Origin of the sequence: Enterococcus sp. C57 (assembly GCF_040887305.1) — a bacterium.
In the GTDB taxonomy this organism is placed as follows: Bacteria; Bacillota; Bacilli; order Lactobacillales; family Enterococcaceae; genus Enterococcus_B; species Enterococcus_B hirae.
This window is the reverse complement of sequence record NZ_JBFOFP010000007.1, coordinates 1-56888: the sequence shown is the minus strand read 5'-3', so window position 1 is coordinate 56888 and position 56888 is coordinate 1. Positions and strand designations below refer to the sequence as shown.

Below are 56888 nucleotides of genomic sequence, written 5' to 3'. Positions count from 1 at the left end.
CAGGATCATTTTCCCCTGCACCTTTCCAGCGCTCACCTAAAGCAGCAACGTTCGCATCGTTATCAATAGCAAATTTGATTCCAGTTCCTTCTTCAATTTGTTTTTTTACGTATTGAAGTTCAGTCCAATTTAAATTGTAGGCTCCGATCACTGTACCTGCTTCACTATCGACACTTCCTGGTGTTCCCATACCGATTCCGATGAAATTTTCAGCATTCATGTTATATAATTTGATACGATGATTTACTGACTCGATAATTTCCGGAATAATATGTTTACCGTCATCCAATATATTGGTATCGATGCTCCATTTTTGTTGAATCTCTCCTTCTGGTGTTAGAATTGCAAATTTTGCTGTTGTTCCACCTAAATCAATCCCAATAATTTTTTTGTCCATTACAAGTTTCCTTTCTTTCGGCTTTCTTCCACTCGGTGCTCTCGTTTTAGTATGCGCCACGCTGTCATGTATGTATCATGATCGATCAAACGACTGTCATGAAGATTCTTCAATTCAATCGTCATTAATTCAATATCATAGATACGTGACCCAACATAGACAAAGATGCCAAATCGTTTGAGCAGTTGTTGCACGTCATATAAGCTCTCCATCTCAAAGCACTTCCTTCACATTATACAAGTAATCCGTAGTTTTTTAAACCCAATAAAACACATATTATCAAAAGAAATCCAAAAACAAGCGTAGATAGGATTTTTTGATGAATCGAGTAATTGGTCACTTTCTGTGGTAGGCCGATGATATTTCCTATAAGCAAGCCACCAACAATCCCACCGAGATGCCCCCAGATATCGACTGAGGTATCCGTCAAACCAAATACAAAACTGATAACAATAAACAACATGTAATGACGAATCAATTGGCGAACCTGAGAGTTATTTTTGAAATGAAATCCAAGAATGAATAACGCACCAAACAAACCAAACAAAGAAGTACTTGCTCCACCAGATAGAACGCCAAGATCGTTGAATGCAAAACTCGCTGCATTCCCAAGGATACCACTAAACAAATAGATCAAGAAAAAACGCCAATGACCGTAGAGTGTTTCAATTTGGTCTCCCATAAAATATAAAATCAAAGAATTCATGACAAAATGCACCAGTCCAAAGTGAATGAAAATCGGTGTAATAAACCGCCACCATTCATTTCCAACTACAATAGACGGCCCAAACATGCCTAAATATGCTGGAATATTTAAAAATGGAAAGAACTCCATCATTGCAAACACGATGGTTTGTATCGCTAAAAACAAATAAGTCAAAATTGGTCTTCTTAGCCAAGCGTTTAATTTTAATTTCTGTTGATAATTCATGTAACCCTCCTTATTATTTATCGATAAACAAGTGTTGCACTTTTTTATCAAAACTTTCTGGTACCCATTGATTGTTTATTTGTTCTTGAAAAACCAGACTACATGTCTGGTTCGGATAATTGGCTAGATAGCGATCATAGTAGCCTCCACCAAAACCAATCCGATAACCATTTTCATGATAAACAACCCCTGGAACGATCAGCAAATCGATAGCGTCCGGTGAAAAAGAATGATCAGATAATGGCTCCAGTACGCCAAAAGCGGTGCGTTCAAATCGGGTATCCGGATCAATTTTAAAAAAACACATTTGACGTTCAGGCAATGTCTTAGGAACAAGTATGGTTTTACCCTCTTCCCATGCCTTTTCAATAATTGGGGTCGTAGCCACTTCTATCTCATTTGCCATCGTCAAACCAACCACTTTTGCTTGCTGCCATTCATTACTTTGAAAGAGTTGTTGGTAAATTTTTTGCTCTTTTTGCTGCTTCTGTTCACTTCTAGCAATCTTTTGTAAATTTTCAATGCCAAGTTTTCTAAGTTTTTCTTTAATATGACTCAAACGTATCAACCCACCTCTCGTTAAAATGGTAGCGGAAAATAGTAAAAATAGCAATTTAACTTTTTAAATAAAAAGAGTTTTATAAACAGAATTTAAGACATCACTCTCACTCTTTATTCTAAAAACGAGTAAACGGTGTTCACGCATCAGCTCCTTGAAATAAGCCTGAATTTTTCAAAACATGAGAAGCTGTTAAAAAAATTCTTTCTTATTGTCATTGGAGCTTTCCGATGCCTTCACGACCTCTGATTCACTCTTTTCATTTGAATAGTCAGAATAATCGTAGTCTCAAAATAACGAGAAACTACTTTGGGAAACACTGCTTACTCAACACAATCGTTTCTTCCCCGTATTTATTTTCTAAGCAATCGTTTGTTTGGAAAATAATAAATATAAGAAATATGGAGCTCCTAGGACCGCAATTAAAATCCCAGTAGGAATCTCACCACTTGGTAAAATCACTCGTGTAAGAACATCTGCAATCGTTACAAAAAATGCCCCAAATAATCCACTCAAGATCAAGGACAGTTGATTTTCTCTTCTGACGACAAATTTAGCCAAATGAGGAGCTAACAAACCGACAAAAGATAAGCTGCCAGCTACCGCAACGCTTCCGCAGGCTAAAGCAACAGCGAGTATCAATAGGATTTTTTGACTTTTCTGCACGTCTAATCCTAGACTTTGCGCTCTTTCTTGACCAAAAGATAATAAACCAATTCGTCGACTGTAAATCAGCACGAAAGGAAGCAAAATGACTGCCCAAGGTAACAATGAGAAAACATATGGCCAACTAGCTCCCCAAAGTGAACCTGCTAACCAGGCATTAACAAAACCATAGTTTTCTTTCGACAATTTAATCGTAAATAAAAGCATCAATGCCGACAATCCAGCATTGACTGCAATTCCTGATAGTAAAAGCCGGTTCATCCCTAAAAAACTATTTCTCGTATAAGCAAACAAGTACACAAGTAAAGCTGCAAGCAAGCCGCCTAGAAAAGCCACGATCAATAGTAAAAACGGAAAAGTTTGGTTGGCATAAAAGCCCAAATAAATCATAACGAAAAAACCTGCTCCAGCGTTAATGCCCAATATGCCAGCATCAGCTAGTCTATTTCTGGTAACTCCCTGCAAGATAAAGCCTGAAATACCTAAACACATACCAGCAAGAAGACTGATTAATAGACGAGGGGCACGAAATTCATAAACAATCAACTCTTGGATTGCCGAACCCTTCCCTTGAAACACCTCAGCTAATTGATCAAATGGAATAAATGGTGTGCCAATCATTAAACTTGCAACTATACTAACAACTAATAAAAGAAATAAAACAACTAGTGATTGGTAACTTCTTTTCATCCTTGTTCCCTCCTTACTTGGAGTAGTAAAAACGGTACACCGATCAAGGAAATTATTAAGCCGAATGGCGTTTCAAATGGCGGATTGATCATTCGTGCAACATAATCCGCCAACATCACTAATCCTCCACCTGCTAAAAAAGAGGCTGGTAAAACATACCGATAATCGGAACCAATGATTCCTCGGACGATTGGTGGAACCATCAATCCAATAAATGAAACTGGTCCAACTAACGACACCGCCATTGCAGCTAACCCCGCCACTAATACAAATGCAAAAAATCTGATCCGTCCAGGGTTGCCTCCTAATGCCAAGGCATGTGACTCACTTAAGTTGACCAACGAGATGGAGCGACCTAGCAAAAAAGAACCACTAACTGTCAACAGATAAATCGGAGCCAAAATTTCCAATTGATGCCAAGTGACATTCGCAGCGCCTCCCACGAACCAAAACGCCAAGTCTTGTTGCAAATTGAATAGTTGTGTCAGCGCTTGACTAATAGCTGTAAAAAAAGTACTGATCGCAACACCTGCTAAAATCAATTGAAGTGGATTCATCCCCATTTTTGAAAAACGTAAGAAACCAAAAACAAATAACGTAACTACCAACGAACCAAGTAATGACAGTAAAAAAACAGAAAAAGCAGAAGCTTGTGGCCAAAACGCAAAACAAAGAGCCATTGCAAGTGATGCTCCTGCATTAATTCCTAATAACCCTGAATCAGCTAAAGGATTCCGTGTCACACCTTGCATCAATGCGCCACTAAGAGCAAAACAGCTTCCGACTAAGAAAGCCCCAAGCACTCGAGGCAACCGAATCGTTCGGATAATCAACTGCGATTGAACTGAGTCGTCAAATTTAAAAATCGCTTGCCACAAATTAGAAAAGTCGACAACCGCCGCTCCATTGGCTAACGCAAAGAAAAATATACTAACTACTCCTAGCAACAATAGGGAAAGAATCATTCGTTTCCTCTTTGTCTTCATTGTTCATCCTCCTTACGATCATTGATTAAATCGTAAGACAAAACAACGGGTTTATTCGTTTCAGGCAATTCGATGATCTGCGCTTCAATTTCATAGATTTCCCTCATCCATGACGTTGTGATTACTTCATCAGGTGTGCCTTGAACCACTATTTGTCCTGCTTTCATCCCAATTAAATAGTCAGAAAAGCGAGAAGCGTGATTGATGTCATGGATCGACATTAAAATGGTTGTCTGTTTGATATGATTGATCTCTTTCAGTAAATGTAAGATTTCCAATTGATGCGCAGGATCTAAAAAAGTGGTTGGCTCATCTAAAATCAAAATATCCGCTTCTTGGGCTAAAGCCATCGCAATCCAAACTCGTTGAGCTTGTCCACCTGATAGACTCGAAAGCTCTCTTTCTTTCAACTTAGTTAGTTGCGTCGCTTCCAACGCCCATTGGATAGCATGTAGATCTTCTTCATTTAATCCACTAAAAAATTTTTGATAAGGATAACGACCATAAGAGACCACCTCTTCGACAGTCATGCCTAAAGGGTGTTCACTACTTTGGGCTAACAGTGCAATTTTTTGCGCTAACATCTTAGGACTATATGTAGAAATTTCAGATCCATCTACGATAATCTTTCCTTCTTTGACAGGTAACAGTCGAGTAAAACTTTTTAATAAAGTTGATTTACCACTGCCATTAGGACCAATCAAACTTGTCACTTTTCCTTCTGGTATCTTGATAGACATTTTTTCAATCACTTGTTTATTTAAGTAACCCGTTGTAATATCAACAGCTTCAATCGTCGTCAAATTTTTCATCCTTTCCCTGAAAATCATTCTCAATTATGAAGCTCCTTCACAAATTCGTCAAGTTTTACTCAAAATGGCTCTTTCCCGAAAATAGTTGACATGACCACTATTGTCAGGAATAATATCAATTGAGAATGATTATCAATGAAAATCCCTTCAGGAGGAAAAAATGAAACTAAAAAAGAATATCTTTACCATTGGGGCCACAGTGTTGCTGCTTAGTTTACTTAGCGCCTGCTCTTCTTCAAATAATTCATCCAATTCAACTGGCACAGCAGGTAATGAAACAACTGCAAAAACTCACCTAGTGACTGATGCCTTGGGTCATAAAGTCGAGATCCCTAATCAACCAAAACGAATCATCGGGAGTTACCTCGAAGACTATCTTATCGCTTTAGGTGAAAAACCTGTTGCTCAATGGACAGTTGGTAGTGGATCGATTCAACATTATTTACAAAAAGAATTAAAAGATGTTCCCACGATCTCTTATGATCTTCCGTATGAAAAAGTCTTAAGTTATGAACCCGATCTTTTATTGATCTCTTCTTCGGCTACAGTTGAAGGAGGTAAATACGAGCAATACAGCAAAATTGCGCCAACCTATGTCGTAAAAAATGGGAATGATGTCACTTGGGAAACCCAACTAAAAGATATCGGAAAAGCATTAAATAAAGAACAAGCAGCCGAAAAAATCATTACTGATTACCAAAAAAAGGTGAAAGCCACTAGACAAGAACTCGCAGATAAAATCAACGGCAAAACGGCTGCTGTTTTATGGGTAACGAATAACTCAGCATTTATGGTTAGTGAAACACGTTCAAGTGGAAGAATCATTTACGGTGATCTAAAATTTGGTGTGCCAAATCTAGTTACTGAAATCTCTAAAAATGCAACTTCAGATTGGTCAGCTGTCTCTGCAGAAAAATTAGCAGAGTTAGATGCAGACTATCTCATCTTAGTCAACAGTGATGAAAAAGCTGCGATGTTTAATGAAGCAACTTGGCAAAATTTAAAAGCGGTCAAAGAAAATCATGTCTTAGAATTTGGTCCTGAATCTAGTTGGCTCTATAATGGTCCAATAGCTAGTCAAAATATGGTCAATGATATCCAAAAGAATTTGAAATAAATCACCTGAACAAGAATAGACGTTCACCTTCCTTTCTTTACAAATTGGAGTGAACGTCTTTTTTTATTTAACTATGTGCTAAACCACTTTGCTCATTTTTTGCCATTTCTGAAATCGATGAGGGTATTGATTTTCTTGGTTGACAATTCCTTCATGTTCTTCCACTAATTCAAAACTTGTAAAATCGATTTCTCCAATAAATGTATCCCCCTCAAACTCTGCATCAATTAATGTTCGCCAGATGATTTTTGTTTCTGGTAACAAAGCTTGAAAAATTCGACTTCCTCCTGACACATAGATATCTTCAGGTATATCCTTGGCATATGCCAAAAGTTCATCAATCGAATGAAGGACTTCCGCATTTTTTTCTACTTTAAAATCTTTTTGAGTAGTTAACACAATGATATGCCGATAAGGAAGAGACAATTTGCCCATGCCTTCATATGTCTTTCTCCCCATCACTAATATTTTATCCATCGTATGTTCCCTAAAAAAACGCATATCGTTTGGTAACCTCCAAGGAAGCAGACCATCTTTTCCAATCAAACCATTCTTGTCTTGTGCCCACATTGAAATAAACATGTGTTTCATCCTCTCAAACTGAATTTGAACAAACGATTTCAATCATACAAGAAAAACGACCCTGTTACAAGAAAAAGAGTCGCTTGTCAGGTTTATGGTTTCATTCAACCTTCACTATTAAAAAAAGTCTAGCTTCCTAAAAAGGATTCTAGACTTACGCTGAACTAATTATTTAGTTTCACGGTGTAAAGTAACTTTACGTTCGCGTGGGCAATATTTTTGTTTTTCCAAACGATCAGGGTTGTTACGTTTGTTTTTGCTTGTTAGGTAGTTACGTTCTTTACAAGAAGTACACTCTAAAGTAATGTTTACGCGCATGTTTTTCCCTCCCATTTTTTACTAGAATCCTCTAAGATGACTCTCAGACTTGATTATCTTACCATGATTTCCACTAGATTGCTAGCCTTTTTACAAAATTTGTTAAGTAAAACTACTTGACGAAAGTGATCTAAATAACTACTTGCTAAACAAAATCTTTTCCTTTTCCAACTATTGCGCTTACACTTGAAATATAAATAATTTTTGAGGAGGAAGATTTTATGCCTTGGAATATGAAAGATTATCCGCCTGCAATGAAAAATTTAGAAGAGTTAACACGAAAGAAAGCAATCGATATCGGTAACGCCTTGCTTGCAGAAGGCTATCCTGATGATCGTGCTATTCCGATTGCTATCAAACAAGCCAAAGAATGGTCAGAAGATGCTACTTCTACTGAAAAAAAAGAGTTTTCTCAAGAAAAAAATCCAACAAAGCATGATTCTCATGACACAAATCCAAGAGCTTCTAAATTATTGACAGCCAAAGTGATCGTAAAATTTGAAGAAGATAAGTGGATGGTCCAATCAGAAGGAGCTAAAAAAGCAAGTAATCATTTTGATACGAAAGAAAAAGCGATTGAAAAAGGGAAAGAAATTGCTCAAAACAAAAACACATCATTAATTATCTACAAAAAAGACGGAACGAAAGAAAGAGAAATAAACTATTAATAAAAAACAACTCCTCCACAATAAAGGAGGAGTTGTTCACTGTTAAAAAGGAATAAAATCAATCCGCTCGAAGCGGGATGTTCTTTTGCTTCGCTAACTGATTACTTTTTAGACTGTTACATAATCGATTGCTTCAGCCTTAGGGATTTCTTCGTCAACGAAGAAAACTTTATACCAAGTTAAAAAGCTGAAAATCGTCCAAATTTTTCGTTGTTCTTCATGACGCCCTTCATGATGGTCATTTAACAACTTCATAATTTTTTCTTGATCAAAGAATTCTTTGGCAAAATCAGCCTCAAATAATTCTTTGACTTGTTGATAACCATGGTCTTCTTTCAACCAAGCTTTGATTGGTACTGGGAAACCAAGTTTTACACGGTTAGACCATTCTTCTGGCAAATGTTTATTTGCTGCTTGTCGGAAAATATCTTTGGTATTATTTTGATTTAACAGATACTTACTTGGGATCTGTTCTGCCAACCTCATCACTTCGATGTCAAGTAACGGTACGCGTACTTCAAGTGAGCTGGCCATTGATAATTTATCCGCTTTTAATAAAATATCTTTTGGCATCCATTGATGAAGGTCAACGTATTGCATTTTGTTCACTTCATCTTCGATTTTTTCAGTTTTAGCATAATGGACTGCCATAATCTCCTGAACGGAAGGAGCCTTTTGGTATTCTTGTGTTAAAATATCTGACGCTTCGTTTTCTTCAAACACTCGGGCATGACCAATAAAATATTCTTTCGCAGGAGCTAAAGATTCATATAAATGGATTCTACCGTGGAAGTTTTTCATCTTGCCAATTTTTCGTCCCAAGTTATAACGTGTTCCTTTTGGTAGTTTCTTCAACCCTTGAGCAATGACACGAATAACTTTTGAATTCGTATGGAACCCATAAGTTTGGTATCCCGCAAATAGTTCATCTGCCCCTTCACCTGATTGGACAACTCGAACACTTTGCGAAGCCAAGTTTGCTAAGAAATAAAGTGGGACACATGAAGGATTCGAATCTGGCTCATCTAAATGGTATTGAATCAAAGGAAAAGCTTTAAATGACATATCTCCATCGATGACAGCTGCTGTATTATCTAAGTCCAAAAGTTCTGTTAACTTTCTAGCTTCAATAGCTTCATTATATGTTTTATCATCAAACCCAATTGAAAAAGAATGATCAGGTTTTAATACAGAAGTCACATAGCTTGAATCTACCCCACTAGATAAGAATGAGCCAACTTCTACATCGCTGATCGTATGTGCTTTAATCGATGCTTCAACTGTTTCATCAATCTTATCGATCCATTCTTTCCGTGAATAGTTTTGTTTTTCTTCAAAATTAGCATCCCAATATTGATGAATCGCTAACTTATTATCTTTGTAAGTGAAATAATGACCTTCTGGCAAACGGTGAACCCCTTTAAAAAAGGTTTCTCCATTTAATGGTGAATATTGAAATGTCATATAAGGTTTCAAGGCTTCTTTATTCAATTCTTTATGAAAATCTGGATGTGGTAAAAAGCTTTTGATTTCTGATCCGAACATAAATGTGCCGTTCATTTCCGCATAATAATATGGTTTGATTCCAAAATGATCCCGAGCACCAAATAATTCATTGCGTTTATTGTCCCAGATTGCAAAGGCAAACATACCCCGAACCTTTTGTAATAGATCAGTTCCCCATTCTTCATAACCATGCAACAATACTTCTGTATCCGCATGTGTTTGAAAAATATGTCCAGCTGCAATCAGCTCTTCTCTAAGAGGTTGGTAATTATAGATTTCCCCATTAAAAATGATGACTTTTGTCCGATCTTCATTATAGATAGGTTGTTTTCCAGCCTCTAAGTCGATAATACTTAATCTTCTAAATCCTAAAGCAACATGCTGGTCAATATAATCACCCGAACTATTCGGTCCCCGATGAACGATTCGATCCATCATGTCGTTTATGATTGCTTTTTTATTGTCTTTGTCGTTAATAAATCCTACAATTCCACACATTTTATTTTTCACATCCTAGATAATAATTACTATTACTTTGTTTCGTCCATAAGCATCTTATCATAGAGGCTATTAAATCTTGAAATAATAGCTCTCTTACAGTTTCGTCACATGAAATAACAGTGAATATTTTTGAGTTCTACTATAAAAAAAGTAGTCCTATTAATTAATTTAACATGTTTTGACTAAGGAAGCTATTTTGTTTAGCAAAGACTTGAAAAATATTCATTATTATTTAATCATCTCTATCATTTAACCAATCAAAAGATAGTCCTTACTAAATAATCCGCTCTAATTAAGTTACGAGCGATTTCCAATAAGACTTGTTTGATTTTACTCTTAAACCTTCTTGTCGTGAAAGAAATTCCGTTGGAACAATCTCGTTTAAAAACAAGAATATATTTTCCACTTTCAAATAAACCTAACTAGATCTGACCTCATCTCGTCTAGTATCTGGTTTATATTTTCATTTCTATTTCTTCGAACATAGCTGAGAAGACTTTGTTCGTTTACTTATCTCTAAAACTATATTTTTTTTGATTCATTCATGTTATTATTATGAAGGATCTTTATTGGAAAGGGTAATGTTATGAAAGTATCAATTGTGGTTCCATGCTATAACGAAGAAAAAACAGTTCCTCTTTTTTTTAACGAGGTCGAAAAATTTAAGGGAATACATGAATTTGAATATTTGTTTATTGATGATGGTTCAAGAGATAATACATTACAAGCAATCAAAGCATTAGCTAATGACCATGAATATGTACGCTTTATTTCCTTTTCTCGAAATTTTGGGAAAGAAGCTGCTTTATATGCTGGTTTACAAGCTTCTACTGGCGACCTTGTCTCTGTAATGGATGTTGATCTACAAGATCCACCTGATCTATTACCAGAAATGATTGAAACAATTATGCAATCTGATATTGATTGCGTCGGTACTCGTCGTTCGACTCGTGACGGTGAACCACCGATCCGTAGTTTTTTTGCTAAGAAATTTTATCAGCTAATCAATAAAATCAGTGATACTGAAATGGTTGACGGAGCGAGAGATTTCCGTTTAATGACTCGCCAAATGGTTGATGCTATCTTGGAATTAACTGAATACAACCGCTTTTCGAAAGGCTTGTTCAGTTGGGTTGGTTTTAAAACCAAGTATATTTCCTTTGAAAACCGTGAACGAGTAGCTGGTGAAACCTCTTGGTCTTTTTGGAAATTATTTAATTACTCTATTGATGGAATCGTCAACTTTTCAGATGCACCATTAACAATTGCTTCATTCGTGGGGGCATTATCATGTATTGGTTCAGGTCTTGCTATTTTATTTATTATTTTACGTGCCCTGTTGTATGGTGATCCTACAGCTGGTTGGCCTTCCATGGTCTCTATTTTCTTGTTTATCGGAGGTATCCAATTATTGTGTCTTGGAATAATTGGCAAATACATTGGAAAAATCTTTTTAGAAACCAAACAACGTCCAGTGTATATTATCAGAGAGACTGAAAAAATTAATCCAAAAAACTATCAAAGCGAGAAATAAAAAAACTCAAGTTGTAACGATCTCAATAGTTAGTGATCTAACTGTTGGATTTCCTACAACTTGAGTCTTTTTTTATTTTCATCTATTTATGATGGTCAAAACAATGGTCCCAATCCCCAGCATAGTCAAACTAAATTGTACGAGTTCTGCTTTTTGCGGATTCCAGGTTTTCAACAATTCTTTTACCAGCATTAACACTAAAATTCCTACAACAATATATAAAATATAATAAGTTCTCATTCCTGAAGCCCAGATCGTAGGAGAAAATCCCATAATTATTCTTGAACAAGCGCCCATCATCATTAACAACATAAGAAAAGATGCTGTTTTTTTATTTTCAAAACTTAAGTAAATCCCTAGGAGCAAACAAGCCAATAAACCTAAAACAAGTAAAGTCGCTAGCCATGATCCAGGACGAGTAAGTGACAGATTCGTTCCAGTATCGGTAAATAGCTTTGTTAAGTGACTGCTATCCCATATTTGTGCACGACTATTGCCACGTATGTGTATAAAACTTTCACCCATCGTATTCCCTAGGTAGATAATCAGATTCAAGAAAAAAGGTATAGCAGATAATAAGCGGCCATAATAATTTTTGCACTTGTTATAAGAAAGTAAAAAAACAAATAAGAACAAAATTAAGAACAATACATTTGTATCTAGAAAAAAAGGCTTTCCAAAAGAAGAAATACCCAAATCTAATTTAGTGATAAAGCCAAATTGATCATATTGAGGAAACCACTTACTAATTTCTTGAGATGTCCTGATGGCATTCCCCGGTGTTGTCAACGAAAATAGTAACTCAATAAAACTTATGAGCAATGGGAGAATCAATAAGCGATGATATGCTCTTTTATATAATAAATAGCCAGTTATAATGGCCGTTAAAGTAAAAAAGCACGCATTCACTTGTTCTTGGTTAGCAGCAAATATCAGGAAAGGCAAACTAAACCAATAAATACTAGGAGTGATAGCTCTTCCTTTTAAGCGTTGGAAGAATGGGAAAAAAGCGAATAAGCAAAATGAAACGGACCATTGATAATTCAAAGTTGTCGACTCCCAGCCTGTTTCCCCCATCACGGTAAGTGGGACTAAGCAGTAGACAGATGTAACTAGCAACACGTTCTTACCATCCAATTTTTCAAAAACATACTTACAAATCATCAGAACCGTGCCCAACATGATGATTGAATTGACAAATTTCCACAGCAGAAAATGTTTAGAAAAAAACATCATAAACAGCTCTATGATAATTCTCGAACTCCAAGTTTTATAATGTTCGATCGAAGCTCCTAAATACCCTAGTTGGTCTAATCTATTTGAGTAAACTAAATCGTCTGCTCTAAATGATGGCATATATAGATTGAAAAATAAAAAACCAAGCCAAATAACTAAAAGCAAAAAAAATAATTCTTTATTAATTCTTTTTTTATTCCAGTACATTATTAAACTCCTTTTTATAATTTATCCCAGCAATTATAACACAGAGGCATCTGTTTCCTATATTTTTTTCATCCTTTTATTTTTAAATAATGAACAAACTGGTCACTTTATCAAAAATAAACATAACGATTAACAGGTTTCATTCATTGGTTTTCCAAAGCGTTTGATCAACCATATTCGGCTAAAAAAGTATTCATTACTTGTTAATAAAACTTTACAAGAAAAATAAGTACTCCAAACAAATAACACCGCATAATTTTTGAAACATTCATAAATTCTCCATTCTAAATGATATCGTTCATGAAGAGACAAAAGTTACAATAACTATCGATAGGCATCTGACGGAAATTCGGAATACAAAAAGAGGTTATGAAAACTTCGGGTAGCTCCAATGACAACAAGAAAGAATTTTTTAAACATCTTTCCATGTTTGAAAAATTCAAGCTTATTCCAAGAAGCTGCTACTTAAACACTATTGATTTATTTTTTGAGTAAAGTGTGGGTTTAATGTCGCACCATCAGAATAGTCTTTCGGGGGAATCGAAAAATAATTCAGATTAAAAAACACAACAAAAAAGACACGACCTAAATCGTGTCTAACTGTTGGTATAAAGGAAGGTACGGGACTTGAACCCGTGCACCACATTTCTGCGGCTCGCCGGATTTCGAGTCCGGTGCATTACCACTCTGCCAACCTTCCATACCTATTATTTTTAAACTTTTTTTAGTAAAAAGTCAAGCCTATTTCCCGATAGAAATCAAAAACCGGCATATTTATTTTATGAGAAGACAAAAAAACACAAGAATCATTTTCTGCTCCTTCTTAAATAGTGCCCAATGTGAAGTAAGAAAGAGTATTGGAATGAACCTTGTGTTATCACACTTCATAAGTAGATCTAACTAATTGTTTCAGGATTTTCTAAAGAAAGAATAGAATCAATCGTTCGCTTGATGAACGAAATAATTTGTTCTTCAGTTGGGTGCATGATGTTTGAAGACATTAAAGATGCGATTCCAGTAACTGCAACCCAGGTTCCAGTGTGTAATGCATCAACGTATTCATCTGACAACTGGTTGTATCGATGATCTTGTTTGACGATTTCACGGAAATAGTTATAAGAAAAATCATGCATTTTTTGTCCATCGCCATGTTCGTCGATATATAATGCCATGTAAAGACTATGATGTTTTTTTGCAAAGTAGATATAGTTTAATCCTAGGTCAATAATTTTATCTCCAGTACGTTCAACTGGAAAAACATTTTCTTTGAGTTGTTCAAAAATTGAGTCTAATAAAGTATTTTTTAGATCCTCCATGTTTTTGAACTCTAAATAAATAGGTTGTGTGGATATACCCATTTTTTTAGCAATATTTCTCGCAGTAAACCCTTTAAAACCTTCCTTTGCAACAACATCATAAGCAGCTTTTAGAATTTGATCTTTAGTATAGACTTTTCTTCTCATTAAAACTCCCCCACTTCTTACTGCAGTATATGTTGTTTTATTGTAACCGATATACACAGTTTTTGGCAAATAATTTACTCAAAACGTTATATTTTAAGTTTTTTTCTTATTTATTTTTAACAATGATACAATATTATTTAAGAATAAACAAAAATACTGTTTCCCCTTACAAAAATTGATTTTTCTGTAACTGTTAGTTGACCAAAAGATTTCTTTCACGTTATAGTTAAAGAAAACGACAAAGAAGGTATGTAATGGTTAATAAAAACGACGTTATTTATATTCACCCCATCAAAAAAAAGCCATCTCAAAAAAATAAGTATTTTTATTTAACATTTACTGGCTTGTTTTTTCTAATAATCGGGCTTGTTTCTGGACATCCGGTTGAAACTATTGAGGGGCTCAGCAATATCCTTACTTCTCCTAGTAATCTGATGACCGATTATTTGGCAATAGGTGGTTTTGGAAGCGCATTTATCAATGTTGGTGTCCTGACTTTGTTGTCCGTACTTCTTTGCTATCATCATAAAGTCTATCTAAATGGACTAATCTTTGCTTCTGTATTAACCGTCACAGGCTTTTCTTTTTTTGGAAAAAATCTGTATAACTCTCTTTCCATTATTTTGGGTGTCTATCTCTATGCACATTTTGTACATAAACCTTTTTCACAGTATATTATGGTTGGCTTATTTGCTAGTGCCTTGTCACCTGTAGTTAGTTATATCACTTTCGGTATGAACTTACCATTGGGATTAGGTATTTTATTTGGTAATCTGACTGGTGTACTCGTTGGTTTTTTACTCCCTCCTTTGGCATCGCATACCCTTATTTTTCATCGTGGATTCAATTTGTATAATATTGGTTTTACTTCTGGATTGATCGCCATGGTCGTGGCTGGTATCCTTCGGTTATTTGATTTTTCAATTGAAGTTCAATCGTTCGTTTCAACAGGCTACCATCAAGAACTTACATTAGTCATTTTTCTTTTTTTTAGTTTAACTACGCTATTTGGTCTTTTTATTAATTCATGGAAGCTCACTGGTTTACATGACATTTTTCAAACTTCAGGAAAAGTAACTACTGATTTTATGGCGATCTCAAGTATCGGTGCCACCTTACTAAACATGGGGTTAGTAGGGCTAATGCTTTCCATCTATGTTCTTCTTATTGGTGGTGAATTCAACGGCCCGATTATTGGTGCAATCCTATCTTCAGTTGGATTCAGTGCCTTTGGTTGTCATCTAAAGAACAGTTTCCCCATACTTATAGGGATTTATCTTGCTTCATATCTGGCTACTATCCATGATGCCTCTCAAACAACAATGATCGTAGCAGCGATATTTGGTACTGCACTTGCTCCCATTAGTGGTTTTTATGGTAGTATTTTTGGTATTTTAGCTGGATTTTTGCATATTGTCTTAGTCCATAACGTCAGTGCATTACATGGCGGATTAAGCCTATATAATAGTGGATTCTCAACTGGATTCGTTGCAGGTTTTCTTGTACCGATCTTAGACAGCCTGACTGTTGGCAGAAAGGAAAAGGATGACATTGGAAAAAGAATTATCAAAAAGAATCATTAGTGAATTTTTAACCTATCTTTATTCTCACGAGATCACTGAAATAAGGATTGGGCTAGAATCAACACCCGAAGGATTATATATTGAAATTCAAGGAACTTGTTATTCTCCTCCTTCTGATTTGCATGAGTTAGCGGAAATGCTCAATGAACCAAGAAATCCTACTATGGATCTATATTACCAAGAGCTTGGAAATGTTTTTCTGGATCAATCAGATTTCCGATTACTTGGAAGTCTGATTGATGATGTGGAACTCATGTACGAACTTCCCATCTTAAATATAAAAGTATTTAGACGAATCCTTTGATTTAACAGGCTTAGTGAAAAGACAAAATGAGACACTGATTTTCACTCCCCTGAGATATTCCCTTTAGCTTTCATATAGTTATGGCGTTCAGAGTATTCTATCCACGTAAGTAAGCTAGAAACGCATAAGAGGTAAAGCAAAAACTTCTTCTTTTAGTTTCCTCAGCTTATTTTAAAGATTTAATACTTGAACGCCGATTTTTCATTTAATAGAGGATATTTTCCCTAAAACTACAGGCACAAAAATAATACTTCAAATACATCTCTAGTTGGATGTTTTTGAATCGTTTTTAAATTATACTTATTACAACTTACAAAATTGTTTGATAACTGTCATTTAAAATAGTGGCACAAAGAGTCACTAATAAAGTACATTAGTAATATAAGAAAACGTATCAAAGGAGTTGATAGACGTTGAACATTGCGGCATCACGGAAATTGATCAATTTTATATCTATCATTGGATTAGTAATTTCGATAGGCTTAACGATTTATTTTATCAATTTGGGTGTATTTAAAGATTTAAATTCTTTAAGAGGATTAGTTGGAGATTCAATTATCTTAGGTCCTATCATTTTCATCTTAATCCAAATCCTGCAAGTTGTTATTCCAATCATTCCTGGAGGGATAAGTACAGCAGCCGGTGTATTAATTTTTGGACCTTATGCTGGTTTTATTTATAATTATGTAGGGATTTGTATCGGTTCGATCATCATCTTTTTACTTGGTCGACGGTATGGTAAACCATTTATTTTATCTATGGTCAGTGACAAGACGTATAACAAGTATGTTGGTTGGCTCGATAACCAGAATCGCTTTGAAAAGTTATTTGCTTTAGCAATTTTTCTACCAGTGGCCCCTGATGATGCGCTTTGTTTAATGGCTGGTCTAACAAATATTTCTGTAAAAAAATATACTTGGATCATTTTATTGGCGAAACCCCTCTCGATTTTCTTATACAGCATGGCTTTGATTTATGGTGGACATTTCTTAAGTGGATTACTAGGATAGTTTATTATAAGTGGGCGTACTGCGTTAAGTATTTGCGCAATCTGTCCACTTATTTTTATTTTTACGTTATAATATTTATGGTAGGTGATTGAATGTTAATTTATTTAAAAAGAAGTTTAGGAAATGCTTGGGACTTTCTTAAAGGAACTCAAGCATATTTTCGTGATGTTTTGATTATGCATTTATTTATTTTATTTATTTGTTTACCCTTATTGAATAGTACGACCAGATTCATCTTGAATCGAGGAGCCATTGATTATATATCTAGTGATAATATCTCTACGATCCTTTCACAGCACCCAGGTGTCTTATTGTCTTTGACTGCTGTCTTACTAACTATCTTACTCCTAGTTTATTTTGAGTTTACTTTTTTATTGATGAGTGTTTACTTTATTAAGAAACAAACACCTATCTCGTTGAAACAGTTACTTCAAGCAACGTTTCGTCAATTAAAAAAAATACGCCCATTGACTTTTCTTTTTTTCTTAGCTTATTTCGTACTTATTTTACCGATTAGTGGGTTGAGTTTTAATTCTGATTTACTATCTAAAGTTAAAATCCCAGCTTTTATCATGGATTTTATTTTTACTAATCGTTGGATCGTGGTTAGTAGCTTCATTCTGTTTTATATCTTTTTAGCTTACATTGGTATCCGTCTCATTTTTGCCTTACCAGAAATGATTCTACGTGATCGACCATTTAAACAAGCGGTTAAAGAAAGTTGGTATTTAACCAAATCACGTTTTTTTGCAATCCTTGGACAGTTCATCATTATTGGTGGTAGTATTTTACTCATTTCATTTGCCGGCTATTTAATTGTGCTCCTCGCACAAATAATTGTAGAACAATTTTTCCCTAATTATTCATTGATTAGCGCTGTTTTTGCAATGACGATTCTTCAAGCTATCCTTTTATTCAACATCGTTATGTCAACAGTCGGAATTTTTTACATTATTATTGATTTCATGGATGATGAAGGTTTTCTTCCTGAGACTCCTAACTGGTTTCGTTTAGAATCTCCTAACAAACGTTTTTCTGTTCTTAAAAATACAAGCTTAGTTTTATTTGCTGTATTTTTTGGTGTAGGTGTTTGTCTCTACAATATGGATTATTTGACTTCTGCTTCTCAAACGAAACCTGTAACGATTTCTCATCGTGGTGTCAGTGGAGGTAACAGTGCCCAAAATACTTTAGCTGCTTTAGAAAAAACAAGTCGTACCTACCATCCTGATTATGTGGAGATGGATGTACAAGAAACCAAAGATGGTCAATTCGTTGTCATGCATGATTTTAACTTAAAAAAATTAACAGGGATAAATAAAGCACCACAAGATCTAACCTTGAAAGAATTAGAAAAGTTAAAAGTAACTGAAAACGGTGCGAAAGAACCTGTCGTTTCCTTTGATACTTATTTAAAGAGAGCCAATGAATTAAATCAAAAACTTTTAATCGAAATCAAAAATTCAAAAAATGATTCTAAAGATATCGTTGATCGCTTTGTCAAAAAATATGAAGAAAACATTTTAACTCATCAGCATATTCTACAAAGTCTTACGTATCAGACAGTATCTGATCTGAAAAATGCCAATCCTAATTTTTATGTAGGCTACATCCTACCATTCAATATTGTTGGACCACCAGTTACTCCGGCTGACTTTTTGACGATGGAGTATAGTACGATCAATCGGAATTTTATTGATTCAGCTCATCAAGATGGTAAAAAAGTGTATGTCTGGACGGTTAACGACTCAGATGGAATCAGTCGTATGATGTTTTATGGTGTTGATGGGATCATTACTGATCAAATGACTATCTTAAATGAAAATATCAAAGCAATGGATGAAGAGATCACCTATTCAGATAAATTATTGAATTTCGTTTTAGGTGTTGGTTAAAAAAAGAGCCCCATGGATTGAATCCATGGGGTTCTTTTTCAATTACTTTATCTTTCTCTCGCGCTTTTCACCGCACGAACCACTGCTAAGATTGCCGGAATAGCAGAAATAACTGCTAAGATAATGCCCATTTTACCTGAACTCTTTCTTTTTTGCATGTTTTTTCGCTCCCTTCTCTCTCCTCTAATTATAGAGAAGTTTACGATATTTCTCAAAAAAAGTGTTTATGAAACCAAAGCAGATTCTGCTACTGTATAAATTTCGTCCAGTTTAACTAGTAGACGAAACTTACTATCGTAAACAGCCAACCGATCTCTCTGATCATAGCTTTCTACAAAAATAACAGCCGTATTAGTATATGTACGTTCCACGCAACCAATCACTTCATAGTTCACTCCAATCGGTTTGCATATGTATGACTTGCCTATTTCTAATTTTAACATTTCTCAATTCCCTCCTTTATTTTGTTAATCTTTAATTTATAATAACAAAAAAAAGAAGATTTGAAAACGATTTATTGAATTTTTTTATATTTTTTCTTAGAATTACACGATTTCAATCTAGTTTCCCCTTTTTCTCACATAACTAATACCAAGATATAATTGTAATTTATAAGTGACAGATTTGTTTGAAACTGTTAGCCTTTTGTTCGTGTAAACCTCCGAAAAAGCATCTAAACTATTCTGTGAGGAGGGAATTTCATGATTGTTATTCAAGCTACTGTATTTATCCTGTTATTGATTGGATTGCTTATTGGACTCACAGAAAATTAAGAATCCCTTGTTGACATAGCAATTAATTGCGAAAAAAAAATAAGGGTGCTACACTGATTACAGGAAGGAAAATTTAACAGAAAATTCCAACCACAATTTACATTAATAAAAAAAGAGGTGACTTACATGACATTTACTAAAACAAATATTGAATACCGAGTTGCATTTGATACTGTATCCAATCAATTTATGGCAATTGATGCTACAAATGAAAACAACGTAGCATTTGGTATCACGATTGAACAAGCTGTCCGTGCATTAAATGAATCCAAATAAGGAGTGAATCATTTCTAATGACCGAAAACAACTCGGGATCGAAAAAAGAATAAAGACGTTTGCAACTAATACAGTTAGCAAACGTCTTTTATTATTTATTCAATTCGAGTTTGTGCTTTATTTTCCCCCATGAAATTTTGCTGATTCCCAGAAAGATTAGAACTATCGCAATTTGCATGATTGGTACTCCTGCCCCCGTATACACACTTAGAAAATAATCTTTTTGCTCTGGCGAGTAGGAACAAAACCATGAAACCCCAAATAAAAATAAAAACTGGGTCAATATCAAACCACTAGTAATGACTAGTGCAGAACAATAAAAACCACGATCTTTTTTAGCATAGATTGAACCTAAGATCAAAAATAAAAATCCTAAAATCGCTAAACATAGAACAACACCACTTGTCTTTTGATAAATCGCAATCATAATATTAGAGATTTTCGCTGTTTTTGATAAAACTAAAATCGGCGGTTGTGGATCTTCACTATTAATCCAATTATTCAATAAAGGAACCCGCAAAAAGTTTTGCGCTGCTTCTACATCCGCATGGGTTCCAAAACTGTAATTCCCTCCTTGATGAAAATCTTTGTAAAATAAATTGTCACTATAAGCTGTCCTAAAAAAATCTAAGAGTACTGGAATATCCTCGGCAATCTTCCCATCTCCTGTACTCATTAAGTAGACTTCACGTTTCTTCTTCAAATCTCCCTTACGATAAGCAGCCCTTAACTCTTGATTGACTTGTTTCCAAAATTCATTGGTTTCTTTTGCGTTATTTTGATAGTAGCCAGACTCATTCAACACATCTCGCAGTGCCCAAAAAATAATGTCTCCCTTTAATTCCTTTACTTTTCCTGCCTGAGTCCAAGCATGTGTCGTATATAATTCTTTGATTCTAGCAGCTTCTTTAGCAAAAGCAGGTGACACAGCTAATGCTTTATTTAACGCTTCATGAGAAACCCAAATCCTACTGTTCTCTTTGTTTATGTTCGTTCCATCATCTATTCGAATCAAGTTCTTCATCAATTGAGCAAACTCTCCGCTCGTACGATCATTGACTACTGCAAGATGATAGACTTCTTCATTTTTATGCTTAATCATTTGGTTTGTCACGATAAGGCTGATCATAGGAAGAAAAAACAAACTGAGCTTGATCAGTTTTCTTCGATCAAAGGTAATTTGTGAAAGAAACTTTTCAACAGTTTTCGTTGGTCTAAAATCCACTCCTAATAAAATCTGAACAAAACTAATGATTAAGGCTGCCAGAACAAACGGCAACAACCAGAGTGAATCTTCGCGAATATACCAGTAAAATGGAAAGATTAGAGACAACAAGAAAAACCAAGGTAAAATAGTTTTTGTTGCACGATATTTACGATAATAAATAGCTAATAAACAAGCAACGATAATTACGACAGATGGAATTACAATGGCGTTTCGATAAATACGTGTCGAATATTCATGGGTAAAACCGATTGGTGAAAATAAAAAAAAGACATAGATAAAAAACAAGATACTATTCTTTTTAACGATCGGCTTTACACTCAGTGTAATCAGCACGCTAGCTAAAATATTAAACCCACCTAATAATAGCGAGTATGGTAGCTGAATTTTATTGGCAAAAGCTAAAAATAAGCTATAAGAAATACCTTTTGATAAAGTTTTAGCATTGTACTCTCCTAACCACTGCCCGTCCACTAAATTACGGGCATAATGAATAAAAAGCTGGTCATCATAGCTAGCTGTCATATCGATGCTGTAAGTCGCTTTGTAATAGAGATAAAGACGTATTAGTGTAAGAATTAGAGCGATACCACAAATAAAATAAAGTTGTTTTTGCCTAACATACTGAAGCATTTCCTTTACTCTATCCATGTACCCTAACCTTTCCTCCGCCTTTCTTCTTGATACTAATCATATTTGATAATTTATTTTTAACCAATTCACTCAACTCCTTATTCAATAAGCCTCTAATAAGTATAGCAAAAATTCATTTCATTGATATTAACCTTAAAGGATTCTTATTAACTTGTTTGATTGCTTTTTTAGCAGGTTCTAAGCGTTAAAAACAAGAATTATACTGTACTAACTTAATGACTGATCTTTTCCACTTTGTAACTATCGTAATCTGCTGTTGTGCAAATCATTTCCTTTATATATCTATTTTTATCAATAGGTGATTAAAAATTCACATTTTTTATTTTGTAATTTAATTTTTAGATAAAAAACAACTTTGTATATCTTTAGACAAGTATTACAGAATGATATATTTTTTTATTAGGAGGTTTATTCCTTTCATTCCTACATGGAAGGAAAATATTTTTATTTTTGGAGGAAAAAAATGGGAACTTTTTTAGTGTTAGTAGGTTTAATTGGTATTTGTTGGGGGTTAGTAGGACTAATTCGATCATTTTTCAAAAAAGGGAATAAAAAACGAAACTTTATTATTATAGGAACAGCATTTATTCTTATGATTTTCGGAGCGTCTATCTCTCCTACCAGTCATTCCGATAGTTCAAAAGCAAGCACACAATCTGAAAAAAAGATCGAAACAAAAAGAACATCAAGTACTTCTAGTGAAGAGCAGCTGAAACAAAAAGCTGAACGTAAAGAAAAAGAAAAACAAAAACTTGAAGCTGAGCGTAAGAAACAAGAAGAAGAAAAACAAAAACTTGAGGCTGAGCGCAAAAAACAAGAAGAAGAAAAACAGAAAATTGAAGCTGAGCGTAAAGCACAAGAAGAACGTCAAAAACAAGCTGAAAATGAAGCAACAACAGCACTATCACAAGCTGAAGCTCATCCAACTAGAGAAAACTATAACTCAGCAGCTACTTTAATCCAGGCTATTCCAAACGGCAATCAACACTTGTCTGCTCGACTAGCTACAGTAGATGCAACGATCAAAGCCAATGAAGCAGCTGAAGCAGAACGACAACGGCAAGCTGCGGCCGCACAAGAACAAGCCAATCAAGTTGCAGCAGCACAAACACCGCAACAAAACAACGAACAAACGGTTTATATTGCTCCAGATCATGGTACAAAATATCATTTAAATCCGAACTGTTCGGGACTTAACAATGCAAATTCTGTCGTAGCTATCTCGCTGCAAGAGGCCCAAGCACGTGGATATACGTTGTGTAAGCGTGGTTAATCTAAAATAATAAAATGAACTGTGACAGCAGTGTCTAGCTCTGATAACTAAGCCGGAGAATCCGAAAATAGTCTCTACTATTTTGGACTCTCCGGCTTATTTCAAGGAGTTGATGCTTGAACACCGTGAATCAGAGGTTGTGAAAAGAGCGTTTTGACCTGAGCGTTAAGTATGAAAATCTCGAAACAGCTCCTCATGTTTTGAGATTTTTTGACTTATCGCCGAAGGTCAGCTCTTTGAACACCGTTTAGAGCAAGAGGTTGTGAAAACATCGGGGAGCTCCGATGACAATAAGAAAAAATTTTTTGAAATAGTTTCTCATATTTTGAAAAATTTAGGCTTATTTCAAGGAGTTGATGCTTGAACACCGTTTATCCATTTTCAAAGCACAATGTAAGATTTGTCTCCCTAATTTATTTTTTATTGTGAACATTTCCGGTGTCCGGTCTCTCCTAACTTTACTTAAGCATGGTCATACAAAAAAACAGAAAATTTTTACAGCCATTCCTCTGATATTAATAGTCGGATATTAGCTTAAATACCATAAATTTTTTTGCGTTTCTCCTTTACAAAAAGAACGTTTGTTCGTATAATGCTATTAAAGAATATTTACGGATTGGCATCCTCGAAATCGCTCATAAGGGAGAGTCCACAATGATTAAGAAATATGGCACAGTAACAAAAATAAAAATACTACAAATTGGGGCTCGTCCCTTGATAAGATTTAGCTTGAATGATACGAACTGTTTAATCGCTGGTCATGGTTTAAACTTTCTTGCTGAAGTAGATGAAGGAATGAAATTAGTAATCAGTGGCTATTATAATCAAAGAAACCAATTGGTCGTCAAAGAATATCATGTGCTCGGTCCCACGAAAATACTGATTGATTTTAAAAAAATCAAGAAAGAATTTATTGGTAAAAAATAAAAATTAGTTTTGAAGTATATAACTCCCGTCTAAAAAAATCAGAACTTTTTTGTAAAAGAAAAAAGGTATCCATCTGTCTCAGCTAGTAGGTTTGGATACCTTTTTAAATCAGCAAAATTAGGTTCATTTTTTATTTATATATAAATGCTGTTCTAGGATTACTTGTTGTTCCTATCTCTTTGGTACCTTTCTATCTTTAAACGGATGATATGGTTAATTGCTTACTTGATTAAAGTCAGAAATGATATCATTCAACTCCGTTTGAAGTGTCGAAACAATCAAATGAAAATTTTCTTCATCCGTTTTATCATATGGGGATGTTTTTGTTACATAAAGTAGCTTCTCGTTTTCTATTTTCATTAGAACCTGTGTTGCGGTTTGTACTTTGTTTTGATAATTAAACGCAGACATCCCACTTTGAATAATCGTTATGATTGCGGAAGCAATCGAAACGACTAATAACAAAGACTTATGATCAGATGCCTCGTGAATTAAAATAGGAATAGCAGCAGATAATACGATTTTTATAATATTACCTATACCAATGATTCTATTATACGATTGAATATCTTTTTTTAATTTATTAATTGTAGAATCAATCGATTCAATAAACGCTTTTTGATCCATATCATTTCTCCATTCACATTATTAAAATTTGGTCGTAAAACTATTATAATTGGATTTACCTATGTTTCAGCTAATTACAAATCAAAACAAACGGCTATTAAATAACAATCATTATTTTATCAAAATAATGATATATTTGTCAATGATAGTATTCGTGCACGGATAAAAGCTATTGAAAAGATCTGAACAAAGATTTAATCATTACAGACGACATAAAAATCACATTTGATGTATGCTCACAATCTCTGACCAACCGAGCAAAGTAAGCTTGATTGATTTAAAAAATTAAAACTGTGAATACTATTGCCCACAGAATTGACAAATGTGCCCATCTCTCCCCTAACTGTCCATAATGGTAGATATTTGTAAGCAGTGCCTAACCAAAAAGTTGGCATGAAGCATGAAGATATAAGTCATAAAGATCTCTCTATTATTCAACTATATGATCAAGTGTCATATGAAAGTATTGAACGAACTTCGATAAGTCCAATGACTATATCAATAATCAACAACGAAAATTTTCTGGACAAAATATTTCTCTGCCAACAAACCAAAAAAGGATGGCTATAATTAGCCATCCTTTTTTATAAATACCTCAATGAGTATCATTTTTCATTTTAAAGGCAAATTGTTTTGGATAATTATTTTTAATAATTACCTAAAACTCCTTATCTTAAAGACGTTCGTTCAATTCTTTGGCAAGGTCTTCAAAGCCTGGTTTGCCTAGAAGTGCGAACATGTTTTTCTTGTATCATGTGTACATTTATTACTTTTTTTCTCTTTTGTACCGTTAGAAAACGCCGAAATATCAGTATTTTATCTATCTCCTGCTTTTTCCATCTTTTCTGGTTTTTAATATCACTATCACCAAAACTATCACTAGTTTTTCTATTATTTTTACTTTTTTATATGCATATTGAAACCGGAGTTAGAACAACTAATATAAGAACGAAAAAAACTCAGCCAAGAATGATTGGTTGAGGTCTTTAGCTACTCAAAGTCAGATTTGAATCTTTCGGTTTTAAATTTAGCAAAGGATTTAATGAAATCATTGATTTAATCTCTAAAGGCACAATTTCACATCTCATATTATTTTTCCTTATTTGTAAAATTTTTTCTAGGTATTCTCTACATATATACCTCCGATTTGTAAGTAACGTTAATGGTATAGAGATACCACTTAAGACAAATAACCGATCACAATCCACCAGAACTGGCATGCGAAATGGCGATTTAATTCTAGAAGTCTCTTTATTTGGTAAAATTTCAAATCTATTTAAAGGTGGAAGACCTTTTTTAATATGTTTTAGTCTTTTTGAAGTACAAACAAAAAAGACCTTTCCCCGTTTCCTGTCGTTCAGCAAAAATATAAATATGTACTTCCCCTCCATTTTGAGAGGAGATATTTTTGTAGAATAATCAAATAAAAATTATTTAGCAACAAAATACTATTTTGTTAAAGAAATTTAAACTAAAAAATGCATCTATTTTCCTGTATGTTCAGTCACGATTTCTTGTGATCTGTTTGCTGTGTCTTCTACATCGCTTTTGGCTTTTTCCAGTTTTTCAATATAATTATTCAAATTACTGTTTTCTGATTGCTCTTTTTCTAGTTTTTGTTGAGTACTTTGCAATTGGTTTTTAATAGTATTTTTTTCATTTGACAATTGATTAATTTGTTGATTTAAACTATTAACAGTATTTTGAGCATCATTAAATTTATTTTGTTCTGTTTGTAAACGATTATTCCAATCAGTGTTTAATTGATTTATTTCAGCTATTTTTTGATTTATTTCATCAATTTTAGCATTGATTTCATTTTGTTTACCTTGCAATTCAGCATTTTTTCCTGATAATTGATTCTCTAAATTTGTTTTATCTATAGTTAATTGATTTTTCTCATTTTCCAAAGTCAACACTTTTTGTTTATATTCTTCAACGTTAGCCTTTACTTGCTCAAGTTCTTGATTATTTGAAGATAATCGTGAATTTAAACTACTAATATTTTGCTCTTTATTCTCTAGTGCTTTATCTAATGACTCCAAATTATGATTGATTTGTTCAATATTATCTTCTCCACCCCATAACAAAATGTCATCGGCAAAGTTTTTCCCTGCGATCCCTGCTAACACTAATCCACCTATAATTAATCCACTTACTACAATTTTCTTATTCATATCACCATTCTCCTTAACACAAACTGAACCAATTATAGTTAATGATTTCACAATCAGTCAATTTAAATATATATTTTTTTATTTTATTTTTATAAATCTTTTTCTTAATTCGGATAAAGTCAGATGTAACTGCATACAAACATTATTTTTAAAACATTGTATTAATTAATTTAAAATTAGATACAGTTATTAAATTCACATAAAAAAGTCTACTCTTTCGGATAGACCAAAACATCTAACACATTTATTTTACCAATTTAAGAGATTATATATTCTATATTTTTGAAATAAAAAAACACCCGAAGGTGTATAAAAAATGGTTTAGTTATAGATAAATTAACTTAAGAGTACTGTTACTACAAGTGTTCTTCTCACTCTAAAGGAAAAACTATCCTATCAAATAAAATAAGAACTTTATTTTCTTGTAAAAGCGGAGTCTTTTGCGGAAATATTTTTTATATCTGTTACATATCTTTCAACTTTCATATGCAAATCATATTTTTCTCTAAGTTTAGTAATATGAGCCATCATCGGAGATTCATGATGTTTGTCTAGTGCATCTTGATCTGTCCAACTATCAATTAGAAGAATTGTGTCCTCATCATTCATTGAAAAAAAGTATTCATATTTAATATTGCCTTTTTCTGCACGGATATCTTCTACAACTCCAGTTGAAACCATCTCTTTTGCAAATTTTTTCGCATTTCCATTTGTACCACTATAATAAATGTTCACAGTAATAGCCATTTCTTTACCTCCTTGTATATTTATCTATCCTTATATACCCTGTAGGACTCGAACCTACGACAGGACGGTTATGAGCCGTCTGCTCTGACCATTAGCAATAGAAGATAGCTTATTAATTAATCTCTATTATTCCAATAAAAACTACTTTAAAATCCCTGCTGCGAAAACGAGCATGAAGAAAGATGTATATTTGATATCGTGACGAATGTGTCAGACGCACGGAGCGGTCATCGGCGTTATGACTATATAAAGTATACTTTCGTTGATCCAGAAAGGTATAAAGATTAAAGTAGGCTACCTAAAAAGGTAGCCCGGAACGGATTTTATCACCATACTTATAAAAGGAGATATTTTTAAGTTAGTATTAAGATTGTGTAATATGATGATATCTATATTTTATAGTATCAGTGCTATAAAACCAAAAATAAGTCACTAATTAACTACCACTCCAATTATAAGTCTTTTTCCCATTATTTTTTATAGTTATATGGTATGCTTTTTAATGGCTTCAAATATAAAAGAGTTTAAAGCGTAATACACTTAAGGGAAGTGGTTTGGGGTGCGCTTTAAACTCTTCTTTATTATTATCTCACAGCATGCTTAAAAGGTCTATGGATTAAGTTATGTAAAAAAATGCCTCTTTAAACGTCCTAAAATCCAAACAAGGATAGCATAATATACACTATCGTTGATCCAGAAAACAGGTAAATAAATTTTGCAAAAGCAATAAGTTAAAAACATTACAAAAAAGACAAGGATATCACATCAAGAAAAAATGTTTTGAAAATATCTTTGCCTTTTTTGTATTATATCTATATTAAATAATCAATCACAACACATTAACTAATTTATATATTTAATTTGTTGTTTTTCTATAATTGGATAACTAATTAACTTATGACTATCTAAGTCTTCTTTATTCATATCAATTGCAGTAATTTGACTGTCTTCATATGTTCGATAATAATAGATTCCTTTGTCAACATTGCAACAAGAAGAATAAATTGTATATTCATATTTTCCATCACCAACATCACACAAACCTTTTTGTTGTTCTACTGAACCTAAGATATGGAAAAATTGACTAATACTTTCTGACTCTGAATCTCCAGATACAGAATTCAGCTTCGTAAAAGTCGCTTTAACAAAACGAGATACTGAGGATAAATCTCCAGGCAAGCCTATCCCTCCCATACCGCGGCTATAGGCATTCAAACTTATTTGATTTGAAAAATTATTTTTAGGAGTTTCACTCGATAAGACACGATAATTGTTTAAATTAAATAATTGATAGTCAAATGAAGGATTATTGGTAAGAACGCCCACAGGGTTATCATATATATGAAGTCCATCTTTCATACTTTCAATGACAATTGATTTTTCTTTATCAGCTAATAGCCAATGTAAAGGGGATAAAGGAAGTTCATCACTATAATTTATATTTGCTAAATTGATATTTTTTAACAATTTTTTAGCTTCTCCTACTGTTGAGCATTGTCCTAAAATCCAAGGAATAAATTCAAAAGGAGATACATTGTCTTTCCCTTCTTGTATTTCTTTATAATCAGCATACCCAGAAAAATTTAGCCCAGCCATACTCAATCCTTTTTCATTTGTCGCATCGTAATAAAGAGGATAGTCAGCTATACCAGCGGCAATACCAATCATTGCATAATGAGTATCCAAATCATTTACCTTTCGAAAATTCAACTTATAATTTCTTGGAGTAACAGTGACTACTTCATTGTAAGATATTTCATAATCAAAATTCCTTCCAAAATAATGATCACTTGTTACATAAGTAATAGACGTACACATAGTTTATTCCTCCTAAATATTGTTCTGTCCACGTTCATTTTACTCCAAAGTTTTCCTCATTTCAAAAGAAAATCACAGAATACACGAAGAAGCGTTTCTATTTGTATAAACTATATCAAAGTTCTATACTTAAATTATCAAATAAAAAGGACGTGAAGATAAATGTCAAATTTAGAAAACAAAGAAGAAAAAGTTGTAAACAAAATTGTTTCTGTTGTCAATAAACTGGATAAAGAGTTAGACGAACTTGATACGTTATCTGAAAATCCAGAAAAAAAACATAACCTAAAAAAATGGTTAGTTGAACGAAAGGCTATTCATGAAATTAAAAAAGTTCTTCATGAAGCTGATAAATATGAAAAATATGATGAAAAAGAACTTGATAAAGAATTTAAAGAAATCAATGACTTATTACTATAATTGATTTATACGACTCATTTTTGAGTCGTCAGACTGCAAACAACACTCTAAATTTAGGAGTTTGTCTACAGTCTGAATAAATTTTAAATTTATTGTCCATAATGTTATTATGAATTTATAGCATTAAGAAAAGAGATAAGACTTTACATTTTTTTAGGAATGTAAAGTCTTATCTCTTTTCTTAATTGTACAATTAGTATTATCTGCACTACTTTCTAATTAAATAAATTTTTAGTTATTAACTTGATTAAAATCAGAGATAATATCAATTAATTCAGTTTGAAGGGTTGTAACGATTAAATGGAAATTTTCTTCATCTGTTTTATTATATGGGGATGTTTTCGTTATATATAACAACTTTTCTTTTTCAATTTTCATTAATAACTCTGCCGAAGTCTGTACTTTATCTTGATAATTAAATGCAGACATCCCACTTTGTATAATTGTAATTATTGCTGAAGCAATTGAAACAATCAATAGTAAAGACCTGTGTTCGGAAGCCTGATCAATTAATATTGGGATACTAGCTGATAAGACTATTTTTATAATATTTCCGATACCAATTATTCTATTATAAAATCGAATTTCTTTTTTTAATCTATCGATTGTAGAATCAATAGATTCGATAAACGCTTTTTGATCCATCATTTTCTCTCCAATCATTTTATTAAAATCATTAACAAAAATATTATAATAGGATTTAACTAAGTTCTAACTAATCACACATAAAAATAAAAAAACATTTGTATTTTATCAAAGTTTTATTATACTTGTCAATTTGTGTACATCCTAAAATATAAGCTATTTGTTTACTTCTGTAGAATATATACTTTCTTGTTAGATAAGTTGCACATGTTTATAGAATCTAAATAATAATTTTTTATGTACCGCCCCTCAAAGAGGGGGGAATTTTTTATCGTTGTGGAATATTTAAATACCAACGCTTGTCATGAAAATCTTGTGCTCCACCCTTAGTATTTCCTTCTGGATCGTTTGTCGCACGCATCATTACGTAAACTTTTTTATTAGGGAAGTTACGCATATTGAAAGATACATGATAACCAACATTTCCAGAAGTATTATAAGCTTGATTTACATCTGGTCTATATATTCCATCAGCTTTTACTCGAGCTAATTCTTTCCCAGTATTGTAATCCATAATGAAGATATACTCGTATTTATAGTTAGCAATGTGCCATCCAGCTACATGCAAGTTTGCGTTTTCGATTTCTCCAAACTGATCAATGTGGGCGTAATTTGTTCCATCTGTCAGTGTAGGATTTGCTGCGCCTGCTCTAGTTGGATCAATGACTGGTTTATCCTCCGAAGTAGTTGGATTATCATCCGTAAAACCATGAGCTAAATCATATGCTAATTTTTCTTTACTTACGCCCATTTCAGAAAGATAACCGTAAGGATCTGTATGATCCCCCCAAATATTTTGTGTTACCCATAAATGCGATTTGATTCCTGGTTGGTTATAAGGCGTGTCCAATGTTAATGGAATACCATATTTCATTGCTGAATCTCTAGCCAATTCAACGTATGCTTTATAGTTTTTTTCAAAAGTTGCTTTATCATGTGTGTGCTGTAACTCAATCTGCACAGGACTGTTAGCATTAGCATACGAACCAGCACCGTACTGTACATAACCAGGTTGACCGACTTGATAAACAATTCCGCCGTCCCCCACAGTGTAAGCAGTGTAAGCACTAATCCATGAACGTTGCATATACTGCGCTTCATTGCGTCCTGTTGCTGTTTCATTAGCCGTTTCATGCAGTAAAATGTACTTATTATTTGCTACTTGTGAGCTACCTTCGTTTGGGCCCAAATTAAATTCATTGTTAATCGTATAGGCAAACCCATTAATTGGCAATAAAAAAAGAGCCATTAATAGGCTCATCGCAGTAATAGTAATTTTCTTTTTCATTTGTTTCCTCCTATTTTTTCAAATTATAAGCCGACATGCCAGTGATAACGCCTAAAAATGTTGCTACTGCATTGATAGTGAGTACTGTCATATCTGTTCCATTCCATCCATACGCTTTTCCTAACGTGGCTACTAATACAGATAAAGCGAGCAATACCGTAAGTACTGTCCATTTAATAATTTGATAATATTTATCGGGTAAAATCATTACTTCTCGCCTCCTTTCATTTCCTGAATATCATGTTCTGCTTCATTCATCCGTCCTTCTAATAGAAAAGTACGTTCAACAATATGGTTATGCTTTTCAACTTTTTTCTCCAATTGCTCAATTCGATAAATGGTTAGTTTGTTTGAAAAAACAATACCTGCAAACGTACCAACTAAAGTTCCTGCAATACTTAAAGCAGAAATAATTGCATCAATACTCATAGTTCACCAACTTTCCAACAAAAAAGCATACTCCAGGGAGCATGCCTTAACTTTCTTTATTAATAATTTTGTCTGCTTCTTCCTCTGTAATGCACAACGGAACAAATTGTCGAACTTGATCTGCAGTAAAGCAATTCCAGTCATACATCATTTTGATATCTTCATAGGAATACATATTATTCTCCCCCTTCATTTTTCGATGATTGAAGTTGATCTTTCAATAAATCGATTTCTTTACTGTTTTGAATAGTTGTAAGCATCGTTTTTGAATTGATTTGCGCTAATGAATCAGCTCTTTTAGTTAGTTCTTCATTCGCCTGTTTCAATATTTTATTATCATCTTGTAACCCTTCAGATAATTTCTCTAACAGAACTAATTTTTTAGAGAAATCTTGTGTGACAACTTCTTCCCATTTCCGTTCACTCGGATTCCAAAATTGACGATCTAATGGAACATCTGGCACTGGTGGTACAGAAGTATACGGAACTCCTTCTGGGAAATCATCTGGCATGTTTTCCCAGACCTTACAACCGACTGGATACATATATTCATACATTGTTTTCATTAGTTATTCCTCCTATTAATTTGGCCACGCATCATTTGTAAAATAGACGATGGTTCCAGAACAAGTTTGATTTTCTGGTAAATTTGTAGTAGAAACCATTACAGTAATTCCCGAAGCATTCGCATAAACAGATAATGCAGGATTTCGATTGGTTTTATTCGCCAAAGTTCCACCCCAACCTGTTAACGAAATCGGAGTATATCCTTTTGGAAAAGCCATTAAATTTTTCCATCCAGCAAAATTTGATGATTTATTTGTAATCTCAAAATTGGCTACTACAAGACGTCCCCATCGTTCAAATCTGACTAAACTTTCATTGGTAAAATCTGTTGTATTCGTTGTTTTTACTGTTTTTGAAACAAAACGATCTAAAATTACTGGTACATCATTTACTGTTGGTGTTTGTAAAAAGTTTTTAAAACCATCAACAGACTGATTACCAGATGTTTGTACTAATGCTTCAGCTCCATCAATTGCTCTAAAATGAGTTTTTAAATATTTAGGCACACCATTTTCTTTTAATTGCACAATATCAGACATTAAACTTCGCCTACTTTCTCAAATGTAATATTTGCTATTCCATCTAATTTTGCTTTATCTTCTTTGGACATTAACCCATTAGCGGCCGTCGTAGCTACAGATGTCGTTGTTGCATTTGTTCCAGGATCTCCCTTATCTCCTTTTGGTAATACAAAATTGAATCTAGCCGCAGATGAGGTTCCTACATTTGTAACAGAAGCAGTAGATCCACTAGTAACTGTACCTACAGTAATAGTTGCAGCTTGCCCAGGATCTCCTTTATCGCCTTTAATTGTTGTGGGTTTGCCTTCTACAGCGTTCCAATGAGTTTGAGGATAAACCTGAACATTATTCTGTTTTACTTTTACAATATCTGTCATTAGTTTATACCTCCCCTATTTTTTCAAAAGTAAAGTTTAAGCTTTTTTCATTTAATTCTTGGAGCTGTTTATTTATATATTCAATAGTCATGTTCCAAATATATTTATTTGGATCTTGAAAGTCTTTCAGTCCTATCCCTACATATTTATATTCTGTCGTTAAGCCAGCTCCCTCATCTTTTGTTAGATAATAAGGTGATTCAAATAAATTAGGCTGATATGGCGTAGCTATTGAAGCTTCTTCTAACTTGATATATTCTATGTTGATTGATCCATCTACTATTTGGGAATTACTATCTAAACGTAGATAAGTACGCTCTACTTGTTTCATTTCTACCACGCTACCAGTAACAGAAATAATTTTTGTTTCTCCCGCTAACATAGCAGATAAGTTCGTTCCCAGTAGAATATTGCCCCCGGGAAATTTTCTATAAGTTAGTCGAATTTTTGATAAGTCTCCTACAAAATCCTCATTCACTGTTACCTTAGCAGAAAGCGTATAGGTTGTTTTGGGTTTAATTTGCACAACATTACCTGTTTCAGCACCAAAACCAGAATTTCTGAATGTCAATTTTACACCTCTATTTTCGTTGACAATTGTTACATTATCTTTTGTTGTAAAATAATCACTAGTTATAGTACTTAATAGATTTGGGTTTCCACTATAATCATAGTCTCCAAAGTCGATGCTGTTTGAATAAACTTTCTTAATTTGAGAACAAGAAGTTATTTCATTATCGTTTGTTGTACTAATAGTGCCATCTTCTGTAATCGAAATATTGGCTCCTGCTTTCAAAATTTTCAAAGACTCTAGCTTCTGTTTCAACTCTTTAGTAAAATTAAAATCTGTTTGCTTAGTTGCAGACAGAATACCTTCTTCAGTGACTTCTAAAAGTTCACCAACTTTTATACCTCCTAATTTTTCAGCAGTAGCAATTGGTAAAAGATATGTTCCACTTTCACCATTTACAATCTTTTGAAACATTTCGGCAGTTAAAATACCATCAGTATCTTCGCTTGCGTAAGGTAGTTTGGTAATCGCATTTTCTAATCCTAAATCAGCCTTCGTTAGAATGACTGCTCCAGATTTACCGTTAACCGAAAGAACTTTTGACTGTCCCGAGGTAATGTTTTCTAATCCTAAGACTGCAGAAACATGAGTAATTGGCATAAATTGACGTTGAACTCCTGTGTCGTCTGTTTCCATCATACGTTTAACCTTCACCAATTGATTCACCTTCTTCCTGAACAACAACTGATTTTCTTGTTAATTCTATAGTCATATTGTCATACAGTACGACTTGTACTTGATCACCTAATTGAATTGTTTTTCCAGTGTAGTATTTAAATGTGCCATTTTTTAATTCATTGGAAGGGACGATATCTTTTTTCTTACCATTTATTTCAATACCAATTTTTGTTGCATCAAATACTTTGCATGTACCAGTAATCCAATCTGTTTTTCTAGCAATATATGGATTAATAGTCAAAATCTTATCTATTACTACTTCCTCCAGAGTAAATACACGCTGTTCTTTATCATCAATTGTGGCTACAATTAACGCTCCTTCGGATATATTATTTTCAATACTTTCTACTTTTTCTATCTCATGATTCCTAGAAAATAAATCATCTTGTAGAATATCCACTACTTCAATTTCAGCATACTCGATAGTAAATAAGCTTGTTCGTAGTTTTTGATACAAATAATTCATATCGGCAAGCAAACGTTCTGAAATTGAATTGTGTCGTTTTCCTTGAATATCTACTCTCGCATCCATTAATTCCGCAAGCATTGTTCCACCAGGATCAATCGTCTTTAAAATATCCTTGATTGATTCAAACCATGCCAAATAGTCTGATTTTTGTCCTTCTCTCCAATCTTGGAAACTGTGTTCCTGTTCTTGTCTCCAACGTTCAAATTCTTCTTTCCTTTCATTCATCCAGTCCGTAAAATCGCCTTTATTTTCATTAATAAAGTCCGTCATATCCGCAATTAAATCTTCGATTGATTGCCAATAAGAACCCATTTCTCCTTCTGTTTTTGAAACAGCATTAATGACAAAATAAGAGAAGTCTTGAGTTGTTCCAATCAAGTCTTCTCCTTTAAATATAATGAAATTGGCTGTTTGTCGATGTAAACACTGCATGGAATATTTATCAAAAATATAGTTAATTTTCCCTTTTTTAGCATCCACAATTTTTGTTTCTAATTGGACTGGATATTTCCCACCTACAACTGATTCAAAATATACCTTACATTCTGATAAATCGTAGGGAAGACCATTTTCAACTATAGTCGCTTCCATAACCTCTGTATTCTTATTGCCTTGTCGAACTTGAATCATCCCCACATAATTATATGGTTCTGTTGTACTTAAAACGACATTCCATTTACTCATAGAATCACCACCTTAAAATTGGATATAATTTCTTGGATTCTCAAAATCAACAACTGGCTGTGGCCAATAATTTTTCATAATTTGAAAATGTAGATGTTCTCCTGTAGATGGACCAGTTGTTCCCATCAAGCCAATTTGAGCGCCTTTCTGGACTTTTTGTCCAACAGAAACATCAATACGAGACAAATGAGCATAACCTGTCCACTTCCCATTATTATGTTTAATAACCACGTAATTACCATACCAGTCATAATAATTAGCACCAGCCTGAACAACTTCCCCATCTAATGCTGCAAAAATAGGTGTATTAGGATTTCCATTTACAAGATCAATTCCATTATGAAATTCTTGACCGCCATTTATTGGACTTGTTCTCCATCCACATTCTGAAGTAACTGTCACTGGTTTTTGAATTGGACAAATGAAATTCCCTCCAGGTTCTGGACTAGTTAATCCATGTAATTTGTTATACCAAGATTGGGCATAATTTTGGCGTTCTGGATGTGCAGAAGCTGGGCGTTCGAAGTTCATTTCAAAAGCATACGCTGCACTTTTGGCATCATTAATCGATTTAAATCCTGATACTGTGGTTGGATTTACTTTTCCGAGCCATTGACCGTTGAACATACACCAATCTAATAATTTTACTTGGGCTTCAATACTTCGATAATCTTCTTGAATCCCTGTGGTGTTCATCAAACGCTGAACATACTCTCGTCCGTTCCAAGTTGGTGATCCGACTAACGGATAAGCAGAACCATCCCATTGAACAATCCCATAAGCTGGACCACCAAGTTGTTCTGTATCAGGGTTCATACTTGCTCCAACCTCCCCCTGAATATTTCCTAGAATACCTGCAGCTGCATATTCAGAATAACCACGAGCTTTCAACATTGTCCAAATTTTCCATGCTCTTTTTTCAGCTTCCGTCGTCAATTGAGGAGGGATGGTTCCAGGATCACTTCCTCCACTGTTGTTCCCTGTGATTTCTTTTCCGTTAACGGTGAGTTTGCCTTGTACATCTAAGTCTCCAAAATAAATTGCTTTACCATTTCCTAATAAAACTAATCCTTTACCAACTTTAGGAGAAATCAAAATATATTTGCCGTCTCCATTTGTACGAATAACTAAAGAATTATCTTCAATAGGTGTGGGAGTAGAAGCTCCAGGAAAAGGATTACCAGCAGAATCAGTTGTTCCAATCGTTCCAATTGAACTATTAGAATTCCAAAACTCCATTCCTTTTTTGGTTAACTCCATTGTTTTCTTTTTGTTATTCCAAATTTGAAGTAGTCCATTAACTAATTTCAATACATCTCCAGTTTTATTAAAAGAGTTTTGAAAGATATCTGCCTTTATTAATCCTGTTTGAATAAAATTAGCATTGAATATACTATCCAATGTCCAAGCGGAATTAAAAGGACCATTCCAACCATTTTTAGAAAAGGCAATTCCATTTTTGTTCATTCTTAATACTTCTTTTGCCTTGTTTAAATCAGGACTATCCATTATAAAAATATTTGAAGGTTTTTCTTTTGGCCATAAAACTACATAACCGCCTGCATTTCCTTGACCTGCAATCATAGAGGACACATAATCATTAAAACTACTCATATAATTATTCGTAGCATAATCTTTTAATTTATCTTGAATAGTTACAGCTTGTTGTTGATAAAAAGCAACTTGAGTATCCCCAGCTTCCAATTTCAAAACCTTTTCAGATAATGAATCATATTGAACACCGCTAACTTTCGATTCAAAATATAGTTTATATTTTCGATGATATATTTTAAACGTATCAAATAACCCATAATTTCTTATCTTAGCGAATTCTTTTTCTTCTTCTGTGTCCGTTAATTTATCGAACTCAACGGTAATAGAAATCTTCGGTTTATCACAGCCTGGATTAATTGTTTTGAAATAATTCTTAGCTATTTTATTTAAACTATTAACATCTTTAACTCCCTGTTCTTCTGTGAATTGAACGTGTTCTGTATATACATCAGGATAATTATTAATATATTCGCTATCTACTGGCAATCCATAAATTCGGCTAGTTGTACCTGTATCACTTTGAGGATCAGCATAAGGAATAATTCTTGTTTTCACGCCTGTCCAATCTAACTTAACTTTTAATCCAGATAAATCTTTTCCATATCGGATTGTTCCAATATTGTCACGGCCTCTTCGTTTTAATAAGGATAGCTTAAATGGCTCACGTTTAATTTCTCCGCCCCAATACTGAAGTAAAGAACCTTGTTCGCCAGCAATACAATTTAAAACATTTCTTGCTTCAAAAGTTGTACTTGATACAGTTGTAATATCAGAATATAAGCGTATATCTGATTTTTTATCCATATTGTTTTCAATAATTGCCATTGCTTCTCGACCAGTTTTAGAGTCGACTTCAGCAAAAGTAACTGCTCGTCTTCCAAGCCGATTTGTACGACTCTGGGCATAAATAGTTACGGTATCTAAAAAGGTATCGATATCTTTATCATCAATAAAAAAGATATGATACTCTTCTTGGTCATTTGGTTTTGCTTTTATTTGATAGTCATTTTCAAAATATTCATCAAATCGAGTGCCTAATGGATACTCCAACTCTAATTCATATTTTCCATTTGCTACTTCATATATCTCACATTTAGTGGTGTCCTTCAAAATCCCTAAACCATTCGTAGAAAAATCTGTCTCGGTAGGACTATATATTCTTGGTATCATACTTTTCTCCACCACCTAGGTATTATTTCAAACGAATGTATATTATTCGTCCATTTGATTTCATTTTTTCCAGGATATAGAAATGGAAAATCTAAAAATAAAGTGACATGATCTTGATGTTCTAAATTACCATCTAGTTTTCGATAAGACTCTTCTAATTTAGAATCTATAAATAATTCTCTATCTAATAGTTTCAAATCATATTTGTCATTATTAATATAAAAAGAAGCATCTCCAGAACCACTCAATTTAATAAGCGGTTTTGAAGCATACTTCTCTGGATTAAATAACTCGAAAGCTTTTATCTGTTGAATAGCAAAACGACCACTATAATTTTCTTTGAATGGTCGAAGACTAACTGTAAATTCAAATGGAACTATGTTCCCTGTTTTTCTTGTTCCTTTAAATTCTGGCGCTTCGGTTACTATAGCTTGATAGATATATTGTTGATCGTAATAAAGAATAAAATCACTGTAAGAGTTCATATCTAACCATTCAGTAATTCGATCTTCCCATTCCTGCACTAAATCAATCGATGGTGCTTTGTAATAACATTCAATTTTTCTAGTAACGTTTTTGTAATAGGCTTTATCGATAATAATTGAGTCATTGCCTTCACGTTCTCTCAATTCAATTACACGACTAGCTGAAACAGAGGCAGGCCTATTTTGAATATATACGTTAAACTCAGAAGAATAATGTTGATTGATAAAAAATTGTCCTCTTTTAAGTTGCATATAATGTCCCTCCTACTGCATCAGCATCTCGTTTCATTTGTCTCGTCAATTCTGTTTTCATCTTCTTGGCGATTTGTTTAATCATCGAATCAGGTAGATCTCCATAAACATTTAAATGCAAGTGAATTTCATTCACTGCATTTGAAGATGTATTTTGTTTAGCTTGAACCACTGGTTGACTATTAGACCCTGTAACAACTGGTTGAACCGACGGAGTTTTCACTAAATCAGTCATTGTCTGATCCAATTTACTTTTTTCTTTATCAATACCAACGATAATACCTTGAACAATATTTTTACCTACCATATCCCTCATCCATCTAGATGGAGAATGAATACCTAATGCACCCTTAATAGAATCTTTGATACTTCCAGCTATTCCTTTAATAGTCTTTTTCAATGCATTCCATTTTTCTACTACACCATTGATAAGTCCATCAATGATATTCTTACCGATTTCGAATAAATTGATTTCCCTTAATGAATCAAAGATTTCTTTCACCCGATTAATTGCTTTTGAAACACCATTTTTTAGATTAGTCCATGCATTTTCAGCGGAGTTAACAATTCCAGTAACAATATTCCAGAAAGATTCCTTGATGTTATTCCAAGTATTGATCATGGAATTCTTTATAGAAATCCAGGTATTGTATGCTATATCTTTAATGTTCTGCCAAGTATCTTTGAAGAACTGTTTAATATTGTTCCAAGTAGTAATAGCATTATATTTTAAATCAATCCAAGTTTGAATAATCCCGAATTTTAATTCAATCCATTTTTGAATAGCAAAATACTTAATGTCAATCCAAAGATTAATAAAAAAGTATTTTACATTAATCCAAATTGATTTAGCTTGACTTACTACTTCATTCCAAATATTTATCAAAGTAAGTTTGAAACCTGTCCAAATATTAAGCGCAGCAAAATAAATATTTGTAACGTAACTAACAAAAATATTTTTTATAGACTCCCAAATATTTAGAGCACTTTCTTTAATATTATTCCATACACCAATCATGTTGTTTTTTGTTTCTTCCCATCCACCAGAAATCATGGAGGTAATAAACAAAACTGGCGCAAGTATAACATTTTTTAAAATCTCAAAAACATTTTTACCAATCTTAACTAAATTATTCCATAAGGTCTCTAAATAAAAAGTGACATGTAAGAATGCGTTCTTTAAACCTATAATCAATGGACCAGCAACTTCCATAATAGAACCTTTAATTTCATTCCATTTTTCAGTTGCCAATTCTTTTATACTCTGCCAAATATCAGAAAACCATTGCTTTGTATTTGACCATGCGTTTTTTACACTATCAACTGCATTAATAGATGTTTCTACTGTTTTATCAAATAAACCTGTTGCTCCATTTTTAATGTCTTGCCAAGTATTTGAAAACCATTCCTTTATTCCAGACCAAGTATTCTTGACACTCTCAACGGCATTTGATGCCAATTCTTTAGCAGAACTCCAAGTATCAATTCCCCAATCTTTTATATTCTTTAATACACCAAGTACGGAATCTTTTACATCATTCCAAACGGATATAACTTTGTTTCTAAACTCTTCGTTGGTTGCCATAAAATAGCCAAATACAGCAATCGCTCCAACAACGGCTCCAACAATCAAAACAAACGGATTTGCGGCGGCTATAGCCCCCATAATCTTTAGTGAATTTCCAACACCGATTATGGCATTCTTAAAATTATTGAAGCTTTTTATAATTGTTGGTATTCCTTTAAGTTGAAACATTAATGCGCCAAAAGCAGTAGTTGCAGGAACCAGAAATGGCATCATGAATTTCAATGCAGAGCCAAATTTTTGAACTGCATCAAAAAGATTACTTAAAAAAGACACTGCTCTAGGAATATTCGCAGCCATCACTTTCAAAAAAGATTCCATGGAACTACCTACTTTATCAATAATTCCTTTAAATCCACCTAAATCTTCATCCACAAGGGCTTTATTTAATCCTTCTATTACTTCGCCAACACCACGAGTAACAGCTGTTTTGGCATTCTGGATAGAGGTTTTAATCCCTTTAGTTGAATCTTTTGCAATTCGATTTAATGATTTAAGTCCTCCGCCACCTTTAGTATCCATTTCTATTAATTGATTTTGGAACTCTTCAACAGAAATCTTACCTTGAGACAAACCTTCTTTAAGCTCTCCCATTGTAATTCCCATCTTTTTAGCGATAGCAGATAGAGTAGGACCAAGTTGAGCATTAATCATTGAATTCCAAGTTTGTGCATCTACTTTTCCGTTTGAGAAACTTTGAGATAGCTGAATAACAGCTTCATTTACTTGATCAGTTGAACCACCAAACCCAAGAATCCCATCATTTAATGCTTTAAATATTTGAGTCGAACGAGTCAAATCCCCAGTAGAAGAAGCAAGAAGTTGTACATGACTTATCGCATCATTCAAAGCGGTAGGAAGTCCTTGAATACCTTGAGATAAAAGCCCATTCTTTCCGATATTTTTCATAATTTCTGAATTGCTGAATCCCATATTTTGGAAATTTCGTAGAGCATTATTCATCGTATCTACTCGATCAATTGCTCCACTAATGGAACCTTTAATTAGATCAAAACCAGCTCCTAAAATTCTAGTCACTCCACTGGCTAGAAAGCTACCAGCAAATATTTTCCAAATACTACCTAATGAACTGCCACTTTTTCTACTCGTTCTTTCGATAGTTCCATCAAAAGAACCTAGCTTTTTGACAGCATTATTCATGCCAGCAGTAAAACCTGATTCATCTAATATCATCTTCAGAATTAGGTCATCGTTATTCAAAGTATCACCTCCTAAAATTGGGTGAAGTTATCGTAGTACTCAACATCCTCATGCTCTTTTACTGCATCTCGAAAAGCAAAAAGACGCATTAACTCATCAAAGTCAGTACGTTCAATTTCTGGTAACGTCCAACCTGCTTCGAGTAATTGCGTCTTTAAATCTAATTCTCGATAAGTAATCGAATGTTTAAAATAAGGATACTTGAGAGCTTCGCTTACTTTTTTTTCGTCTCCGTATAAGTTTCATCAAAGCCTGCGGTAACAGATTTTAATAACTTGCCTGTCAATGGAGCAATTTCTCGAGCATCAATCCCTTGACGATAATCTTCACCAGTAAATTGCCCTTCAAACAAAGTATCCGCAATAAATGAATAAGCTCGACTTAATGCTTCTGATACTGTTTTTCCATCTACAGCATTTTGCATTCCTTCCATCACTTCTGCCGCTTCTTCTACAACTGGACCTGGTAGAAATTCAGCAGATTTGAATTGCACTTGTTTATATTTCCCATCCTCATTTTTTTTCATTAATTTAATTGTAGTTTGATATTTAGACATTATTTTTTACCTCCTGCAAGTTCTTCTTGTTCTGCTTCTTCAATTGGAATTGCTACTTTTGTAAACCAGTTTTCGATCATTGTTTGATCAACGCCTTCATCATCTTCATCAACTGAGTACATATATCCAAGTCCTGGTACATCTACAAATGAACCCTTCCAAGTTGGATGAGTAAAACTTACTTTACTTCCTTCAATAGTTGAAGTTTCATCTGAATCTAAAGCAAACTGCCCTTTATAAAAGACTGTATAACGATATTTTCCATTCGACTTTTTACGCCGATATGCAAAAGCCCCATCTTGGGCAATATCTTCTCCAGAGCGCAACGCACCACCTTTGACAAGTTTTCCTCCAGTGATCGCTGTTAAAACTTTATGACTATACCCATTTGCTTCTAATTCAACTTCTGCACCACCAAACGCAGTGAATTGATCTTGAACAACTGAATCACCATAGTCTTGTGTTGTTTCGTAATTAGCTGTAGGTTTGATACTAACTGCTGTTCCCATCGTCATTGCAGTATCATATACTGGAAGTTCTCCTGTCTCATCTTTCAAAGGAAACCAAGTAGGTTTTTCAACAGAAATAATTCCAGTTTTACTTCTTTTTTCTCCCATTTATTTTTCACTCCATTCAATATATTGTGGAAATCCTAATGTAAAGCGAATGTGTTGAACACCATCTGTTTCATCAGGTAAATAGTTTTCTGGAAATAGTGTTTGACTATCAATTGTAATCGTATTAAAAAAAGCCCCACAGCGTGAGACTAATTCATTCACTAATTTTTTATCAGATTTATTATCAATCAATGCAATATCAATTAAGAAAGAAACATTTTGAACATCAATCCCTACATTTTCAGTCCCAGATTCCATTACGGATAATACAAAGTAAAAATCTTTAGTTGACTGCATAACTGAATCAAGATATATTGTCCCATCTGGATATATTTCTTTTAATTTACTACTGATTTCAGCAATGATTTTATCTTTCATGTTACTTTCCTTTCTTAACGATTTTTATTGCCATTTGTTTAAATCTTCGAGGAATATAAGACATATTTGCAAGATTCGTTGCACGGGTCAACATAAACCGTCCTTTTACAAATCCACCATTTTTAGTCCTGTGTCCTTCTTCCACATACTTAAAGTAATGTTCATTATTTATAACTGCTCCAACAATACGACCAGTTGAAAGCTTCCTAGCTTTTACTACTCGATAACCACGTCTTAAATCACCTGATTTTACAGGAGTTAAAGGTTTAGCTAGGCTAACAACTTTATTCATCGAATCATTTACAAAAGATATTCCTTCTTTTTGAGCAATTACAGTCATATTTTTAAAATTTTCAATGATCTTTTCTGCATTAGATTCATATTTGAGATCACCCATTTTTTTCACTTCCTATCAAATTTACTTCACAATGACTAGGATAGTAAAAAGGCTTAGTAGCAAATAGAGAAAAAATTAAGCCACTGGCCTTTTGAGTTATTGTTATTCGATCTCCTTTTTTGAGTTTAATCTTAGGATGAATAAATAATTTATATGTGTCAGTCGAAACATTTACCATTTCTCCATCTTCTATGACTGCTAGTCCATCGATTTGACCTTGTGAAAGAGCGCAAGGGATAGGATTATCATATACTTTTTTATAATCTTGAATAGTAATATTTGTATTAGAATCTTCAATGTCCATTAGTCTTTCGATAATACAACTATCTTCGTAAGTAGTTTCTAAAATATCTGCTTCATTCATTAAAAAAACTCCAATCCTCCACAACCAATAACCCTTCGTATCAAATCGCCATATCCTAGAAGTAACTCACTAACAGCATTCGCTGTTGACGCATAACTAATCGTCGTATCGCCACGTCTAACTGAAGATACTTTTTTTTCTGATTCATTTTTTATTATTTGATACAACACTTCACTAATCACGCTTTTTAACTTTTCCCATGAAACATCATTTTTACAACTATTGTATGATTCAATTTCTAGCAAAATTATTTCTAATAAATTAGTTATGCGTTCTTCACTCAAATCTGGAAAATCTTCTTTTATAGACTCAATGATTTCCGTTTTTAGCGATTCATCCATCAGATCACTTCCTAAATTTCATTAACATCAATTGCATCTTCCAAAATTGCAATTGCTTCTTTATCATCTATAGAAATGATAAATTCGTTATTTGAATCTGCTGTGATAAATCTACGAGTTTTAGGATGAACAAACCCAACAAAATTTTTAGTTTTACCTACTCTATATTTCACGACTTCATCTTTTTTAGTTTCATCTTTTTTTACCACTGTAATTCCTCCTATCAAAAAAGGGAGTACTAACTCCCTTTTATTCAGACATTAAATTTAAAATGGCCCCAGAGTTTGAAGCGTTGTATTCAAGAGAATATTCACCTACAAGACCGATACGTCTTGAATCAGTTGTTTTTGCAAGTTCTTCTGCTCTCCATTCACGTAATGGACGTAGTTTCACATAATTAGTATCGATTGCGGCAATTGTTCCTTTTGGCAATGATGGTTCTAGTAAAGCAATACCTGTGCCGTAATTAGACACGATATTTCCAATTTGCAATCCAAAAGTTACTCTTTCCCCGAACTGAACAATTTTTGTTGATTTTCCATCTAACTCATCAGTCATTAACTCCTGCATATCTGGAGAAATCAAGCATAGTTTTTCTCCCATATAACCTTTTTCATACATCAATTTAAATAAACTATCGATATCTTTTCTTGTTACCGCACCCGCAGTAGCTGTTTCTGCCTTATTTGCTGAATTGATCAAATTCAAAATCCCATTCATTCGACGACCTTTAGAACTATTTTCATCAGCTTTTACACCAGTAATCAATTTTCTGTTCAAATCAATTTTCATTTCCATACCACGTAGTGCTACTTGATTAGTTAATTCGTTTCCGACACCATTCACATTAATAGCATCTAACGTACCAGATACAGAGGTTGATTTTCTAAAAATTTCTGTATAGTTGTTAAACCAAGTTCGACCAGATTCAACATCTGGATAATCTCCGCCCTCAAGCTTTTCAGAAGAATCATCATTATTAATATCATATTCACGCCATTTAATTTCCGATGATTCAGCTCGTTCGGTCTTTCCGGCGCCAAGTAAATAGCTTAAAAAAGGTGTATTTGGTATTTGCATAGCATTAATCGCTGGTGAAATATCCAAATACTCTAAATTATTTAAAGATGTTTTTTTCATAATTTGTCACTCTCCTAATTAAATTGTTGTAACATTTCGCCTAACTTACCCATTGGATCATCAATATTTTCTTGTTTATTATCAGTTGTTTGTTTCTGTTTTCTCGTACCAAACGCTGTCTGCATTTCAAGACTTTTAATTTCTTCGGAGTGTTTTTCTTTAATAGATTCCAAAACGTTAGTAAAACCTTCAACAGCTTTTTTAGTGAATTCTGTATCAGAACTAACAAGATTTTTTAACATAAATTGAGAAATAGAATCTTTTAACTCTCCATCTAGTTCTAGCCCAGCAATTTGTTCTGCAACAAAAGCTTTATTATCACTTGTCACACGCAAAGCCTTCTCAGCTTCGAATTCAGCTTGTAATTTTTCTAGTTGAATTTGTTCAGGTGACTTATGTTTCTTAGATTCCTCATATTCCTTGATAGTTTCCTGTTTAATTTTATCTAGGTTATTTTGTTTCCAAGCTTCCAATTGTTTATCAGCAACACTTTGAGATTGTGACTGAAGAAATTTTTGAGCTTCTTCATTGGATTCCACAAAAGCTTTGAAATCCTCAAAAGAAAACTGTGGATCGTCACCTTCGGCAAAGTATTGCAAGTTCATCGGTATTAATGATATGTGTTTCATGCTTATTCTCCTTTCGCCCCACGATTCGTTTTCACGCCCCACATTGCTTTGAGTTTTAATAGTTGCGCCCCACCATTCAACCAAGCCCAGTATTGCGCTAGTTTAACGTCATTTCGGACAAAATAAAAAAGCCTAATTACTAGACTTTCCTTCTTTGTAGTCAGTTCTAACAACAATACACCCCATCTTTTCATACCAATTAACTGTTTCTTTTAAATTTGGTAATGTATGAGATAATAATTGAATCGTTAAATTAACGGTATTCTTATCAACTGGAGTATTATCTTGATAATTAACAATTTGATTGCCAATAACAACATAGGCATAATTGCCATTCCAATGATCTCTCAAGCCATTAGGATGGTTCTCAGACTCAATAGCTGTTTTGTAGGCTTCTGCGATATCAGCATTTACATTAATTATTAGTACTGCTTCATGAAAATCTTTCATTCTACTTCCTCCGTTTCAAATTAATTCCAAAAGAATCATGTGCAAACTCATCTAATAAATCGCAAAATAATCGGTCATATTCTTCATCAATATCCTTTCCTAATTTTGGTAAGTTAGGAACATCCGTACATCTGCAACGACTATGGAAAGGCGCTCGATTCTCACCTATGACAGCATCTTTCAGTTTATAGGGATTCTTACTTGCCTTTCCTCCACAAATTCGGCAAACTCTCTCATCCTTTGCAGTTAAAACGTTGTATTCCTCAATACCTGTTTCTAAATATGATTTTTCAATACCATCTTGAGCAAATTTTGCATACTCCGTTCGAACGAGATTTTCTATCGCTTTGTTGTACTTTGATTCTTCTAGCTTAAACATGTCACAAATTTCTGAGTCTAATCGCATGGTATTTAGTGCGTGTATAACGCCTTCTCCACTAGCAACACTTTTTACAATAGCATTAGAGAGTTTCTGTTCAAGCGATGAAATATTTCCCCAAAGCCTCCTAGAAAATGTTTTACCCGACCAAGGATAGTTTAGATAACTGTTTAATTCCTCTTGGGATAAATAATTCGGCAAATCAACGCTTAGTAATTGAGCTAACACATTTGCATTTGAAGCATATGAACGTTGCAATATCTCTTCCAATCGATCTGAAAAATACTTATTCACGTCTACATCCATTGCATGGTATGCAAGGATTTTAAAGATATCTGAACGTATCTGTAACAAACGATTAACCTTTGCATAATCAAAAGATGGAAAAAATTCATCGATAAACTCTTTGTATTTTGAATCGTATATTTTGAGAGATTTGTAATTTTTTTCCACATATTCACGATATTTTTTTTGGTCACTTCTGCTGTAAAACTCCATCATTTCAGCATAAGTAATATCATGTAAGTCTGCTTGAGATAATAGTTCTGCTTGTATCTCTTTCAGCGCTTCAGGAAATACACTAGCTAATTTTTTAAGTGTTTGATTTTCTTGTTTGAGCCTTGCTTGATCCTCCAGTTCTCGACGTTTGGTCCAATACTTCGTTTCTATCGTCATTATTGCCACCTCCGCCAAAATTGTATTCACTATCTGGATAAGCATTTCCACTTTCCAACTCCATTATTTCATTTTCATAATCAACATCTGTCACAAAGGGAATTTGTCTTTGAATGGTTCGTTTGGATACATAAGGTGCAAGCTTAGGTAAAGCTTCAGCTAAATAACTTAGATCAGTTGGCAAAGATCTAGAGAAAGTAAAAATAATTTTTTCTGGCTCAATTTCTACTTTGTCATGAAACTTAAGAAAAGCAGCAATTGTTTCTGCGCATTCTTTCAATCCTTCTCTAAAATATTGTTCTTTAGTATTTGTTTTTGCTTCTAGGCTAATGATTTGCCACTTACGAGCTTCTCCAGAACTGTTTGATTTAAACACCTCATCGTTAAAATCGATTGCTTTGCAAATGGTGTAAAACTGTTTTTTCAATAGATCCATATGATATTCATTGAAATCTTTTGCTAAATTTTTTGTGACATATTCAGCTTTTGCTGTAGGGTCTTTTAAGTTAATAATCCCTAGCTGATTCATCATTTCTTTAGCAGTGTCTTTGCTCATTGTCGTACCAGTAACAAGCATGTACGCAAGCTTAAACTGTTCGATTTCGTTTTGTTGATCAGACAAAGCACGATCAATTGCATCTCCAATTTCCTCAGCTACTTCAAAATCACAATAACGATTTGTATTGTTTTTAAATTCGGATAAATTAATCACTTCTAAAGGATTTTTTGTTTCATCGATTTTTTTGAATGTTCCGTTAGTAATAAAATCTAAATTACCATAACAAGCATATGTCGTAATTTCATTTCTAGTTATAACTTTCATTTCTTGGAAAAACTTTTTCTGATAAGAGTCATACTTTTCTTTAATATAGATTCCAGCATTTCCATATCTTTCAGCTCTCCAAGGCTCAATATTGCTTGCTCTTAACTCCCAACCATCATCTCCTTCCACAGGCTCTAACAATCGGAAAGCTACTCCACATGCTCCTTGGAAAGTGGCTGTCTCAGGGTCAAGCATTGCAAATCTCATGGAATCAAGATTGCTTGTTAATTTGTTAAAAGCTTCTGGAACTGTTGGAAGCTCTGTATCATTTTTTAAGAATTTATCTTTTAATCTTTGAATGAGTGTTCTTTTTTGTTCCGATACATCGTAATCCCATTTAATAGGTATACCAGTAAAATGATTGACTGCTTGATCTACGACAATCGAATACATACCAGCATGAAGTTTATTATTAACCTTTACAATATCGGTGTTAGGTTTTGGTCTTTTGTCTATTTCATTCTTTTCGCTAGTATACGCTAGATATTTTCTTTCACGATCAGCAAAAAATGGTTTCATATCTTCTATAAAACCATTCGGATCAAACATTCCATCTTCAATTTGTGTTGCATATTTAACACGTAGCTTCTTATATCTCTTTAAAGATAATACTGTACTAATCAAAAGCTCATCTCCTAAATTTGAATAAATTGATAGTGACTTGGTGGCTCATAAAATGCTAAAGCCAACGCGTCAGCAATATCTGGACTACCAATGTTTCGCTTTTTCATATCATCTTTACTTTCTAAACGAATACGACTTCTACTCGTCATTTTGAATTTACGTGTACTCAGTTCTTTAATCAACGATCCATCATCAGGCAATTCAATAATCGGCTGTTCACCGTTAAGATTTGCTGTCATATTTTCTTCTAACATTTCCTTGATGTTTCCCCATAGTTGAGTACCTAAATTATCGTAAAAATCGTCTTCTGATGTTGAACCATTATTCACTCCAAGCACCTCAAAAGGATACTGATTGTCTTCTATTAATTCTTCTAGGCGGTCAGTTACACCACCTCCGACACCAGTGTCATCAACTTTAATCATCACTTTATCAATACTTGGATATTGACTCATTAGATTCTTGGCCATATTGATAACATATCCTGTTGTTTCCATGGTGCTTCGTTTTGAATACTTCTCATACTCCAATGCTCTGGTAGCAATTCTAGGGAAAAGAATCGTAGAATCATCACCATACCGAGCTACGTCGACACCAATATGAGCAACCGTTGTTTTATTGACTAAAGAATCACTAATTTGTTTTTCTGTAGCCAATTCAACCGTTTCAAGACTGATAAATGAATCCAATGCTCCTTTCGGAAATTCTCCAAAAATACGCACACGAGCAACGTCGCTTTCTTTTCCATACTTTTTAAGAATCATCTCTATGTTATCTTTGTTTGTGCGTTTACTATCGTAACTAGATACTTTATGGACTCTGTATTTATCACGGTCTGAATTGTGGGAATCGTAAAAAACACCTTCAATATTATTTGGGTTCCCACACATTAATAGCTTATTATCAAAACCTGATAGCGTACCAAGAATAGCTTCCATAATTGGATCAGATACACCAGAAGCTTCATCTACAACAATCAACATATGGTCCTCATGAAAACCTTGCATATTTTCTGGCTTCGTTGCTGTTCTAGCTGTAGCAAACCAACGTTCTGAATCACCAACCATATAAATTTTGGTCTTTGTCCACTTCAGTAAGTTTTTGATCAAGCTATCATTTAACCATTTAGCTACTTCCGCCCAAAGCACATCGTAAAGTTGTTTCATGGTTGGCGCTGTAGCAATCACTTTAGCGTATGGTCGACAAGTTAAAAACCAAAGTATTGCTCCTGCTTCTAATGCTGTTTTTCCAACCCCTTGTCCAGAACGAACTGAAACCTTTGGAAATTCAGCCAAATCATTCAAAACACTTTCCTGCCATTCATCAGGATCCAAGCCCAATATATCTTGGCAAAAAGCTACTGGCTTATCATAGTAATAATCAATCGCAGCACCTATATCAGCAAATGGGATAAAATCATTGCTCATTCTCTCTCACCGCCCGTTTATTTGCTGCATTTAAAACTGCTTGCTTCCATTCTTCCACTTCTTCGCCAGAATTATTACCGCCAATATCTGCTATTTCAGCTTGAATTTTCTCGGTTTGTGCTTTCATTAAATCAGTCTTGTAATCTGTTATATATAGTTCATTCATTTGCTTAATGGCTTTAGATAACTGATTGCTAATCCGAGTTAATGAATCTTCAATTGAAAGAATGTCATCAATTTTGCGATGTGTTTTTCTGCTAACTTGAACATATTGCATAACCTCTCGTTTGATTTCTAATTTTCTACCGTTTTTTTCAATCGGCGTTTTGATTTTCCTTAACTGTTGCAGACGTTCGATTTCTTCATCGTTTAAACCAGCCTCAGCTTGCTGAATTCTTTTCATCATTCGCAGCTGTCTTATCTTCAGCAATCGTATTTCCTCAGACAAAACAAAAGAAGGATCATTATTCAAATTAGAATAGATGTCCTTCTCTTCATCGCTTAACGTATCAAAGAATATTATTTCATACTCGCCAGTTTTCAAAGCGTTCTTGTTCCCTACTGGCGGTGATGCTCGGCTATTGCCTTTATTCCCCTTTGCATTCTGATTACCAAAAGGAGCGCCTCCTTGATTAGTAACGTTACCTTTCGCATTGGTAACATTACCTTTCAATTCAGCACTCCATTTATCAATTGATTTCCATTTCCTAATTTGAGAATCTGAAACATTTAATTCTGATGCAATTTCTTTTAACTGCTTCTCTCCGTTAGATTCTAACCAAATTTTCTTGGCTTCATCACGTCTTGGATCACGCTTCCTTGCCATTCAAATCACACCACCTCACATTCTGTTTAGGTTGAGTTTTGTTTTTCTATTCGCCTTTTTTCGCTCTGTCCCATTCTATTTTTAAATATTTACCAATTTCTTCACTTAATTCTTCGGAATTTTCATTTAGAATTGGACTTTTTTCATCATAATAAGTCTCACTAATATCCGTTCCATAAGCTTTATTGTATATATCTATAATTATTCCCTTGATATTGTTCAAGCTTTTTCTAATTTTTTCATGCTCTTTTTGATTAGAAAAGTACAATACTAATTGTTCTGAAATAGCTAAAGTTTTATATTTCTGATTTTCGAGTTCTGATAGTAGTTTCTTTCGCTCTTTTTCGTTGAGATCCGTTTCTATTGCGTATTGTTTATTGCTTTCAAGGATTTCTCTCGAATCTTTCCCAAGTGTACTTTGATTTCTCCTTATTTCCTGCTTTTTTTTAATATTATTTTCCTTCAGCAAAAATAACAATTCTCCAACTTTATGAATTACTACTAAATATTCAGAAACCAACCTTCTGACTTCGCTTATCCACTCTATTCTTGCTTTTGCTTTTAAATTGGCATCTATTTGTTTTTGAGTCATTTCCCTTTCAAATTCTATTCGACTTTTATTTATACTGTTCTGAAAATCTCTTTGGTTTTTTTCAAGTTTTTCTTGAATTTTTCTATTTTGCTGATTTTGTTCTACAGTATTCTTCAAATTTTTGTGTGCTATACACCAACTTACAATAACTGAGAAAATAACGCCTAAAAATCCCCATGCTCCGTCACCCATAGTATTTCACTCCTAATATATTTTATTTAAGTATATCAGGAGACAAGTCATATTTGTTAATCATTATCAATATCTTTAAATCTGAAACTTTGTCTAACTTAATTTGTCCTGATTGGAGATTTTTAAGCCATTTCTTGCATTCTAATCCCTCAAATTCTTGTTAATATTATTTTGAATGTTTGGTTCATCAAAGAAACCATGACCGCAATAAATAAGTTTGCATTTATCAATTTCATTTGTCGTAGCTTCTCTGGTCATTTCAATGATGGAGTACTTCTTTTTGATCTGGACTGATTGAACCACTCTGATTGGATCAGCTGTATTTGGCTGTGGATACCTATTTGTTAGTGATACATACCAATGGTTTCTCATTATGCATCCTTCTCTCTATCGATTAGTAGTAAAAGTTCGCATCGTAAACTCCATTGCCTGTTCTTCATTAAATCCTTGCATAACGAGCTGGTCATAGAAATACTTGGCTTGCTTTGCGATTAATGTTAGTCCTTTTTGAGCTTCATAGAATGTTGCCTCCACAGTTTGATTTGCTTCATTCAATTTAAATAGCTCGCTTAATTGTTTTTCATTCATAGATAAAACTCCTTTCAAAATAAAAAGACCACTCAACGAGTGATCTAGAAATAATTATGAGTTTTTTCATAATTGATCTTTTTTTGATACATCCAAAATTTTGAATTTATTTGATTTATGATATTTACCATTATTATCTCTTACATAAAATTTTATTTTTTTATTTATTAAGTTTTTATATTCCCAATCCCACAAGCCTATCTTGATTAAATTATCATTTGAAAAGCTAAAAGGGAATTGTTTCTGAGCCTTAGCAACTTCGTTAGAGTCCAATATTTCAAACCCATTATCAAATTTAGCTTTTAGAGATTTTTTTAAACCAAATCTTTCATATCCTATATCTTCTAAAAGGAAGGCATCCATAGGGCTTTTACACAAAGTAATAATGTAACTATGTCCAAAATATTGTTCAGTTGTAATCAGAACTGTTATGTGTCTATTCTTCTCTCTCAAAGCTAAAACTAATGATAATATAACTGCCCCTATAGTGCCTACAGCACTTAACATCTCCCATAAGTTGCCTAAATCAATATTAATATTCATGTTGTTTTACTCCTTATTAAATATAATATTAATATAAGTAAAACAAACTTTGGATGTTTAATCAATAATAGACAACAGCTGTTAAAAGACAACAAGGACATGTTTACTTTTTTTGAGTGTTACTGTTCAATCAAAGCAATAGAAAAGAACCACAGATACCAATTAAAAAGTTGGGATATCTTGGCTCTTTCATATTTTTTTGACACTAATAGAATATCATGCTGTATACAATACTGACATAGCTACAATGTTCGAACATTTAGTGAACATTGGATTTTTAGAATAAACTAATTTGTACAGCTTCGTCTCTGCCCTCATTGTAATAATCAATTTCATTAAGTTTATTTTGTCTGTCTATCTTGTTCATTTCATATTCATCTAAGAAATTCAAAGTTTTGCGAATATCAGCATGTCTTTGTCTAACATAAGATGCACTGTAGCCAATCTCTTCCGCTATTATCTCTAATGAACAACCCTCGACATACTTTTTTCGAATAATCTCATTATCAAGCCCTTTAAAAGAATTAATAATAGCAAGCATTTCTTTTCTTTGTTCTTCGAGTAAATCAATTTCATTTTCTATCTTTTGAATATTTTCTTCTAAAGAAGCTGATCTAGAATTCTTTTCGATTCGGACGTCTGCTAAATCCCCATTGACCCATCGATTCAATTCAAGCTTACTTTTATTAAGATTCCACTTTAAGTAAAGAATCTGCTCATCAAGTTCTTGATAATCTTTTAACCACTGAAATCTCACAAACGCCACCCCTTATATGATAAAATAGTATTGCGCTGCTATCTCGAAAGAGGTGGCTTTTTTTATTTTTTCTTATATCCCTCTTGTATGATTGCTAGTATGCAAACAAAAAGTACAATAAAGATAAAAGAATAAATCATTCTTTTTCCTCCTGTCCCAATCCCCATTGCGCGAATGCTGCTAGGACTTCTTCCTCTTGTTTTCTAGTCAATTTTGCAAGTGCATTTCTAGCTTTCAATAATTCCTCAGCTCCATCTTTTTCAAACCGAACAGGTGAAATGGATAGTGAATTAAAGAGAGAATGAATCGCTTTTGTTAGTGAACCTTCTGACCCTGCATTGATTTTCAGTTGCTCCAACACGATTTTCTGGTTGTCGTTGAGTTGTGGTTGCTGACTTGCTACCTCATATATTTTTTCAAAAAGAAAAAAAGAACTTAAAAATTCAATAATGTCTGAACCTAAAATTATAAACGGCTTAGTAAAAATGACTCCTTTTGGTAAAAACTTTTGTGCTACTTGTCTTTAGACAGGTAGTTTTTTATTTGTTTTGTTTCCTCCTCAAAAAAATTTTCTATCCATTTATTAAACATTCTCATGTGCCATTTCAACATGAGAAAAGAAACAATAAAAGAAGTTATTGAAGAGACTAAAACGACTATTATCAATCCACTCATCCTTCCGCCACCTCCTCATATAATTCGAATTTACTAGATGGCCAACTCAAACGCTGTTTATCGTCGTCAATCAAAACGATTCTGCCAGGCATCGAAGCATCTTGAACTATATAATATTCGTTGTCCAAGAAGTATAATGACACGCCTGATCCTATTTTAGTCACTACTTTGTCACTCTTTTTGAAACCCATCATTCTACCTCCTCCTTTTCATTTATTGACAATAATAACAAAATAGATAACATGAAAATATTTGACCACAACACAAGATTGTGATATTTTTTACATAGTTTTATTTATATGGGAGTGACGAAATGCCATTTATAGTCTTTTTCTTTATATCATTATTAACAATATATATTCCTTTACCAACATTATTAATGTATTTCCATAGACTCTCAGAAAAACATGACACTATAGTCACTATAGATAAACATATATTGGTTATACTTGTCTTATTAGATTATTATATTAGCTACTATTTTCTTAAAAACTGTAAGATTAAAAAGAGATACTACTTTTATTTAATTGGATTAAATTTGATTGAATGGGGAATACATTTAAGCTTGTACTTAAAATTCAACGCTACAGCATTAACTATAGTTTTAATTTTCCAAACGATCCTTTTAATTTGCATGTTTACCTTCCCATTATCTGGTAAATTCAGAAATTACATATTTAATCAAAATTGATCCTACAATTTCACGAGGTAGCTAGATACTCTTCATAAATACTAACCAGTGTGTTTTAGCTCTCTTATTTCCATATAATGGCACATAATCAATTGCATTCAATATTTCTGATAGCTTGATTTGATCCTCGTTCCATTTAAATACAAGAGTTCCATTTGGCTTTAATACTCTGAAACATTCTTTGAATCCTAATGCTAAATCTTCTTTCCAAGTTTCGGGATTTAATTTTCCATACTTTTTGACCAACCAGCTATTCTCGCCTGCTTTAAGCAAGTGTGGCGGATCAAATACTACATGATAAAATGATTCATCTTCAAATGGCATATCTCTGAAATCTCCAATGACATTAGGATTGATATCAACGACATGTCCGCTATTTAGTTCTTCATATTGTTTCCGAATGTCCATAAAAATTACGTTTGGATTCTGTTTATCAAACCAAAACATTCGACTACCACAACATGCATCTAATATTTTAGTCAATTACTCTACCTCTAATAACTCTTTATTCTCGTATATATTCCCGATAACTTCATAGTCAGTGTGAAATACTGGATCATAATAAATTCGATATTCTAAGTCCAAGTCTACTAGCTTACAAATTAAGCCAGAATGACACCCAGAGGCTTGAACAACAGCTTTTTCATGATCTAAGTGATTAAAACCATCACTTACACTGAAAAGTACTATATCCCCCTCAAAATTCTCTACACCGTTCTTATCTTTCAGTCCTGTGGATTGCATGAGGATATATTTATCTGGAGACATTTCAGCATGAGTGATCAACCTTCCTGCTTGTCCATATTTCATTTCTTGCCCAAATTTTTTACCTTTAAACGGTGTGTA

The 56888-nt window shown here is 33.6% G+C and carries 66 protein-coding genes, 1 tRNA gene and 3 pseudogenes (1 of these 70 running past the window's edge); 13 read left to right on the top strand and 57 right to left on the bottom strand.

Going from position 1 to position 56888, the window contains the following annotated elements; translation table 11 throughout:
• The 7 genes from AB5M32_RS09590 to AB5M32_RS09560 all read right to left on the bottom strand — a co-directional run.
• A protein-coding gene (locus tag AB5M32_RS09590) for an ROK family glucokinase (RefSeq protein ID WP_010718843.1) crosses the window boundary here: on the bottom strand, positions 1-397 show its 5' portion. 569 nt of this gene lie to the left of the window's left edge; the window shows 397 of its 966 coding nt (coding positions 1-397); its start codon is at positions 395-397; its stop codon lies off the left edge, out of view.
• Entirely contained in the window at positions 397-609 is a 213-nt protein-coding gene (locus tag AB5M32_RS09585; RefSeq protein ID WP_010718842.1) for a YqgQ family protein, read from the bottom strand. Before AB5M32_RS09585 ends, AB5M32_RS09590 begins: the two co-directional genes overlap by 1 nt.
• Before the next feature lie 20 nt (positions 610-629).
• Positions 630-1328 carry a rhomboid family intramembrane serine protease gene (locus AB5M32_RS09580; protein ID WP_063627259.1) on the bottom strand — a complete coding sequence of 233 codons (699 nt, stop codon included), beginning with the start codon at positions 1326-1328 and terminating at the stop codon, positions 630-632.
• A gap of 13 nt (positions 1329-1341) precedes the next feature.
• The gene (locus AB5M32_RS09575; RefSeq protein WP_088775699.1) at positions 1342-1887 is read right to left on the bottom strand and encodes a 5-formyltetrahydrofolate cyclo-ligase; all 546 of its coding nucleotides are present in this window, start codon (positions 1885-1887) and stop codon (positions 1342-1344) included.
• A gap of 360 nt (positions 1888-2247) precedes the next feature.
• Entirely contained in the window at positions 2248-3243 is a 996-nt protein-coding gene (locus AB5M32_RS09570; RefSeq protein WP_010718839.1) for an iron ABC transporter permease, read from the bottom strand.
• Positions 3240-4229, bottom strand: a complete 990-nt coding sequence (locus AB5M32_RS09565; protein ID WP_025480160.1) for an iron ABC transporter permease — start codon at positions 4227-4229, stop codon at positions 3240-3242. The genes AB5M32_RS09570 and AB5M32_RS09565 overlap by 4 nt, the downstream gene beginning before the upstream one ends.
• Positions 4226-5059, bottom strand: a complete 834-nt coding sequence (locus AB5M32_RS09560; RefSeq protein ID WP_172595703.1) for an ABC transporter ATP-binding protein — start codon at positions 5057-5059, stop codon at positions 4226-4228. Before AB5M32_RS09560 ends, AB5M32_RS09565 begins: the two co-directional genes overlap by 4 nt.
• Before the next feature lie 142 nt (positions 5060-5201).
• Here AB5M32_RS09560 and AB5M32_RS09555 point away from each other — a divergent pair, with 142 nt between their 5' ends.
• Positions 5202-6158: an ABC transporter substrate-binding protein gene (locus AB5M32_RS09555; RefSeq protein ID WP_178286040.1), complete on the top strand. Its 957-nt coding sequence runs from the start codon at positions 5202-5204 to the stop codon at positions 6156-6158.
• A 78-nt stretch (positions 6159-6236) separates the two neighbouring features.
• Here the strand turns inward: AB5M32_RS09555 and AB5M32_RS09550 are convergent, their stop codons facing one another.
• Together AB5M32_RS09550 and rpmG are read right to left on the bottom strand one after the other, a co-directional pair.
• Positions 6237-6740, bottom strand: coding sequence for a dihydrofolate reductase (locus AB5M32_RS09550; RefSeq protein WP_010737807.1), 504 nt, complete (start codon positions 6738-6740; stop codon positions 6237-6239).
• Positions 6741-6908: 168 nt separating this feature from the next.
• The gene (rpmG, locus tag AB5M32_RS09545) at positions 6909-7073 is read right to left on the bottom strand and encodes a 50S ribosomal protein L33 (RefSeq protein ID WP_002320810.1); all 165 of its coding nucleotides are present in this window, start codon (positions 7071-7073) and stop codon (positions 6909-6911) included.
• A gap of 206 nt (positions 7074-7279) precedes the next feature.
• Here rpmG and AB5M32_RS09540 point away from each other — a divergent pair, with 206 nt between their 5' ends.
• Positions 7280-7726 (top strand): DUF2188 domain-containing protein, encoded by a 447-nt coding sequence (locus AB5M32_RS09540; RefSeq protein ID WP_010718834.1) that lies wholly within the window; start codon positions 7280-7282, stop codon positions 7724-7726.
• Positions 7727-7834: 108 nt separating this feature from the next.
• On the opposite strand, the gene asnB is transcribed toward AB5M32_RS09540, so the two are convergent.
• On the bottom strand, positions 7835-9730 hold the full coding sequence (asnB, locus tag AB5M32_RS09535) for an asparagine synthase (glutamine-hydrolyzing) (protein WP_368024425.1): 1896 nt from the start codon (positions 9728-9730) through the stop codon (positions 7835-7837).
• 589 nt (positions 9731-10319) lie between these two features.
• Between asnB and AB5M32_RS09530 the strand changes: the two genes are divergently transcribed.
• Positions 10320-11267 carry a glycosyltransferase family 2 protein gene (locus AB5M32_RS09530; protein ID WP_010718832.1) on the top strand — a complete coding sequence of 316 codons (948 nt, stop codon included), beginning with the start codon at positions 10320-10322 and terminating at the stop codon, positions 11265-11267.
• Positions 11268-11345: 78 nt separating this feature from the next.
• On the opposite strand, the gene AB5M32_RS09525 is transcribed toward AB5M32_RS09530, so the two are convergent.
• The 3 genes from AB5M32_RS09525 to AB5M32_RS09515 form a co-directional block, all read right to left on the bottom strand.
• Positions 11346-12710 carry a DUF6056 family protein gene (locus tag AB5M32_RS09525; protein ID WP_178286036.1) on the bottom strand — a complete coding sequence of 455 codons (1365 nt, stop codon included), beginning with the start codon at positions 12708-12710 and terminating at the stop codon, positions 11346-11348.
• A 612-nt stretch (positions 12711-13322) separates the two neighbouring features.
• A tRNA-Ser gene (locus AB5M32_RS09520) sits at positions 13323-13410 on the bottom strand.
• Between the two features lie 196 nt (positions 13411-13606).
• On the bottom strand, positions 13607-14173 hold the full coding sequence (locus tag AB5M32_RS09515; protein ID WP_010737811.1) for a TetR/AcrR family transcriptional regulator: 567 nt from the start codon (positions 14171-14173) through the stop codon (positions 13607-13609).
• Positions 14174-14427: 254 nt separating this feature from the next.
• Here AB5M32_RS09515 and AB5M32_RS09510 point away from each other — a divergent pair, with 254 nt between their 5' ends.
• The 4 genes from AB5M32_RS09510 to AB5M32_RS09495 all read left to right on the top strand — a co-directional run bounded on the left by AB5M32_RS09510 (position 14428) and on the right by AB5M32_RS09495 (position 18965).
• Positions 14428-15756: a DUF1576 domain-containing protein gene (locus tag AB5M32_RS09510; protein WP_178285980.1), complete on the top strand. Its 1329-nt coding sequence runs from the start codon at positions 14428-14430 to the stop codon at positions 15754-15756.
• Positions 15725-16060: a hypothetical protein gene (locus AB5M32_RS09505; protein ID WP_025480148.1), complete on the top strand. Its 336-nt coding sequence runs from the start codon at positions 15725-15727 to the stop codon at positions 16058-16060. Before AB5M32_RS09510 ends, AB5M32_RS09505 begins: the two co-directional genes overlap by 32 nt.
• 413 nt (positions 16061-16473) lie before the next feature.
• Positions 16474-17070 (top strand): TVP38/TMEM64 family protein, encoded by a 597-nt coding sequence (locus AB5M32_RS09500; protein ID WP_010737813.1) that lies wholly within the window; start codon positions 16474-16476, stop codon positions 17068-17070.
• A gap of 92 nt (positions 17071-17162) precedes the next feature.
• Positions 17163-18965, top strand: a complete 1803-nt coding sequence (locus AB5M32_RS09495; RefSeq protein WP_034698405.1) for a glycerophosphoryl diester phosphodiesterase membrane domain-containing protein — start codon at positions 17163-17165, stop codon at positions 18963-18965.
• A gap of 224 nt (positions 18966-19189) precedes the next feature.
• Here AB5M32_RS09495 and AB5M32_RS09490 read toward each other — a convergent pair whose 3' ends face one another.
• Positions 19190-19408: a hypothetical protein gene (locus AB5M32_RS09490; protein ID WP_010737815.1), complete on the bottom strand. Its 219-nt coding sequence runs from the start codon at positions 19406-19408 to the stop codon at positions 19190-19192.
• A 456-nt stretch (positions 19409-19864) separates the two neighbouring features.
• On the opposite strand from AB5M32_RS09490, the gene AB5M32_RS09485 reads away from it, so the two are divergent.
• Complete coding sequence (locus tag AB5M32_RS09485; RefSeq protein ID WP_010718765.1) at positions 19865-20014, top strand: hypothetical protein; 150 nt, start codon at positions 19865-19867, stop codon at positions 20012-20014.
• 91 nt (positions 20015-20105) lie between these two features.
• Here the strand turns inward: AB5M32_RS09485 and AB5M32_RS09480 are convergent, their stop codons facing one another.
• On the bottom strand, positions 20106-21890 hold the full coding sequence (locus AB5M32_RS09480; protein WP_178285978.1) for a glucosyltransferase: 1785 nt from the start codon (positions 21888-21890) through the stop codon (positions 20106-20108).
• A gap of 466 nt (positions 21891-22356) precedes the next feature.
• Here AB5M32_RS09480 and AB5M32_RS09475 point away from each other — a divergent pair, with 466 nt between their 5' ends.
• Both AB5M32_RS09475 and AB5M32_RS09470 read left to right on the top strand, forming a co-directional pair.
• Positions 22357-23166, top strand: coding sequence for a hypothetical protein (locus AB5M32_RS09475; RefSeq protein ID WP_161651805.1), 810 nt, complete (start codon positions 22357-22359; stop codon positions 23164-23166).
• Positions 23167-23820: 654 nt separating this feature from the next.
• Positions 23821-24093 (top strand): hypothetical protein, encoded by a 273-nt coding sequence (locus tag AB5M32_RS09470; RefSeq protein ID WP_010737819.1) that lies wholly within the window; start codon positions 23821-23823, stop codon positions 24091-24093.
• Positions 24094-24306: 213 nt separating this feature from the next.
• Here the strand turns inward: AB5M32_RS09470 and AB5M32_RS09465 are convergent, their stop codons facing one another.
• The 3 genes from AB5M32_RS09465 to AB5M32_RS09455 form a co-directional block, all read right to left on the bottom strand.
• Entirely contained in the window at positions 24307-24720 is a 414-nt protein-coding gene (locus AB5M32_RS09465) for a DUF4231 domain-containing protein (protein ID WP_010718761.1), read from the bottom strand.
• A gap of 1484 nt (positions 24721-26204) precedes the next feature.
• Positions 26205-26897, bottom strand: a complete 693-nt coding sequence (locus AB5M32_RS09460; protein WP_081123338.1) for a DNA-directed RNA polymerase subunit omega — start codon at positions 26895-26897, stop codon at positions 26205-26207.
• A 414-nt stretch (positions 26898-27311) separates the two neighbouring features.
• Positions 27312-27644, bottom strand: coding sequence for a putative quinol monooxygenase (locus AB5M32_RS09455; protein ID WP_161651480.1), 333 nt, complete (start codon positions 27642-27644; stop codon positions 27312-27314).
• Positions 27645-27735: 91 nt separating this feature from the next.
• Between AB5M32_RS09455 and AB5M32_RS09450 the strand changes: the two are divergent.
• Positions 27736-27932 (top strand): annotated as a pseudogene (locus tag AB5M32_RS09450) (DUF5960 family protein); the annotation flags it as partial.
• Positions 27933-28487: 555 nt separating this feature from the next.
• Here AB5M32_RS09450 and bsh read toward each other — a convergent pair.
• Positions 28488-29462, bottom strand: coding sequence for a choloylglycine hydrolase (bsh, locus tag AB5M32_RS09445; protein WP_002287105.1), 975 nt, complete (start codon positions 29460-29462; stop codon positions 28488-28490).
• A 162-nt stretch (positions 29463-29624) separates the two neighbouring features.
• On the opposite strand from bsh, the gene AB5M32_RS09440 reads away from it, so the two are divergent.
• The gene (locus AB5M32_RS09440; protein WP_002295273.1) at positions 29625-29882 is read left to right on the top strand and encodes a hypothetical protein; all 258 of its coding nucleotides are present in this window, start codon (positions 29625-29627) and stop codon (positions 29880-29882) included.
• A 231-nt stretch (positions 29883-30113) separates the two neighbouring features.
• Here AB5M32_RS09440 and AB5M32_RS09435 read toward each other — a convergent pair whose 3' ends face one another.
• From AB5M32_RS09435 to AB5M32_RS09260, 36 genes and pseudogenes are all read right to left on the bottom strand, one after another.
• A complete protein-coding gene (locus AB5M32_RS09435) occupies positions 30114-30545 on the bottom strand; it encodes a DUF4231 domain-containing protein (protein WP_368024424.1) in 432 nt (143 codons plus the stop codon).
• Positions 30546-30795: 250 nt separating this feature from the next.
• Positions 30796-31815, bottom strand: coding sequence for an N-acetylmuramoyl-L-alanine amidase (locus AB5M32_RS09430; protein ID WP_368024423.1), 1020 nt, complete (start codon positions 31813-31815; stop codon positions 30796-30798).
• Positions 31816-31825: 10 nt separating this feature from the next.
• Positions 31826-32023, bottom strand: coding sequence for a phage holin (locus tag AB5M32_RS09425; protein ID WP_204640344.1), 198 nt, complete (start codon positions 32021-32023; stop codon positions 31826-31828).
• Positions 32023-32244, bottom strand: a complete 222-nt coding sequence (locus tag AB5M32_RS09420; protein ID WP_010718827.1) for a hypothetical protein — start codon at positions 32242-32244, stop codon at positions 32023-32025. Before AB5M32_RS09420 ends, AB5M32_RS09425 begins: the two co-directional genes overlap by 1 nt.
• Positions 32245-32290: 46 nt before the next feature.
• Positions 32291-32419 (bottom strand): XkdX family protein, encoded by a 129-nt coding sequence (locus AB5M32_RS09415; RefSeq protein WP_080292486.1) that lies wholly within the window; start codon positions 32417-32419, stop codon positions 32291-32293.
• A 1-nt stretch (position 32420) separates the two neighbouring features.
• Positions 32421-32810: a hypothetical protein gene (locus tag AB5M32_RS09410; protein WP_368024422.1), complete on the bottom strand. Its 390-nt coding sequence runs from the start codon at positions 32808-32810 to the stop codon at positions 32421-32423.
• A gap of 15 nt (positions 32811-32825) precedes the next feature.
• A complete protein-coding gene (locus AB5M32_RS09405; RefSeq protein ID WP_164907415.1) occupies positions 32826-33350 on the bottom strand; it encodes a hypothetical protein in 525 nt (174 codons plus the stop codon).
• Positions 33350-33709: a hypothetical protein gene (locus AB5M32_RS09400; RefSeq protein WP_010720100.1), complete on the bottom strand. Its 360-nt coding sequence runs from the start codon at positions 33707-33709 to the stop codon at positions 33350-33352. Before AB5M32_RS09400 ends, AB5M32_RS09405 begins: the two co-directional genes overlap by 1 nt.
• A 742-nt stretch (positions 33710-34451) precedes the next feature.
• Positions 34452-34937, bottom strand: a pseudogene (locus tag AB5M32_RS09395) (hypothetical protein); the annotation flags it as partial.
• Positions 34924-35199, bottom strand: coding sequence for an immunoglobulin-like domain-containing protein (locus AB5M32_RS09390; protein ID WP_368024451.1), 276 nt, complete (start codon positions 35197-35199; stop codon positions 34924-34926). The gene AB5M32_RS09390 and the pseudogene AB5M32_RS09395, both read right to left, overlap by 14 nt.
• A gap of 9 nt (positions 35200-35208) precedes the next feature.
• Positions 35209-36111 (bottom strand): annotated as a pseudogene (locus tag AB5M32_RS09385) (phage baseplate upper protein); the annotation flags it as partial.
• Positions 36112-36123: 12 nt separating this feature from the next.
• A complete protein-coding gene (locus tag AB5M32_RS09380; RefSeq protein WP_368024421.1) occupies positions 36124-38835 on the bottom strand; it encodes a phage tail spike protein in 2712 nt (903 codons plus the stop codon).
• Positions 38832-39572 (bottom strand): tail protein, encoded by a 741-nt coding sequence (locus tag AB5M32_RS09375; RefSeq protein WP_034867692.1) that lies wholly within the window; start codon positions 39570-39572, stop codon positions 38832-38834. Before AB5M32_RS09375 ends, AB5M32_RS09380 begins: the two co-directional genes overlap by 4 nt.
• A complete protein-coding gene (locus AB5M32_RS09370; protein WP_204639977.1) occupies positions 39562-42351 on the bottom strand; it encodes a tape measure protein in 2790 nt (929 codons plus the stop codon). The genes AB5M32_RS09375 and AB5M32_RS09370 overlap by 11 nt, the downstream gene beginning before the upstream one ends.
• 241 nt (positions 42352-42592) lie before the next feature.
• A complete protein-coding gene (locus tag AB5M32_RS09365) occupies positions 42593-42934 on the bottom strand; it encodes a hypothetical protein (RefSeq protein ID WP_063627280.1) in 342 nt (113 codons plus the stop codon).
• Complete coding sequence (locus AB5M32_RS09360; RefSeq protein WP_063627281.1) at positions 42934-43551, bottom strand: major tail protein; 618 nt, start codon at positions 43549-43551, stop codon at positions 42934-42936. The genes AB5M32_RS09365 and AB5M32_RS09360 overlap by 1 nt, the downstream gene beginning before the upstream one ends.
• On the bottom strand, positions 43552-43929 hold the full coding sequence (locus AB5M32_RS09355) for a DUF6838 family protein (RefSeq protein ID WP_010752291.1): 378 nt from the start codon (positions 43927-43929) through the stop codon (positions 43552-43554).
• 1 nt (position 43930) lies between these two features.
• On the bottom strand, positions 43931-44326 hold the full coding sequence (locus tag AB5M32_RS09350; protein ID WP_034698433.1) for an HK97 gp10 family phage protein: 396 nt from the start codon (positions 44324-44326) through the stop codon (positions 43931-43933).
• Positions 44319-44690 (bottom strand): hypothetical protein, encoded by a 372-nt coding sequence (locus tag AB5M32_RS09345; RefSeq protein ID WP_034867685.1) that lies wholly within the window; start codon positions 44688-44690, stop codon positions 44319-44321. The genes AB5M32_RS09350 and AB5M32_RS09345 overlap by 8 nt, the downstream gene beginning before the upstream one ends.
• Complete coding sequence (locus AB5M32_RS09340) at positions 44690-45031, bottom strand: hypothetical protein (protein WP_002304501.1); 342 nt, start codon at positions 45029-45031, stop codon at positions 44690-44692. The genes AB5M32_RS09345 and AB5M32_RS09340 overlap by 1 nt, the downstream gene beginning before the upstream one ends.
• Before the next feature lie 11 nt (positions 45032-45042).
• On the bottom strand, positions 45043-45258 hold the full coding sequence (locus AB5M32_RS09335; protein ID WP_002311614.1) for a hypothetical protein: 216 nt from the start codon (positions 45256-45258) through the stop codon (positions 45043-45045).
• A gap of 22 nt (positions 45259-45280) precedes the next feature.
• Positions 45281-46171, bottom strand: a complete 891-nt coding sequence (locus AB5M32_RS09330) for a DUF5309 family protein (RefSeq protein WP_368024420.1) — start codon at positions 46169-46171, stop codon at positions 45281-45283.
• A gap of 14 nt (positions 46172-46185) precedes the next feature.
• Positions 46186-46800 (bottom strand): DUF4355 domain-containing protein, encoded by a 615-nt coding sequence (locus AB5M32_RS09325; protein ID WP_204639935.1) that lies wholly within the window; start codon positions 46798-46800, stop codon positions 46186-46188.
• A gap of 2 nt (positions 46801-46802) precedes the next feature.
• Positions 46803-46973, bottom strand: coding sequence for a hypothetical protein (locus AB5M32_RS09320; RefSeq protein WP_368024419.1), 171 nt, complete (start codon positions 46971-46973; stop codon positions 46803-46805).
• Positions 46933-47250 (bottom strand): hypothetical protein, encoded by a 318-nt coding sequence (locus tag AB5M32_RS09315; RefSeq protein ID WP_204639937.1) that lies wholly within the window; start codon positions 47248-47250, stop codon positions 46933-46935. Before AB5M32_RS09315 ends, AB5M32_RS09320 begins: the two co-directional genes overlap by 41 nt.
• A gap of 1 nt (position 47251) precedes the next feature.
• Positions 47252-48304 (bottom strand): minor capsid protein, encoded by a 1053-nt coding sequence (locus AB5M32_RS09310; protein WP_228248936.1) that lies wholly within the window; start codon positions 48302-48304, stop codon positions 47252-47254.
• Positions 48222-49751, bottom strand: a complete 1530-nt coding sequence (locus AB5M32_RS09305; protein WP_274456639.1) for a phage portal protein — start codon at positions 49749-49751, stop codon at positions 48222-48224. The genes AB5M32_RS09310 and AB5M32_RS09305 overlap by 83 nt, the downstream gene beginning before the upstream one ends.
• Positions 49752-49762: 11 nt before the next feature.
• Entirely contained in the window at positions 49763-51178 is a 1416-nt protein-coding gene (locus tag AB5M32_RS09300; RefSeq protein WP_368024418.1) for a DEAD/DEAH box helicase family protein, read from the bottom strand.
• Positions 51168-52004, bottom strand: coding sequence for a phage terminase small subunit (gene terS, locus AB5M32_RS09295; protein WP_368024417.1), 837 nt, complete (start codon positions 52002-52004; stop codon positions 51168-51170). The genes AB5M32_RS09300 and terS overlap by 11 nt, the downstream gene beginning before the upstream one ends.
• A gap of 46 nt (positions 52005-52050) precedes the next feature.
• Complete coding sequence (locus AB5M32_RS09290) at positions 52051-52788, bottom strand: hypothetical protein (RefSeq protein WP_192924245.1); 738 nt, start codon at positions 52786-52788, stop codon at positions 52051-52053.
• 141 nt (positions 52789-52929) lie between these two features.
• A complete protein-coding gene (locus tag AB5M32_RS09285) occupies positions 52930-53160 on the bottom strand; it encodes a hypothetical protein (RefSeq protein WP_130029508.1) in 231 nt (76 codons plus the stop codon).
• Between the two features lie 15 nt (positions 53161-53175).
• Positions 53176-53376, bottom strand: a complete 201-nt coding sequence (locus tag AB5M32_RS09280) for a hypothetical protein (protein WP_130029509.1) — start codon at positions 53374-53376, stop codon at positions 53176-53178.
• A 66-nt stretch (positions 53377-53442) separates the two neighbouring features.
• A complete protein-coding gene (locus tag AB5M32_RS09275) occupies positions 53443-53919 on the bottom strand; it encodes a hypothetical protein (protein ID WP_130029510.1) in 477 nt (158 codons plus the stop codon).
• Positions 53920-54196: 277 nt separating this feature from the next.
• Positions 54197-54676: a hypothetical protein gene (locus AB5M32_RS09270; RefSeq protein ID WP_130029511.1), complete on the bottom strand. Its 480-nt coding sequence runs from the start codon at positions 54674-54676 to the stop codon at positions 54197-54199.
• Between the two features lie 136 nt (positions 54677-54812).
• Positions 54813-55034, bottom strand: a complete 222-nt coding sequence (locus AB5M32_RS09265; protein ID WP_238652734.1) for a hypothetical protein — start codon at positions 55032-55034, stop codon at positions 54813-54815.
• A 313-nt stretch (positions 55035-55347) separates the two neighbouring features.
• Positions 55348-55542 (bottom strand): hypothetical protein, encoded by a 195-nt coding sequence (locus AB5M32_RS09260; protein WP_240143997.1) that lies wholly within the window; start codon positions 55540-55542, stop codon positions 55348-55350.
• A gap of 122 nt (positions 55543-55664) precedes the next feature.
• Between AB5M32_RS09260 and AB5M32_RS09255 the strand changes: the two genes are divergently transcribed.
• Positions 55665-56042, top strand: a complete 378-nt coding sequence (locus tag AB5M32_RS09255; protein ID WP_010718394.1) for a hypothetical protein — start codon at positions 55665-55667, stop codon at positions 56040-56042.
• A gap of 21 nt (positions 56043-56063) precedes the next feature.
• Here the strand turns inward: AB5M32_RS09255 and AB5M32_RS09250 are convergent, their stop codons facing one another.
• Both AB5M32_RS09250 and AB5M32_RS09245 read right to left on the bottom strand, forming a co-directional pair.
• Positions 56064-56525, bottom strand: coding sequence for a class I SAM-dependent methyltransferase (locus tag AB5M32_RS09250; protein WP_002325355.1), 462 nt, complete (start codon positions 56523-56525; stop codon positions 56064-56066).
• Positions 56526-56888 (bottom strand): YopX family protein (locus AB5M32_RS09245; RefSeq protein ID WP_368024416.1); only part of this gene is annotated, 363 nt, incomplete at its 5' end. It lies immediately after the preceding gene.

What these genes read in the sequence shown, in the direction of transcription:
- AB5M32_RS09585 (WP_010718842.1), bottom strand. Translation starts at nt 609, where the DNA reads ATGGAGAGCTTATATGACGTGCAACAACTGCTCAAACGATTTGGCATC.
- AB5M32_RS09580 (WP_063627259.1), bottom strand. Translation starts at nt 1,328, where the DNA reads ATGAATTATCAACAGAAATTAAAATTAAACGCTTGGCTAAGAAGACCA.
- AB5M32_RS09570 (WP_010718839.1), bottom strand. Translation starts at nt 3,243, where the DNA reads ATGAAAAGAAGTTACCAATCACTAGTTGTTTTATTTCTTTTATTAGTT.
- AB5M32_RS09565 (WP_025480160.1), bottom strand. Translation starts at nt 4,229, where the DNA reads ATGAAGACAAAGAGGAAACGAATGATTCTTTCCCTATTGTTGCTAGGA.
- AB5M32_RS09560 (WP_172595703.1), bottom strand. Translation starts at nt 5,059, where the DNA reads ATGATTTTCAGGGAAAGGATGAAAAATTTGACGACGATTGAAGCTGTT.
- AB5M32_RS09555 (WP_178286040.1), top strand. Translation starts at nt 5,202, where the DNA reads ATGAAACTAAAAAAGAATATCTTTACCATTGGGGCCACAGTGTTGCTG.
- AB5M32_RS09550 (WP_010737807.1), bottom strand. Translation starts at nt 6,740, where the DNA reads ATGTTTATTTCAATGTGGGCACAAGACAAGAATGGTTTGATTGGAAAA.
- rpmG (WP_002320810.1), bottom strand. Translation starts at nt 7,073, where the DNA reads ATGGGAGGGAAAAACATGCGCGTAAACATTACTTTAGAGTGTACTTCT.
- AB5M32_RS09540 (WP_010718834.1), top strand. Translation starts at nt 7,280, where the DNA reads ATGCCTTGGAATATGAAAGATTATCCGCCTGCAATGAAAAATTTAGAA.
- asnB (WP_368024425.1), bottom strand. Translation starts at nt 9,730, where the DNA reads ATGTGTGGAATTGTAGGATTTATTAACGACAAAGACAATAAAAAAGCA.
- AB5M32_RS09530 (WP_010718832.1), top strand. Translation starts at nt 10,320, where the DNA reads ATGAAAGTATCAATTGTGGTTCCATGCTATAACGAAGAAAAAACAGTT.
- AB5M32_RS09525 (WP_178286036.1), bottom strand. Translation starts at nt 12,710, where the DNA reads ATGTACTGGAATAAAAAAAGAATTAATAAAGAATTATTTTTTTTGCTT.
- AB5M32_RS09515 (WP_010737811.1), bottom strand. Translation starts at nt 14,173, where the DNA reads ATGAGAAGAAAAGTCTATACTAAAGATCAAATTCTAAAAGCTGCTTAT.
- AB5M32_RS09510 (WP_178285980.1), top strand. Translation starts at nt 14,428, where the DNA reads ATGGTTAATAAAAACGACGTTATTTATATTCACCCCATCAAAAAAAAG.
- AB5M32_RS09495 (WP_034698405.1), top strand. Translation starts at nt 17,163, where the DNA reads ATGTTAATTTATTTAAAAAGAAGTTTAGGAAATGCTTGGGACTTTCTT.
- AB5M32_RS09490 (WP_010737815.1), bottom strand. Translation starts at nt 19,408, where the DNA reads ATGTTAAAATTAGAAATAGGCAAGTCATACATATGCAAACCGATTGGA.
- AB5M32_RS09485 (WP_010718765.1), top strand. Translation starts at nt 19,865, where the DNA reads ATGACATTTACTAAAACAAATATTGAATACCGAGTTGCATTTGATACT.
- AB5M32_RS09480 (WP_178285978.1), bottom strand. Translation starts at nt 21,890, where the DNA reads ATGGATAGAGTAAAGGAAATGCTTCAGTATGTTAGGCAAAAACAACTT.
- AB5M32_RS09475 (WP_161651805.1), top strand. Translation starts at nt 22,357, where the DNA reads ATGGGAACTTTTTTAGTGTTAGTAGGTTTAATTGGTATTTGTTGGGGG.
- AB5M32_RS09470 (WP_010737819.1), top strand. Translation starts at nt 23,821, where the DNA reads ATGATTAAGAAATATGGCACAGTAACAAAAATAAAAATACTACAAATT.
- AB5M32_RS09465 (WP_010718761.1), bottom strand. Translation starts at nt 24,720, where the DNA reads ATGGATCAAAAAGCGTTTATTGAATCGATTGATTCTACAATTAATAAA.
- AB5M32_RS09460 (WP_081123338.1), bottom strand. Translation starts at nt 26,897, where the DNA reads ATGAATAAGAAAATTGTAGTAAGTGGATTAATTATAGGTGGATTAGTG.
- AB5M32_RS09455 (WP_161651480.1), bottom strand. Translation starts at nt 27,644, where the DNA reads ATGGCTATTACTGTGAACATTTATTATAGTGGTACAAATGGAAATGCG.
- bsh (WP_002287105.1), bottom strand. Translation starts at nt 29,462, where the DNA reads ATGTGTACGTCTATTACTTATGTAACAAGTGATCATTATTTTGGAAGG.
- AB5M32_RS09440 (WP_002295273.1), top strand. Translation starts at nt 29,625, where the DNA reads ATGTCAAATTTAGAAAACAAAGAAGAAAAAGTTGTAAACAAAATTGTT.
- AB5M32_RS09435 (WP_368024424.1), bottom strand. Translation starts at nt 30,545, where the DNA reads ATGATTGGAGAGAAAATGATGGATCAAAAAGCGTTTATCGAATCTATT.
- AB5M32_RS09430 (WP_368024423.1), bottom strand. Translation starts at nt 31,815, where the DNA reads ATGAAAAAGAAAATTACTATTACTGCGATGAGCCTATTAATGGCTCTT.
- AB5M32_RS09425 (WP_204640344.1), bottom strand. Translation starts at nt 32,023, where the DNA reads ATGATTTTACCCGATAAATATTATCAAATTATTAAATGGACAGTACTT.
- AB5M32_RS09420 (WP_010718827.1), bottom strand. Translation starts at nt 32,244, where the DNA reads ATGAGTATTGATGCAATTATTTCTGCTTTAAGTATTGCAGGAACTTTA.
- AB5M32_RS09415 (WP_080292486.1), bottom strand. Translation starts at nt 32,419, where the DNA reads ATGTATTCCTATGAAGATATCAAAATGATGTATGACTGGAATTGCTTT.
- AB5M32_RS09410 (WP_368024422.1), bottom strand. Translation starts at nt 32,810, where the DNA reads ATGAAAACAATGTATGAATATATGTATCCAGTCGGTTGTAAGGTCTGG.
- AB5M32_RS09405 (WP_164907415.1), bottom strand. Translation starts at nt 33,350, where the DNA reads ATGTCTGATATTGTGCAATTAAAAGAAAATGGTGTGCCTAAATATTTA.
- AB5M32_RS09400 (WP_010720100.1), bottom strand. Translation starts at nt 33,709, where the DNA reads ATGACAGATATTGTAAAAGTAAAACAGAATAATGTTCAGGTTTATCCT.
- AB5M32_RS09380 (WP_368024421.1), bottom strand. Translation starts at nt 38,835, where the DNA reads ATGATACCAAGAATATATAGTCCTACCGAGACAGATTTTTCTACGAAT.
- AB5M32_RS09375 (WP_034867692.1), bottom strand. Translation starts at nt 39,572, where the DNA reads ATGCAACTTAAAAGAGGACAATTTTTTATCAATCAACATTATTCTTCT.
- AB5M32_RS09370 (WP_204639977.1), bottom strand. Translation starts at nt 42,351, where the DNA reads ATGATATTAGATGAATCAGGTTTTACTGCTGGCATGAATAATGCTGTC.
- AB5M32_RS09365 (WP_063627280.1), bottom strand. Translation starts at nt 42,934, where the DNA reads ATGTCTAAATATCAAACTACAATTAAATTAATGAAAAAAAATGAGGAT.
- AB5M32_RS09360 (WP_063627281.1), bottom strand. Translation starts at nt 43,551, where the DNA reads ATGGGAGAAAAAAGAAGTAAAACTGGAATTATTTCTGTTGAAAAACCT.
- AB5M32_RS09355 (WP_010752291.1), bottom strand. Translation starts at nt 43,929, where the DNA reads ATGAAAGATAAAATCATTGCTGAAATCAGTAGTAAATTAAAAGAAATA.
- AB5M32_RS09350 (WP_034698433.1), bottom strand. Translation starts at nt 44,326, where the DNA reads ATGGGTGATCTCAAATATGAATCTAATGCAGAAAAGATCATTGAAAAT.
- AB5M32_RS09345 (WP_034867685.1), bottom strand. Translation starts at nt 44,690, where the DNA reads ATGAATGAAGCAGATATTTTAGAAACTACTTACGAAGATAGTTGTATT.
- AB5M32_RS09340 (WP_002304501.1), bottom strand. Translation starts at nt 45,031, where the DNA reads ATGGATGAATCGCTAAAAACGGAAATCATTGAGTCTATAAAAGAAGAT.
- AB5M32_RS09330 (WP_368024420.1), bottom strand. Translation starts at nt 46,171, where the DNA reads ATGAAAAAAACATCTTTAAATAATTTAGAGTATTTGGATATTTCACCA.
- AB5M32_RS09325 (WP_204639935.1), bottom strand. Translation starts at nt 46,800, where the DNA reads ATGAAACACATATCATTAATACCGATGAACTTGCAATACTTTGCCGAA.
- AB5M32_RS09315 (WP_204639937.1), bottom strand. Translation starts at nt 47,250, where the DNA reads ATGAAAGATTTTCATGAAGCAGTACTAATAATTAATGTAAATGCTGAT.
- AB5M32_RS09310 (WP_228248936.1), bottom strand. Translation starts at nt 48,304, where the DNA reads ATGACGATAGAAACGAAGTATTGGACCAAACGTCGAGAACTGGAGGAT.
- AB5M32_RS09300 (WP_368024418.1), bottom strand. Translation starts at nt 51,178, where the DNA reads ATGAGCAATGATTTTATCCCATTTGCTGATATAGGTGCTGCGATTGAT.
- terS (WP_368024417.1), bottom strand. Translation starts at nt 52,004, where the DNA reads ATGGCAAGGAAGCGTGATCCAAGACGTGATGAAGCCAAGAAAATTTGG.
- AB5M32_RS09290 (WP_192924245.1), bottom strand. Translation starts at nt 52,788, where the DNA reads ATGGGTGACGGAGCATGGGGATTTTTAGGCGTTATTTTCTCAGTTATT.
- AB5M32_RS09285 (WP_130029508.1), bottom strand. Translation starts at nt 53,160, where the DNA reads ATGAGAAACCATTGGTATGTATCACTAACAAATAGGTATCCACAGCCA.
- AB5M32_RS09280 (WP_130029509.1), bottom strand. Translation starts at nt 53,376, where the DNA reads ATGAATGAAAAACAATTAAGCGAGCTATTTAAATTGAATGAAGCAAAT.
- AB5M32_RS09275 (WP_130029510.1), bottom strand. Translation starts at nt 53,919, where the DNA reads ATGAATATTAATATTGATTTAGGCAACTTATGGGAGATGTTAAGTGCT.
- AB5M32_RS09260 (WP_240143997.1), bottom strand. Translation starts at nt 55,542, where the DNA reads ATGGGTTTCAAAAAGAGTGACAAAGTAGTGACTAAAATAGGATCAGGC.
- AB5M32_RS09255 (WP_010718394.1), top strand. Translation starts at nt 55,665, where the DNA reads ATGCCATTTATAGTCTTTTTCTTTATATCATTATTAACAATATATATT.